Below are 57,671 nucleotides of genomic sequence, written 5' to 3'. Positions count from 1 at the left end.
GGGGCGGCTTTGGCGATCAGCGCGGCCACCGCGCGGCTTTGCGCATCACCCTTGCGGATCGCGTCCAGCAACAGCCCCGGACCCTTACGGGCAAGTTCGGTTTGGAAACTGGCAATGCGTAGGCGGCTATGCGGCTCGGCGCTGGCGGATCGGGGGGCAAATCCCGCGGCGGCGGCAAAACCCAAAGTGAGGGCCAAGGCACAGGTCAGGGCGCGCGCCAAGCGCGGGGCGCGGCAGGCAAGCGCCGCAGGGCGCGCGGGGCAGCAGCGCTGTGCGCCGCGCCGCCTCACGCGGTTTGCATGGCGTCGCTGTCGGCCTCGGCATAGGTCCGGCGGCGCTTTTCCTCGATCATATCGGCGATCCGGCTCATGGCGATGCCGCGCATGATCATGCTGGCGGGCAGGAAGGCCCATGCCGAGATTGTCCAGATCAAGGTCTGCGGGTTGCTCATGGTGATCGGGTCGATCATATCCGCCGCCGCTTTGATCACGGCAGGGATCAAGAAGGGCAAGAGGAAGCCCAGCACGATGTTCAGGCTCGCGTCGCGCTTGAGACGGTGTAACACATCGCCGCCCGCCGTGGGATCGAACAGCGGCAGGTTGACCCAGACGTTGAAGACGCCGCCACGCGCGGGCCATCCGAAGATGCGCACCATGGTGACAAAGCAGAACATCGCAACCAGCGACACGAGATAGGCGATACCGGCGGCGGTGCGCACGGTGGCGACAAGCTGGTGGCTGGCATCCGCAGGCAGGGTCAGAACCACAAGCCGCACGGGCGAATAGGGGAAATCGATGGCATTGCCGAGGATCACGCCGAGCGAGGTGACAAATCCGGTGAAATTGGTCGGATCGGTGATGCCGCGGCAAATGACGGTGAGCAAGAAGACCGTGAAGAACAGCGCGACAAAGCGCAGCCGGTTGAACGGCGGCGCAAAGCGGAATTCCACAATCGAAGGGTAGAGGCTGTAATATTCCATATAGGTGAGCAGCCCCGCGAGGATCGCGATCAGAACGACGATCTGCGACGTGTCGGAAGCAACCCCTGGCAACAGGAGCGCCGGTGTCGCGATCAAAAGCGCAACAAGGACTGCGCGCATAAATGCGCCGAATGTTCGTGCGAGCACTGCCGTATTCCCTTCAAACTGGCCCGACGCGATACGATGCCGCGTCTTTGTCCCAACTTGATGCCGCCTATTTTGACGGCTTGCCTCAATCTTGCCCAATTTCTGCCTTCTTTCACTATCTCGCTCAAGGTGTTGGTTAACAAGAGTTCAGATTCGGGGCGATTTGAGGGTCAAGGTGGTGCGGTAATGCATCAATTTTGGTGCAAGATTAAGGCAATGGCTCTGTATTCACCACATGTTGTGGGAGCGGCCCGAACGGCCACTATTTGACGTAAGGTTGATCCACGTCACCCATAGAAAAAGGCCGCCCGCGCGTGGCAGGCGGCCTTGAAAGGCAGGGGGCCATCGGGCGCGCAACCGGCGCCGGCCTCATGAATTATGGCTTACACCCAAGGGCGCGCGGAGGAGGCCTTGGCTTCAAAGGCGTCGATGGCCGCGCCTTTTTCCATGGTCAATCCGATGTCGTCGAGCCCTTCGAGCAGGCAATGCTTTTTGAAGGGGTCAACCTCGAATGTGATCGCGGTGCCGTCCGATGTGGTGATTTCTTGCGCTTCGAGGTCCACGGTCACGCGGGCGTTCTCGCCCTTCTCGGCGTCCTTCATCAACAGGTCCACTTCCTCTTGCGGCAAGACGATCGGCAGGATGCCGTTCTTGAAGCAGTTGTTGAAGAAGATGTCGGCAAAGGAGGTGGAGATCACGCATTTGATGCCGAAATCCGCAATCGCCCAAGGCGCGTGTTCGCGCGAGGAGCCGCAGCCGAAATTGTCGCCCGCGACCAGAATTTCGGCGCCGCGATATTGCGGTTTGTTGAGCACGAAATCGGGGATCTCGTTGCCCTGACGGTCGTAACGCATCTCGTCAAACAGGTTCACGCCAAGGCCTGAACGTTTGATGGTTTTGAGGAAAACTTTGGGGATGATCATATCGGTGTCGATGTTGACCAAAGGCATGGGCGCGGCCACGCCGGTGATTTTTTGAAACTTGTCCATCGGTTAAAACCCTTCGGTTTGTTGTGACAGGCCCTCGAAAGAGAACCCGATATCAGCGGCGAATTTCGCCATAAAGCTATTGGGATAGGGCGCGACGCGCAGGTGCAGCGCCCTGATCCGTGATGAGTAAAGATGCACCGCCTGCGTCTCGTCGCTCAGCCATCCGTCGACCCCGCCATGGGGGTTGAAATAGGCATCGGCCATGGACCACGGCAGCGGGTTCAATGCGGCAACCGGCAAGGCGTGATGTTTCTCGCCATGCTTTTTGAGCATATGCGTGAGCATCCTTGGCCCCAGCGTGTTGCGGATGCGTTTGCACGCCTCCATCAGCCGGTTTTTCGGCTGTACGCGCCGGACCTTGTCCTGCACCTCTTCGGGCAGCCATTCGGGCACGGTGGTCGGGTCGGTGACGACGGCGATCATCTCTTGCAATGCGCCGCTGTCTTCGGGCAGGCGCATTACCGCCACATTGACCCATCCGCCATGTTCGCGCCCGATCAGATAGCCGTCCTTGGGCCGGAAGGGCCGCAGGGCAAGCACATCGGTATCGACGCAGATGAAATCCGAACTGCCGATCAGATGCAGCGCGAACATATCGGAGAAGACCGAAGGCTTCACCGCCGCGAGGAAGGTGTGATCGTAATCGAAGATCTCGCGCGCATGGATGAATTCGACGCCCTCGATGGGCGGCTCTTCGAACCCGTCGAGATGGAACAGGGCGACCTCGTGGCCATGGTGCACGAAGGAGGCAAGCGACAGCCGGTCCAGCCATCGCAAGCGTTCCCCCACCCAAAGCGCGCCGATCGCAGGCAGGCTTTGGTCGTGCATATCCATGGCCGCGTTTGCCATTTACAGCATCTCGCGCACGTCGGTCAGATGGCCGGTCAGGGCCGCCGCCGCCGCCATCGCGGGCGAGACAAGATGCGTGCGGCCTTTGTAGCCTTGGCGCCCTTCGAAGTTGCGGTTCGATGTCGAGGCACAGCGCTCGCCCTCGGCCAATTGGTCGGGGTTCATCGCAAGGCACATCGAGCATCCCGCCAGACGCCATTCAAAACCGGCCTCCTTGAAGATATCGGCGAGACCTTCTTCCTCGGCCTGCGCGCGCACCAGCCCCGATCCGGGGACGACCATGGCGCGTTTGACCTTGACCTTCTTGCCCTTGAGGATCGCCGCCGCGGCGCGCAGATCTTCGATCCGCCCGTTGGTGCAAGAGCCGATGAACACCGTGTCGATTTCGATGTCGGTCAGCTTCTGACCGGCTGTGAGGCCCATATAGTCGATCGAGCGCTGGGCCGCTTCGACCTTGCCGCCCTTGAAGCTTTCGGGGGCGGGGACGGTTGCGGTGATCGGCAAAACATCCTCGGGCGAGGTGCCCCATGTGACCACGGGGGCGATGTCTTCGCCTTTGAGGGTGATGACCTTGTCGAAATGCGCGCCCTCATCGGTATAGAGGGTTTTCCACCACTCCAAAGCCGCATCCCAATCCGCGCCTTCGGGGGCGTGGGGGCGGCCTTTGCAATAGGCATAGGTGGTTTCATCCGGCGCAATCAGGCCCGCGCGCGCGCCGCCCTCGATGGCCATGTTGCATACGGTCATGCGCCCTTCCATCGACAGATCGCGGATCGCTTCGCCGCAATATTCGATGACATAGCCGGTGCCGCCTGCGGTGCCGGTCTCGCCGATCACGGCAAGGGTGATGTCCTTGGCCGTCACACCCGGTTTCAATTTACCGGTGATCTCGACCTTCATGTTTTTGGATTTCTTCTGGATCAGCGTCTGCGTGGCCAGAACATGTTCGACCTCGGAGGTGCCGATGCCGTGGGCCAATGCGCCGAATGCGCCATGGGTCGCGGTGTGGCTGTCGCCGCAGACAACGGTCATGCCAGGCAGGGTCCAACCTTGCTCGGGGCCGACGATATGCACGATGCCTTGGCGCACGTCCGAGACGGGATAGTAGTGGATGCCGAAATCCTTGGCGTTCTTGTCGAGGGCGTCGACCTGAATGCGGCTTTCTTCGTTGGCGATGACGCCCGACACACGGTCCAGCGTGGTCGGCACGTTATGATCCGGCACGGCGATGGTTTTTTCCGGCGCGCGCACGGGGCGGTTCGCCATGCGCAGACCTTCAAAGGCCTGCGGCGAGGTCACTTCGTGCACGAGGTGGCGGTCGATATACAAAAGGCAGGTGCCGTCGTCGCCTTCATGGGCAACATGGGCATCCCAGATTTTATCATAGAGTGTTTTGGGGGCTGTCATGGCTAGGTCCTCTCCCGCGCAGTCTCAACGGGATTTGCTGTGATAATGGGTGAATATGTCGAAAATTCGGGCCGCTGGCGCAGGCTGCGCGCGGCACAACAGGGATCGGCGGCGCCCTATAGGCGCGCAAGAATGGTCAGCGTTGCGCCGAAAAAGCGCCACGGCAGCCGTGCCCGATCATCCATGTCGAAAACTTGTGTCATGCGCAGCAGATACTATGCGCCGCTGAGTCTATCAAGGGCCATGCGCGGGTGGGGCTGCGGCGCGGGCGCGGCGCAGGGTGTGCGCGCGCATCAAAACGCGGCTGGCGTGAGGCCCAAAAACGCGCGGCCAAGAAAACGCGCGGCCAAGAAAAAGCCGCCTGATCCAAACGGACCGGCGGCTTTGGTGATTTTGATCTATGCGGCGCTCAGGATTTGCGGCGACGCGCGGCCCCGATCAGGCCCAAGCCGCTGAGCAACAGCAAGCCGCCCGCAGGCAGGGGCACAGTGCCCAGATTGTCATAAAGGATAAAGCCCGCGATGGCGTTGCTCGGCGAGCTGCTGTCATAGATGCCGAAGCGGTAATCGCCCGCGACCAGATCGGTAAAGACCATGGAGACCGGAGTGCTGGCCGAGCCGGTGTGGCCGCCCGATGCGCCCTCTTGCGCGATCAGGTTGCAATTGCCGCCCACAGGGGCCGCAGCGGCGGAGCAAAAGGAGGTGTCGTTGCTCAAACGGGTGGTGACGCCGCCCGAGATATAATCCAGCGTGATGCCGGTCACGTCGCTGAGCACGCCGTCATAGACGTCAAAGGCGTCAAATTCGAGCGCGCCAGTGCCTTCGATGGTAAATTCGACCCAGCCCGAAACCGGCGCGGATGTCCAATCGAAGGTGATGAAATGCATGTCCTGCGAGCCGCGCGCCGAAACATAAAGCTCGCCTTGCTCGACGCCGGTGCTGACGGCGGTGATGGCCTGTGCGCCGGTGGCGGTGAATGCGCCAAGGCCCAGCGCCAAGGCGCAGGTCAGGGCAGCGGTTTTCTTCAATACCTTCATAGTGTCCTCGTTACGGTTATGCCTTCGGGGAGCAGCCCCCAATATATTTAACCTCTCGGTCGCATAGGACCCCGAATTGGGTCAATGTTAACCTAGAGGAATGCCCTGCAATCGCGGCGAAAATGAGGCAAGATTGTAGCGGTTAAGCCATCATTAACCATTTTTCGCGGCTTTGCGGGAACTCTGCGTTCTGATCTGCGCAACAATCGCGGGCCGTCTGGGGCGCTGCATGACGGCGCTGTGAGGCGGGCGGTGTGTGACGCGCGATATGTGACGGGCGGTGCGTGATGAGAGGATTTGCTTTTTCCGGCCGATCCATGCGTTAATCATCCAAACGCGACAGAATGCGCAAAAGCAAAGGCAGAGCGGCACAGATGACCTTCCATCCGTTTTTGATTGGGGCGGCGACCCATGAGGCGGCGCTGACCCTATGGGAGCGCGCGATTACGTTTGCCAACAACATGCTGCGCCCGTGGAATGCCTATCAGATCGCGATTGCGCTGGGCGTTTTTGCGCTGGCGTGGCTGGCGGCGCGGGTGATCGGGCCGCGTTTGCAAGACTGGATGCGCACGCGCGAGGGTTGGCCGAAATGGCGCATGCGGCTGTTTGTGGTGCTGCACCGGCGGCTGGGGCTGATCCTGTTTGTCGGGGTGATCTGGCCGATTGTGTGGATGATGCGCGCCGCAACATGGCCCAGCCGCTCCTATCTGCTGGCGATCATCGCGCAACTGGCCTTTGCCTATCTGGTGATTGCGGTTCTCACGCGGCTGATCTCGAACAAGCTGCTGCGCTCTGTGGTGCGCTATGCGGGGTGGATCTGGGTCACTCTGTCGATCCTCGGGCTGACCGACCAGACCCAAGCCGTGCTCGACAGCGCCTCGGTGCATCTGGGCGAGATGCGCCTGTCGCTGTGGCTCTTGGTGCAGGCCGCCGCGATCCTTGGCGCGCTCTTTGCCGTGGCGCGGTTCGTGTCGGTCAACAGCGCCACGCAAATCCGCCGCAACGAGGATATCAGCCCCTCGATGCAGGTGCTGGTGATCAAATTCCTGCAGGTTCTGCTCTATGGCGCGGCGGTGTTTATCGGGCTGCGCACCGTGGGCGTGGATTTGACGGGGCTTGCGGTCTTGTCCGGTGCGATCGGTGTCGGGCTTGGCTTTGGCTTGCAAAAGGTGGTGTCGAACCTCGTGTCGGGGATCATCATCTTGTTGGATAAATCCATCAAACCGGGCGATGTGATTTCGCTAGGCGAGACCTTTGGCTGGATCAACTCGTTGGGCGCGCGCTATGTCTCGGTGGTCACGCGCGACGGCAAGGAATACCTCATCCCCAACGAGGATCTGATCACCGGACAGGTGGTCAACTGGTCCCATTCCGATGATTTCGTGCGGCTCGATATCTTCTTTGGCACGGCTTACGGCGACGATCCGCATCTGGTGCGCAAAATCGCCATCGAGGCCGCGCAGGGGGTGGACCGTGTGCTCAAGACCAAACCCTCGGTCTGTCATATCGTCGGCTTTGGCGACAGTTCGGTGGATTATATCTTGCGGTTCTGGATCCGTGACCCCACGGGCGGGCTGACCAATATTCGCGGCAATGTCTATCTGGCGCTGTGGGACGCGTTCCAAGAGCACGGCATCTCGATCCCCTTCCCGCAGCGCGAGGTGCGGATGCTGGGCGATGATTCGGGTATGATTGTGGATAAGTGAGGGGATAAACCGCAAAACCGGCGAGACTTTTTCCGAGTCTTTTGAATCGCTTAACGATATGTGAACAAAATGTTCGATGCTATATGTTGCACCACGCACGATATTTGGTAGGGTGAGTTAGTATTCGAACAATATAAGGTATATCATCGTTAGCCGAATGGTAACCGGAAGCAGGATACCGTTGAAGTTCTCCGCTCGCAGGAGCATAAATGAGGCTTGCGATGCCTTTTTGGTTTCGTTTCAGTGAAGAGAAATCAGTGAGTCAGGTTCTAACTCTCAAGTTGATATTCTGGGTTTGAATCGCCAGTGACCCCTGGCCGACGCATTTGATTATGGCTCCAGTAGTGCTGTGGTAGCGCTTCTGGAGCCTTTTCATTTTGTCGTTTATTTTGTCAGTCGATGAAACGCCGTTTGTCCAACACGGCAAGGGATCCAAAACGGTAAGGGCCCCGAGTGCGAACGACACCGGGACCCCCAGGTTTACGGTCGCCCGCTAACCCTCTTGCGCGAGTTCACTTTCGGGTTCCACTTTGTGGTCGTAGATCATCAGCACTGCATCAGCGCAGATCACCACGACCAAGTGGAACACGAAAAGTCGGATAAAGCGTATCATCGCCATCCTCCTTTCTGGTTGGTTTCAGTGTATGCAGGTCGCACCGCTTGCGCGGGTGGTATGCTCGCTGCACCGTCACTATGATCAAATTTTCTCGTCAATGCACCATTTTCTCGCAACTTATTGGCTGCTTCGACGCCGCGTTTCGCGCTTGGGGGTTATAAGCCTCTGACTGTTAACGAAAATTAATTCCACCATTCCGGCGGCGGACCTGTGCCCTTGCGCTTTGCGATGTTCCGGCACGGCGCGACGCCAAATAATGTGCACAGGTTTTCAATTCCGAGATTCTCTTTGTCGTGCATTGAGATTTCGCGCCCCCGATGCTATTTTGAACCCGATAGCCCAGCGTTCGGGGCCCTGACGGCGCATTGATAAGGAGGACGATGTCCTGTCTCTTCACGTTAACGCAGCCCCTGCTGCGGGTTCCGGAGTGCCGCCCATGAGCGCACCCCAAGACGTCACCAGCGAAGAGTTGCTGGCGCGTATTCTCTCCTCGCTCGATGAAGACAAAGCCGAAGATGTCGTGCAGATCGACCTGCGCGGGCTGACGGCCATTGGCGATTATATGGTGATCTGCTCGGGGCGTTCCTCGCGGCAGGTGGCCTCGATTGCCGAAAAGCTGGTCGAGCGGCTGAAGGCCGATTTCGGCCGTCTGAGCAAGGTCGAGGGCAAGGACACCGGCGATTGGGTGCTGGTCGATACGGGCGATATCATCGTGCATGTCTTCCGCCCCGAAGTGCGCGAATTCTACCAGCTTGAAAAGATGTGGCTGCCCAGCGGTGCGGCGGCGCCTGCCGGCGCGTAAATGAAGCTGCATATCTGCGCGGTGGGCCGTCTGCGGACCGGCCCCGAGCGCGATCTTCTTGACGATTATCGGACACGGTTTGATCGCACGGGGCGGGCTTTGGGCCTTGGCCCCGCGACGGTGCATGAGGTCGAGGACAAGAAAGGCGGCGGCATGGCGGCAGAGGCCGATTTGCTGCGCCGTGCCTTGCCCAAAGGGGCGGTGATCTGTGCGCTGGACGAGCGCGGCAAGCTCATGAGCTCGCCCGATTTTGCGGATAAAATCGCCGCGTGGCGCGATGCGGGGCGCTCCGATCTGGCCTTTATCATCGGCGGGGCGGACGGGATTGATCCCGCGCTCCGGGCCGAGGCGGATTTTTCGCTGTCTTTTGGCAAAATGGTCTGGCCGCATATGATGGTGCGCGTGATGCTGTCCGAACAGATCTATCGCGCCGCCTCGATCCTTGCGGGCGGGCCGTATCACCGGCTCTGAACGGCGGATTTTCGGCCCGTGTCGAGGCGCGTGTCGGGGCGCGGCGATGATGCGCGCGCGAAAGCGGTTCAAAACCGCGCGCGAAGCGGCTAAAACCGCCTCGAACCTCATCCGAGCCTGCGGAGCATCCCCATGAGCCATCCCAAACCTGTTGTTCTATGTATCCTCGACGGTTGGGGTGCGCGCGACGAAACGGGTGCCAATGCCCCCGCCTTGGCCGATACGCCGAATTTCGACCGCATCTTGCGCGACTGCCCGAGCAGCCAGTTGATCACCCATGGCCCCGATGTCGGCCTGCCGCGCGGGCAAATGGGCAATTCCGAGGTGGGCCATACCAATATCGGTGCGGGCCGTGTGGTGGCGATGGATCTGGGGCAAATCGATCTGGCCATCGAGGAGGGCAGCTTTGCCCGCGCCGAAAACCTTGTCGGCTTTATCGAGGCGCTCAAGGCGACGGGCGGCACGGCGCATGTGATGGGGCTTGTCTCGGACGGCGGGGTGCACGGGCATCTGGTGCATATCATCGCGGCGGTCAAAGCGATCTGCGCGGCGGGCGTGCCTGTGGCGCTGCATGCAATGACCGACGGGCGCGACGTGGCGCCCAAATCGGCGGCGGGCTATATGGCCGAACTGCAGGCCGCGTTGCCCGAGGGGGCGTCGATTGCCACCGTCACGGGGCGCTATTATGCGATGGACCGCGACAACCGTTGGGAGCGGGTCAGCACCGCCTATGATGCGATGGTCAAGGGCGAAGGGGCCAAGGCCGCAAGCGCCGCGCAGGCCATCGAGACGGCTTACGGCGCGGGCCAGACCGACGAGTTCATCCCCGCCACAGTGATCGGTGATTATGCCGGTGCGCGCGATGGCGACGGGGTGTTTTGCCTCAATTTCCGCGCCGACCGCGCCCGCGAAATTCTGGCCGCGATTGGCCAGCCGGATTTTGACGGCTTCGCGACGGGCGCGCGGCCCGATTGGGCGGGGCTGCTCGGGATGGTCGAATATTCGGACGATCACAACACCTATATGAGCGCGGTTTTCCCCTCGCGCGAGATCGTCAATACGCTGGGCGCTTGGGTCGCCAAACAGGGATTGCGCCAGTTCCGCGTGGCCGAAACCGAGAAATATCCGCATGTGACGTTTTTCCTCAACGGCGGCAAGGAAGAGCCCGAAGAGGGCGAGCAGCGCTACATGGCGCCCTCGCCCAAGGTCGCGACCTATGATCTGCAACCCGAAATGTCCGCCGCCGAGGTGACCGATGCCTTTGTCGGGGCGATCAACGACGGGTTCGATCTGATCGTGTGCAACTATGCCAATCCCGATATGGTCGGCCATACCGGCGATCTGGGCGCGGCGATGAAGGCCTGCGAGGCGGTGGATGCGGGGCTTGGCCGCGTTCTGGAGGCTTTGGAGGCCAAGGGCGGCGCGATGATCGTCACCGCCGATCACGGCAATTGTGAAATGATGGTCGATCCCGAAACCGGCGGGCCGCATACGGCCCATACGATCAATCCGGTGCCCGCCATTTTGGTCGGCGGCCCTGCGGGGGCGGGGTTGAAGAACGGGCGGCTGGCCGATCTGGCGCCGACGCTTCTGGCGCTGATGGGGCTGGAGCAGCCTGCCGAGATGACCGGCGAGAGCTTGCTGAAATGATCCGCATCGCCTGCCTTCTCGTGATGATGACGGCAGGGATGGTGCACGCGCAGGAGGGCGCGCGCCCTGAACCGCGCGAGGATGCGCGACCGGATGCGAGAGTGGCGGCGCGCGATGCGGCGCAGCGTCTGGACGCCGCCGCGCGCCAGCTGGACGCCGCCAAAAGCGCCCGCGACCGCGTCAAAGCGCTCAGCGAGACGGTCCATGCCTATGAGGACGGGCTGGAGGCGATGCGCGACGGGCTGCGCCGCGCCACGGTGAGGGAGCAACGCATCAGCAACGAGCTCAAGGCCCGCGAGGGCGAGATCAGCCGCCTGTTGGGGGTGCTGCAATCCATCGGCGCCGCCCCTGCGCCCGCCTCGCTTTTGCATCCGGACGGGCCGGTGGGCACGGCGCGTGCGGGGATGGTTTTGGCCGATATTACTCCGGGTTTGAACGGCGAGGCGGCCGCCCTGCGCGCCCAGCTTGAGGAGGTGCGCACCCTGCGCCTGTTGCAAAAATCGGCCACCGAGACCTTGCAAAAGGGGCTGGTCGGGGCGCAGGAGGCGCGCAGCGCGCTGAGCGCAGCCGTCGCGGACCGCACCGATTTGCCGCGCCGCTTCACCACCGATCCGGTGCGCACTGCGATCCTCATCGCCTCGACCGAAACGCTCGAAGGATTTGCCAGCGGGCTGTCCGATATCACCGGCGAGCAAAGCGGCGCGCCGCTGCCCGACATCAGCCACCGCAAGGGCACATTGCCGCTTCCGGTGCAGGGACAGATTTTGCGCCGCGCCGGAGAGGCCGATGCCGCAGGGGTCAAACGCCCCGGTTTGATTGTCGCCACCCGCCCGCGCGCCTTGGTCAACACGCCGGTTTCGGCGACCATCCGCTATCGCGGCCCGCTTCTGGACTACGGAAACGTGATGATCCTTGAGCCGCAAACAGGGCTATTGCTGGTTCTCGCGGGGCTTGACGTGGTTTACGGTTCAGCCGGAGAGGTCTTGCCCACGGGCGCGCCCGTGGGTCTAATGGCGGGCGAGGACGCGCTTTCGGGTGATATATTGCAAGAAACGGCGGCGGGCATCGGCATTGGCTCTGGAAACAGGCGCTCGGAAACGCTCTATATAGAAATCAGGCAGGACAACACGCCGGTGGATCCGGAGCTGTGGTTCAAAACGGATAAGGATGACTAGGCGATGAAGAAATTCCTAATGGCAGCGGCGGGCGGTATCCTTGCCGGCGGCATCGTGACCACACAGGTGGCCGCGCCTTTGCTGGCGCAAGAGGCCGCCAAGACCACCAATGTCTATGAGCAGCTTGACCTGTTCGGCGACATCTTCGAACGCATCCGCGTGCAATATGTCGAGCCGGTCGACGAGGCCAAACTGATCGAGGCGGCGATCAACGGCATGCTGACATCGCTTGATCCGCATTCCTCCTATATGCCGCCCGAAGACGCCGAAGCCATGCGTGTGCAAACGCGCGGCGAATTTGGCGGGCTGGGCATCGAGGTCACGCAAGAGGAAGGCTTTGTCAAAGTCGTCTCGCCGATTGATGGCACCCCTGCCGATGCGGCGGGCGTCGAATCGGGCGATTTCATCACCCATGTGGATGGCGAAAGCCTGCTCGGTCTGACGCTCAATGATGCGGTGGAACTGATGCGCGGCCCCGTGGGCAGCGAGATCATCATCACCATCGCCCGCGAAGGCGAAAGCGAACCCTTTGACGTGTCGATCATCCGCGACACGATCAAACTGACCGCCGTGCGCACGCGCCTCGAAGGCAGCACCGCCGTGTTGCGCGTCACCACTTTTAACGATCAAACCTATCCCAACCTTGCCGAGGGGCTGGCCAAAGAGATCGAAGCCGCAGGCGGGATGGACAAGATCAACGGCGTGGTGCTTGACCTGCGCAACAATCCGGGCGGGCTGTTGACCCAAGCGATCAAGGTCTCGGACGCCTTCCTCGAAAAAGGCGAGATCGTCTCGACCCGCGGGCGCAACCCCGAAGACGGCGACCGCTATAACGCCGAAGCGGGCGATTTGATCAATGGCAAACCGATTGTCGTGTTGATCAACGGCGGCTCGGCCTCGGCCTCCGAAATCGTTGCGGGCGCCTTGCAAGACCACCGCCGCGCCATCGTCGTGGGTACCAAAAGCTTTGGCAAAGGCTCGGTGCAAACGGTTCTGCCGGTGCGCGGCGACGGGGCGATGCGCCTGACCACCGCGCGCTATTACACGCCCTCGGGCCGCTCGATCCAAGCCTTGGGCGTCTCGCCCGATATCATCGTGCAACAACCGCGCCGCAAACCCGAGGCCGAAGCCGAGGAGGAGGCAGGCACCAAGCCGCGCACACGCTCCGAAGCGGACCTGCGCGGCAGCTTGAACAACGACAGCCTGACCGAGGATCAAATCCGCCAGATCGAAGAGGATCGCAACAAGGCCGAAGAGGCCGCCAAGCTGCGTGAGGAGGATTACCAACTGGCCTATGCCATCGATATTCTCAAAGGTCTGTCGACGCTGGGCCCCAAGGAATAGCACCGACGTGATACCGACGTAATGCCGCGCCCTGTTTGGCGCGGCATTTTCATGCGCCCCGCCGCGCCCGTTTTGCGCCCCCGCGGGGCCAATCACGGGTCTTTCGCTTGGCGGGCAGGGCCGCTAGGTTGCGCGCAATCCAACTGCGAAAGGCCGCTCGATATGACGCGCGAAATGACCCCCGAAGAGATCGCAAAACTGCCCTATCGCCCCTGTGTCGGCCTGATGCTGGTGAACGCGCAAGGCCATGTTTTTGTTGGACAAAGGATCGATAACCCCGGTCCGGCATGGCAAATGCCGCAAGGCGGGGTGGACGCGGGCGAGGACCCGCGCGAGGCGGCGCTGCGCGAGCTTTGCGAAGAGACCGGCATCACCGCCGATAAGGTGCGCATCGAGGCCGAAAGCGACGGCTGGATCCCCTACGATCTGCCTCATGACCTCGTTCCGCGCATCTGGAAAGGCCGCTTTCGCGGTCAGGAACAGAAGTGGTTTTTGATGCGTTTTCAAGGGGTTGACGGTGATGTCAACATCGAAACCGAGCATCCCGAATTCTCGCAATGGCGCTGGCTCGCCCCGCAAGACCTCGTCGCCAATATCGTCCCGTTCAAACGCGAGGTCTATGCCCGCGTGCTGCAAGAATTCGAAGCGCGGCTGTGACCTCGATCAGCGTTTGAGCAGCTTCATCAACTCTTGCGAGGGAAAGCCGTCCGGCGTCGCCCCGACTGAATTTTGAAAGGCGCGAATGGCGTTGATCGTGTTCGGCCCGATGATGCCGTCGATCTTCTCGACGGCAAAACCCTTGCGCTTCAAACGTCGTTGCATCTCTTTTTTCTCGTTGAATGACAACGGCTTATATCCGCGCGGCCAGCTGGCTTGAATGGGCGGGCCGCCCTTGAGCCGGTCCGACAAATGTCCCACGCCGATGACATAGGCATCGGCTTTGTTGTATTTCTCGATGGCGGCGAAATTGTCGAAAATCATAAAGGCCGCCCCCGCCGCCCCAGCGGGCAAGAGGATCGAGGCGCGGCCGTAATTGGGCACCGCACGCCCGTTCATATCGCGCACGCCCATCGCCGCCCAATCATTGGGCGAGCGCATGTTGTTGCGCCGCGCCGAAGAATGGTCAAACCCGCGCGGCAGCTTGACTTCAACGCCCCAAGGCTGGCCTTTTTTCCAACCCGACCGTTTGAGATAAGCCGCCGTCGAGGCCAGCGCATCGGCAGGATTTTCCGACCAGATATCGCGTTTGCCATCGCCGGTGAAATCCACCGCGAAGGCCAGATAGGAGGTCGGGATAAATTGCGTGTGACCCATCGCGCCGGCCCATGATCCGGTCATTTGGCGCGGAGCGACATCGCCCGATTGCAAGATTTGCAGCGCCGCGATGAGCTGCGCCTCAAAGAACTTTCCGCGCCGCCCGTCATAGGCCAGCGTGGCCAAGGCATCGATGATCGGGATGCTGCCGCGGTGCTCGCCGTATGCGCTCTCAAGCCCCCAAATCGCGGTAACGACCTCTTTTTCGACGCCATATTTTGCTTCGATCTGGTCCAAGACGCGGGCATGTTTGCGCAGGGCGGCTTGGCCGTTTTTGACCCGCACCGGCGAGGCGGCGCTGTCGAGGTAGTCCCAAATTTGTTTCGTGAATTCAGACTGGTTACGGTCCTTTTGGATCACGTCGGTGTTGTAGCGCACGCCGCGAAAGGCGCGTTTGAACACGTCCGAGCGGATGCCCTTGGCGCGGGCGCGCGCTTCGAATCCGTCGATCCAGCGCTGGAAACCCGCGTTCGAGGTGGACACGCGTTCGCTCGCCAAAATCACGTCGGCTTGGGCGGATGTCGGGCGCAGTTGCGGGCGTAAAGATCGGGCGAGGGCGGCGCTTTGGGCCTTGGCCTGCGCCGCCGGTTCTGCCGCCGGAGCGCTTTGCAGCGCGGCCAATGCGGCGGCTGCGATGCTCGCGCTTGCCGCCGCATCCGTGCCACTGGTGGCGGGAGCAGGGACGGGGGTGGGGGCGGATTGAAGCGGCGCGGCGGCGGGGCGCGCCTGCGGGCGCAAGGATTGTGCCACGGGGGCTGCTGCCGCCGTCGCTGCAAAAGCGAGTGTTGCCAAAATTGCTGTGCCGTATGCGTTGCGCATTCTTTGCCTCAAGACGGTATTTTTCTTGATGCTAACCGCATTGTTTCCGAATCGGAAGCAAAGTTGCGTGAGGGCTGGGCGTCTTGCCGCCGATGACGCTTGGGAAAGGGGCGTGGGTTGCGCGGCCCTAGGTGCGTTTGCGTTTGACCTTGCGCTTGATCTTATCGGCTTTGCGCTTGGCGCTGACGGCTTTGCGTTTGGCGGGTTTGCCTTGGCCCGCGCCGCCGCCGCGCCGCCGCCCGCGCGAGAACCCGCCGCCGGTCGGGCCGCTTGGCATATCCTCGCCGTCGAGGGTCAAGAGCTGTAGCTCCAGCCCGCCGGTGACCGGCAGGGCCTCGATCAATTTGACCGTGACCCTTTGGCCGATTGTGATCACCCGCCCCGTATCGGCGCCCATCAGGCTGTTGCTGTCGCGGTCGAAATGGAAATACTCGTTGCCCAAGGACCGGATCGGCACCAACCCGTCGGCGCCGATTTCGTCCAGCTTTACGAAGACGCCGAATTTGGCGATGCCGCTGATCCGTCCGCTAAATTCCCCGCCCAATCGCTCCGAGAGGAAGGCCGCAAGATAGCGGTCGTTGGTGTCGCGCTCGGCCATCATCGAGCGGCGCTCGGTGTCGGAAATATGCGTGGCGGTGTGTTCCAAAGATTCGATTTCGGCAGGGGACAGCCCGTCCTTGCCCCAGCCATGGCTGCTGACCAATGCGCGGTGCACGATGAGGTCGCTATAGCGGCGGATCGGCGAGGTGAAATGCGCGTAGCTTTGCAAAGCAAGGCCGAAATGGCCGAAATTTTGCGGGCTGTAATAGGCTTGCTGCATCGAGCGCAGGGTCGAGATGTTGATCAATTCGTCGCTTTCGGTGCCTTCGGCGGCGGATAAAAGCGCGTTGAGATGGGCGGTTTTGAGGACTTGGCCTTTGGCCAAATTGAACCCTGCTGCTTGGGCGACCTCGCGCAGCGCCTCGAGCTTGTCGGCGTTCGGTTCCTCATGGACGCGAAACAGCAGCGGCGATTTCTTGGCGATCAGGGTTTCGGCGGCGGCGACATTGGCGAGGATCATCAATTCCTCGATCAAGCGGTGCGCATCGAGCCGTTCGCGGAAATTCACCGACGCGACCTTGCCCGCCTCATCAAGCTCGACCTTGCGCTCGGGCAGGTCGAGATCCAGAGGTTGGCGGCGCGCACGCGCACGGGTCAGCGCCGCATAGGCGGCATAGAGCGGCGTGATCACCATATCCATCAAGGGGCCGGTTTTGTCGTTCGGCTTGCCATCGATGGCGGCTTGGACCTCTTCGTAATTGAGCGAGGCGGCAGAGCGCATAAGGCCGCGTTCGAAGCGGTGGCCGATCTTGTTGCCATCAGCGTCCAACTGCATGCGCACGGCGATACAGGCGCGCGGCACGCCTTCGTGCAGGCTGCACAGATCGCCCGAGAGGCGGTCGGGGAGCATCGGCACAACGCGGTCGGGGAAATAGCTCGAATTGCCGCGTTTTTTCGCCTCGCGGTCCAGTGCTGTGCCGGGCCGCACGTAATGGGCCACATCGGCGATGGCGACCCACACCACATGGCCGCCCTCGTTCTTGGGGTCGTCATCCTCATGCGCCCAGCAGGCGTCATCATGATCGCGCGCGTCCCACGGATCGATGGTGACCAAAGGCATGTCGCGCATGTCGCTGCGGCCCTTGAGGTCCGCGGGTTTCATCGCGTCGGCCTCATTGATCACCTCATCGGGGAAATCATCGGGAATGCCGTGTTGGTGGATGGCGATGAGCGAGACGGCCTTGGGGGCAGACGGATCGCCAAGGCGGTTGATGATGCGGGCGCGGGGCAGGCCCATGCGCGCCTTTGGTCCGGCCTGTTCGGCTTCGACCAATTCGCCGTCTTTGGCGCCAAAAGTGGCATCGGCGGCGACGCTCCATTCGGAGGCGAGGCCCTTGTCGATGGGCAATATGCGCCCGCCTTCGGCGCCTTTGCGAAACACGCCCAAGACCTTTTGCGGGTTGGTGCCGATGCGGCGGATCAGCTTGGCATCATAGGCATTGCCTTCGCCCTCGATCAAAGAGACGCGGGCCAAAATCCGGTCGCCTTCGCCCAAGGCGGGATCGGAGGCGCGCAGCAGCATAAAGACCTTTGGCTCCGGCCCTTCGCCTTGCCATTCCAAAGGTTTGGCCCGCAGATCGCCGTTGCCATCGGGGCCGAGGACTTGCAGCACCGACACCGGCGGCAGGCGGTCGGGATCGCGGTAGGTCTTTTGGCGTTTCTCCAGATGCCCTTCGGCCTCAAGTTCCTTGAGGATACGTTTGAGATCGATCCGCGCGGCGCCTTTGATGCCAAAAGCCTTGGCAATGTCGCGTTTTGCGGTTTGTGTCGGGTGGTCGGAAATCCATGCGAGGATTTCGTCCTTGGAGGGCAGCTTGCTCATATCCCTGCCGTAGCACGGCGCGCGGGCGGCGTCATCGGGAAAGAGCGGGCGCGGGGGCGGCGCGCGCCAAATTGCGCAAATCCTCGGCGGTGTCGATGTCTTGAAGCGTGTCGATCAGGGCGGTGCGCAGCCCGCCAAGGCTCTTGCGGCTGTCGGTGAGGGCGTGTTCGGTGGACCAGCGCACGTTTTGATAAAGGCGCGGCGGGGGCGGCGCGCTGCGCCTCAGGCCGGTGAGCCAATAGCCGCCGTCAGGGGCGGGGCCAAAGACCGCCTCGTGAGCGCCCAAAGCCGCAAAGGCGCGGGCGATATGGGCGCGGCGGATCGCGGGAATATCCGCGCCGATGATGCAAACCGGCCCTTTGGGCAGCCCAAACATCAACCGCGCCATGCGCGCGCCAAGGTCGCCTTGCCCCTGCGCGACGCGCGGCAGATGCGCGGGCCAGATCGGGGTGATCAGCCCCGCGCGGTCCGGCGCCACGGCAAGGGTCAATTCCCAACGCGGATCTTGCAAGCGGCGCAACAAGGCGGCGCTTTGGTGGCGAAACCACCACGCCGAAGCGGTCATGCCGATCTGTGCGCCAAGGCGGGTTTTGACGCGCCCCGCTTGCGGCAGTTTTAACATCACCACAAGGCGGCGGCGATAGGCCGATTGGGGTGTCATTGCCCCGTCACCCGGCGAAATAGTCGCGCAAAATGCGGGCGTAGATGGCCTTGAGTTGGTGGATTTGCGCCACCTCCACACATTCGTCGACTTGGTGCATCGTCTTGCCAACAAGGCCGAATTCCACCACGGGGCAATGGTTTTTCACAAAGCGCGCATCCGATGTGCCGCCCGAGGTGGACAGCTCTGGCGACAGGCCGGTTTCGGCTTTGACCGCGCGGGCGATGATGGCGGAAAAATCACCAGGAGGGGTCAGGAAGCTTTCGCCCGAGATTTTGATTTTCAGCTCGGCTTGCAGGCCGAATTCATCCGCGATCCTATCCGCCTCGGCGCGCAGCCAATCGGACAGGCCCGCGCCGGTATGGGCGTCGTTAAAGCGGATGTTGACCGTAGCGCGGCAGGTTTCGGGGATCACATTGGTCGCCGGATTGCCGGTGTCGATGGTGACTACGGCAAGGGTGGAGGCGTCGAAATGCTCGGTGCCTTCGTCCAGAGTATGCGAGGCCAGCCGGTCCATCAGGCGCGCCATGGCGGGCAAGGGATTGTTGGCGCGGTGCGGGTATGCCGCGTGGCCTTGGGTGCCGCGCAGGGTGAAGAACGCATTGAGCGATCCGCGCCGCCCGATTTTCATCATCTCGCCCATGGTATTGGGGCAGGTCGGCTCTCCCACAAGGCACACGGACATCGCCTCGCCCTTTGCGTCCATCCAGTCGAGAAGAGCCACAGTGCCGTCCGCCGCATCGCCTTCCTCGTCGCCGGTGATGGTCATGATCAGCGCGGCGTCTGCGGGCAGGCTTTGCGCGGCGTCCACGGCGGCGGCGGCAAAGGCGGCGACGCCCGATTTCATATCAGTCGCGCCGCGGCCATACATCACGCCGTCTTTGATTTGGGCACCAAAGGGCGGTATCGTCCATGCATCGGGATCGCCCAAGGGCACCACATCGGTATGCCCGTTGAAGCCAAAGGTTTTTGCCGCACCCTTGGGGCCGAAACGGGCGAAAAGATTGGCGATGCCGCCACGATCCACGCGGGTGCATTCAAATCCGGCCGCCCCGAGCAGACCCTCCAAAAGCACCAATGCGCCGCCCTCTTCGGGGGTGACCGAGGGGCAGCGGATCAGCGCGGCAGTGAGCGCTTCGGGATCGGTCGCGCCCTGAGCGTCGCGAAAATCGAGGGCGGGGGATGCGGTCATTTCGGCTCTCCTTTTGCGGCTCCTGTCTAGCGGCTCGGCGCGCGGGTTGGAATCCAAAACGTTGTAAAAAAGCCGCGATTTGGGCGCTGTGGTCGCCCTTCTGCGGCGAAAACCTTATGGAAACAAGGCGATGCGTGTTAATGAATGGTTAATAATGACCCGAGGCAGGGCAACCAAAGTGGGGCCGCAATAGGCCCCTATCGAGCGGAATAAAAGAATAAGAGTTTGATAGCGTTGGCATTTTTGCCTGCGCGCTCTGGGTATCTTGCCTCCAACGAGGGTTGGAGCAGTAATGGTTGCGGCATCGAAGCTGACAGTGAATAGCAACGCCTCTGCGATGCAGATGGCGCAGGAGATCTTTGGTCTCGGCGTTCAAGTCGTCGGGGCTTCGCTTGGCGGCGACAACCGCTCTTCGGGGATTTTCGAGGGCGGCGATAGCGTTGCGCCCGGGCTGACGCCTTCGGACAGCGGTGTGGTCTTGTCGACGGGGCGCGCGCATTCCGTCACCAATGCTGCGCGCACGTATAACTCGTGGAAGGGTCAGACCGAGGCGCAAGCAAACCAATCGGAGTTTCGCAGCACCAACACGCGCGGCGTCGACAATGCCGCCGATTTCAATGCGGCTGCGGGCACCCGCACCTTTGATGCGGCCTATCTCGACGTTGATTTCATTCCTGACGGCGATGTGATGACGATGCAATTCGTCTTTTCCTCCGAGGAATACCCCGAATTCACCACCAGCCAGTATCAAGATTTCGTCGGGGTTTGGGTCAACGGCCAGCAGGTCGAATTGGCCGTGGGCAATGGCGATATCGATCCGGGAAATGTGAACGGATCGACCAACCAGAACCTCTATATCGACAACGCCAATTCGGAATTCAACACCGAGATGGACGGGTTTACCGTCACCATGACGCTGACCATGCCGGTCATCGACGGCGAGGTGAATTCCATCCGCATCGGGATCGCGGATGTCACCGATACCAGCTATGACAGCAACCTGCTTATCGCGGGCGGATCGGTGCAAACGGCGGTCGTGGCCCATGAGGATGTCGGCAATATCTTTGTCGAGGGCACCACCACGATTGATGTTCTGGCCAATGATTTCGATGTCGCTGGCGGCCAGCTTATGATCACCCAGATCAACGGTGTTGACGTCTATCCTGGGCAGGTTGTGACGCTCAAAACCGGCCAGCAGGTGTTCCTTAATACGCGCGGCACCTTGACCGTTGTGGCCGATGAAGACGTCGAGGACGTCAGCTTTACCTACACGATCCAGAACCAGAGCGGGCAAACCGATGTCGGCTTTGTCACCGTCAGCTCGATCCCCTGTTTCGTGGCGGGCACGATGATCCGCACCCCCGACGGGGAGGTGCCGGTGGAAAGCCTTGTCGCGGGCGATCTGGTGATGACCAAAGACGACGGCGCGCAGCCCCTGCGGTGGATTGGCCAGCGCCGCGTTGCCGCCAAGGGCGATTTTGCGCCGGTCCGCATCGAGGCCGATACCTTTGGACGCCATGATGAATTGCTTTTGTCGCCGCTGCACCGTGTGCTGATCCGCGATCATCTGGCCGAGTTGATGTTCGGCGAGGCCGAGGTTCTGGTGGCAGCAAAGGATTTGATCAACGATTGCTCGGTGCGCCGCGTCGAGGGCGGCGAGGTGGAGTATGTCCACCTGCTGTTTGATCGCCATCAGGTGGTTTATTCTGCGGGGCTGGAGACTGAAAGCTTCCTGCCTGGTCCGCAGACGGCCAAAAGCTTCGAGGCCGAGATCGTGCGCGAGATTTGCACCATATTCCCCGAGATCGACCCCGAAACCGGTGCAGGATACAGCCCCGCCGCGCGGCGGCTTTTGCGCGGATTCGAGGCGCGGCTTTTGTTCGGTCAACGGACGGCGGCCTGATATGGGGTGGATCGGCCTGTCCGATGAAAACGGCAGCCTGTTTTGCCTTGAGGGATTGGGCACGGCATCCGCGCGCCGCCCCTGTGATACCAAAACCAATCAAATGCCCTGCGGCACCTTGCTGCTTGAGACGCGGCTTTCGCCGGACGGGCGCCCGCAGTCCTTGCTGTCACACCGGCGTAGCCACCCGTGGCGCAGCGGCTTCTCGCTCCATTCGCTGCCCGGCGGCGGGCTGGCGGTGGTCAGTTCGCTGGGCGATGTGATTGCGCATGGGGTTTTGCATCACGACGGGGCGGGGCGCACCGATGTGTTGCGCATCACCTATAGTTGGAACCACCCGCAAGGCTGGGGCCGTCTGACGGTCGAGCGGCCCGAAGGCCCGTCCTTTGTCACCCTCGATATCAAAGCGCCGCCGCCGATGATGATGGAGGACCTGCGCGAAATCCTGCGTGATCCGTTGCGGCGCAGCATGGATGCGGATGTGATTTTCGTCGCGCTGTCCGACCGGATCGAACCGGTTGGTTTGATGCCCAGCCTGAGTCTGAACACGCCGATCGCGGCGCAGGGCGGCTACCGCGCCGCCAGCACGCTCAAGCGCGGCGATCTGGTCTATACGCCTTGCGGGGATCTGGTGCCGGTGCTGCATGCGGTGCGCCGCACCGTGCCCGCACGCGGCAGTTTCGCACCCGTGCGGTTGCGCGCGCCCTATTTCGGATTGCAGCAAGACATCATCGTCGCGCCCGAACAGCGGCTCATGATCACCGGCTCGGAGGTGGAATATCTGTTTGGCACCGAAGCGGCCTTGGTGCCTGCCGGTCATATGATCAACGGCGTCTCGGCCACCCGTTGCGAGGCCGAGGCGCTGATCAGCTATGTGCAGGTGGTCTTGCCCAAACACGAGGCGGTTCTGGCGGCGGGCTGCGCGGTCGAGAGCCTATATGTCGGGCGCATCCGGCGCGATGCAAAGGGTTTGGCGGCCAGCGTGCTTTGCAATGCCGCGCGCTGCGAATTGCCCGAACATGCGCGCGCCTCCTATCCGGTTCTCAAACATTTCGAAGCGGTCACTTTGGCCGATCACCGCGCCGCTTAATCGGGCGCGGCGGTCTCTTTGAGCACGCGCATAGGCGCATCGCTACAGGGCACTTGGCTGGCCCAATCGGCATAATCGCCCGATGTGGCGCGCCCGTGGAGCGCGCGCAGGGCGCTCAGCGGGGTTTCGGAGTAATCGATGCGCAACGACATCGGCGCGGCGTCGCGGCGCAAGACCAAAAGCGCCGAAGAGTAGAGACCGCGCGCATCGCTGCCTGCGGCGTCGCCCGCCTCTAGCCCCGCGATGAGCCGGCTCGCAAGTTCCCCCTTGGCGGCCAGAAACCCGTCGACCAGCGCGTCGATGACCCCCGCATTGGCCAGCATATTGCCCGACGCGATTCCCCCCTCAAAGGCCCGCGCGGCGATCTGCGGCGTGTTGGAGGTGCCGCTGAAGATGCCGCTTTGCCCCTCGCAATCGAGCGCCGAAAGCTGGCGATGGGCACGGCCTGCGTCATTGCCCACAATTTGTGCAACCGCTTGCGGGGCGGCGGTTCCGGCCCGCATCAAGGTAAGCACATCCTCGCCCCAAAAGGTGCTGGGCGCCGCGCCTTGGGAGGCAGAAAGCCCTGCATTTATATGGCCTCTAAGCACCCAACCCCCGACGCAAAGGCTGCCGGTGGCCGCAGCGCCGCCCAATGCGCCAGTTTCAGGGTCACGAACGAGTATTGAGAAAGTCATGGCAGCATTTTCACCTATTTCGCCGTCTATTTATAGTGATAAATTTGACCGAATGAATTTATCATGATTAATTCATGGAAAATTAGCCAACTGGGAGAAAGAAAATGACACTTGTGAAATGGACACGCCGCGGGGCGATGGCCGCAGCAGGGGCGATGTTTGCGCTTGGCGCGCTTGCGGGTCCGGTTGCCGCACAAACGCCCCCTGGCGTCTTGATCGTGGGGCAGATTGCCGAACCCAAATCGCTTGATCCGGCGGCGGTCACGGCGGTGAATGATTTCCGTATTCTGGTGAATATCTATGAGGGGCTGACGCGTTATAAATCCGGCACGCTCGAGGTTGAACCGGCGCTGGCGACCGGATGGGAGATCAGCGAGGACGGCACTGAATATACCTTCAAGCTGCGCGAGGGCGTCACATTCCATGACGGCACCGGCTTTGACGCCGAGGCGGTGAAATTCAATTTCGACCGGATGCTCGACGAGAGCCACCCGTTCCACGACACCGGCCCTTTCCCGCTCTCCTTCTTCTTTAGCGCGGTCGAAGAAACCACGGTTGTCGATCCGCTGACCGTGAAATTCAAGCTCAACGCCCCCTATGCGCCGTTCTTGTCGAACCTCGCCTATCCGACCGGCCTGATGGTGTCGCCAGCGGCGGTCGAAGCGGGCGGCAAGGATTTTGGCCGCTCCCCCGTGGGCACTGGCCCGTTCAAGTTCGAGGAATGGAAATCCAACGAGCGCGTGGTGGTGACCCGCAATGACGCCTATTGGGGCGAGAAGGCGGGGACCGAAGCGGTCGTCTTCCGCCCGATCACCGATGCCAATACCCGCGTGGCCGAAATGCTGGCGGGCGGGATCGACATGATGGTCGAAGTGCCGCCCACTTCGCTGTCGCAATTCGGCAGCGGTTTTGAAGTCGCACAGCAAGCGGGCCCGCATGTGTGGTTCTTGATCCTCAACGCGAAGGAAGGCCCCTTTGCCGACAAGCGCGTGCGCCAAGCGGCCAATTACGCGATCAACAAATCAGCGATTGTCGATAACGTCCTCGAAGGCACCGCAGCCGTGGCCGCAGGCCCGACCCCGCCTGCCTTTGCTTGGGCCTATAACGAGAGCCTCGAGCCCTATCCCTATGATCCCGAGAAGGCCAAAGCCTTGCTTGCCGACGCGGGCGCAGAGGGCGCGGAATTGACCTTCTTTGTAACCGAAGGCGGCTCTGGCATGCTTGACCCGATTGCCATGGGCACGGCGATTCAGGCCGATCTGGCCGCTGTGGGCCTTAAGGTGAAGATCGAGACCTATGAGTGGAACACTTTCCTTGGCGAAGTGAACCCCGGTCTGGAGGGCAAGGCCGATATGGCCGAGATGGCGTGGATGACCAATGATCCCGATACATTGCCCTTCCTCGCGCTGCGCACCGATGCGTGGCCCGATAAAGGCGGGTTCAACTCGGGCTATTACTCGAACCCCGAGGTGGACAAGCTGCTCGAAGCGGCGCGGGTTGCGACCGATCAGGGCGAGCGCGCCAAGCTCTACCAACAGATGCAGGTCATCGTGCAGGAAGATGCGCCTTGGGTTTTTGTTGCCAACTGGAAGCAAAACGCCGTCACCAGCGAGCGCGTGCAGAACTTTGGCCTTGAGCCGTCGTTCCTTTTGCATCTCGGCACTGTTGTGAAAAACTAAGCCAAAAGGCGCGGGCGGCCTATCTCTGCCCGCGCCCGATTGATTGCGCCAATGCGCGGCGTGCACATAGGCCGCCGTGCCAGATGAGAGATCGCTATGGGCCGCTATATTCTTCGCCGATTGATTTTTGCTATTCCGGTCTTGTTGGGGATCACGGTGATCGTGTTCTTGATCATGGCGATGATCCCGGGCGATCCGGCGACGGCGATCCTCGGCTCTTATGCCACGCCCGAAAACGTCGCGAAATTGAACCGCGATCTGGGCTTGGATGCGCCCTTGGTGCAGCGCTATTTCATCTGGCTGGGCAATATGCTCTCGGGTGATTTCGGGCGGTCATACTCGCTCAACCGGCCCGTCTTGGACGAGATCACCGAAAGGTTTTCGGCCACTTTGATCCTCGCAGGGGTGAGCTTTGTGCTGTGCTCGCTCTTGGGGATTTTGGCGGGGGTGATCTCGGCGGCGCGGCAATACGGATTTGCCGACAAGGCCATTACCTTTGTCGTCTTGATCGGCATTTCGGTGCCGTCGTTTTTCCTCGGGATGATGATGATTTTGCTGTTCGCGGTCAAACTGCGCTGGCTGCCAGTCTCGGGGATGTATGCGATCTACGGCGGCGGTGATCTGGCCGATCTGGGCAAACATCTGATCATGCCTGCGTTTGCCTTGGCGGTGGTGGCCACGGGGGTGATTGCGCGTCTGGCGCGTTCGGCGATGCTGGAAGTTTTGCGCCAAGACTACATTCGCACCGCGCGGGCCAAAGGCGTGCCGGAGCGGCGGGTGATCATGGGCCATGCCCTGCGCGCCGCAATGGTCAGCATCATTCCGGTTCTGGGCATTCAGGCGGGGTTTGTGCTGTCGGGCTCGGTCTATATCGAGATGGTTTTCCAATGGCCGGGGGTGGGGCGAATGCTGGTCGATGCGATCCTCAAACGCGACATCCTTTTGGTCCAAGGCGGGGTGGTCTTTGTCGCCGCCTGCTACGTTTTGTTCAATATCGCGGTCGATGTGGCGCAAAGCCTTCTCGACCCGCGCATCAAGACCTAAGGGGCCGGATATGCAGACCTTTCTTGCGCTCTTGTTTCGCAACCGTCTGGCCGCGCTCGGCGCGGTGGTGATCTCGGCGGTGGTGCTTTTGGCGCTGATCACGCCATTGTTGCCCTTGGCCGATCCCGATGTGATTGAGACCGCCGACCGGTTCAAGCGGCCCTTCTCCGAGGGGCATCTTTTGGGCACGGACCACCTTGGCCGCGATTTGCTGTCGCGGCTGCTGTGGGGCACGCGGTTGTCGCTGGCGGTGGGGGCCTCGGCGGCACTGGCGGCGGCGCTGATCGGATCGGCGATTGGCGTGACGGCGGGGTATTTTGGCGGGAGGGTGGACAACCTGATCATGCGCGGCGTCGATATGTTGATGGCCTTTCCCTATATCCTTTTGGCCTTGGCGATTGTCGCGGCATTGGGGCCTGGGCTGCTCAATGCGCTAATCGCGGTGGCGGCGGTGAATGTGCCGTTTTTCGCGCGCAACATTCGCGGCATCACCGTGGGGCTTGCGGGGCGCGAATTTGTCGATGCGGCGCGATTGGCCGGATTGGGCCATACGCGGATCATCCTGACCGAGATATTGCCGAACCTATTGCCAGTGATCGTCATTGCCATGTCCACCACGGTGGGGTGGATGATCTTGGAAACGGCGGGCCTGTCATTTTTGGGGCTGGGCAGCCAGCCGCCGCAAGCGGACCTTGGCTCGATGCTGGGCGAGGCGCGGGCGGCTTTGATCACCGCGCCGCATACCTCGATCATTCCGGGGATCATGATTTTCCTCATCGTCATGTCGATCAATCTGCTCGGCGACGGGGTGCGCGATGCGCTTGATCCGCGCTTGCGCTCGGGCGCGCTCAGCCGTCCGATGGCGACCACGATGGTGGACCGCTCCGGCCCCGTGCCGCCGGCGGATGATGAATTGCTCTCGATCCAAGAGCTGCGCACCGAATTTCGCGTCGGCGCGCGCCAATACAAAGCCGTGGGCGGTGTCAGCCTTGCGGTGAGCGCGGGCGAATGCCTTGGGGTGATCGGCGAAAGCGGGTCGGGCAAATCGGTTACGGCCCTGTCTGTCATGGGGCTTGTCGCCTCGCCGCCCGGAGTGATCACAGGCGGTGCAGTGCGCTATGAGGGCGAGGATTTGATCGGCGCGCCCTATGAGACCCTTCGCGCCAAACGCGGGCAAGCGGTGTCCTATATCTTTCAAGACCCGCTGGCCACGCTGCACCCGCTTTACCGTGTCGGCGATCAGATGGTCGAGGCCATTCAGGTCCACCATAAGGTCGGCAAATCCGAGGCGCGCGCCAAGGCATTGGAGCTTTTCGAGGCCGTGCGTATCCCCAATGCGGACAGCCGGTTGGACAACTACCCCCATGAGATGTCGGGCGGGATGCGCCAAAGGGTCGGCATTGCCATGGCCTTGGTGAACGATCCCAAAGTGATCATCGCGGACGAGCCGACCACGGCGCTGGATGTGACGGTGCAGGCGCAGATTCTGGCGCTGCTCGACGATCTGCGCCGCGCGCGCGGGCTTGCGATCATTTTTATCACCCATGATTTCGGCGTGGTGGCCCAGCTATGCGACCGTGTGGCCGTGATGTATGCGGGCCGGATCGTCGAAGAAGGGCCGACGGGCGATGTGCTCGACGCGCCTGCCCATCCCTATACCAAACGGCTGATCGCTTGCGTGCCCGAGCTTGGCGGCGGGCGCAGGCGGCTGGAGGCGATTGCGGGCCTGCCGCCGGTGGTGGATAACCTGCCCGCTGGCTGCGCCTTTGCGGCGCGCTGCGACAAGGCCGAAGCGGCGTGCAAAGCGGGCGATATCGGACTATTCGGCGCGGCGGGCCGCCGCGTGCGGTGCCTCTACCCCGAAGAGGTGATCATCACCGAGGAGGCCCTGTCATGAGCGTTTTGCGTGTCGAAAAACTGGCCAAGACCTTTGCCGTGAAGGGCGGATTTTTTGGCCGTGACCGCGCCGGTGTGCGGGCGGTGCGGCCGATGTCCTTTGCGGTGGAAAAGGGCGAAACCCTTGGCATCGTGGGGGAATCGGGCTGCGGAAAATCGACCTTGGCGCGGATGCTTGTGGGGCTGTTGCCGCCCAGTCAGGGACAGATCGAAATCGAGGGCGCGGCGCTGACCACCGCCGATCCTGCGGCTTTCGGGCGGATGATCCAATATGTGTTTCAAGACCCGATCAGCAGCCTCAATCCGCGCAAAACCATCCGGCAGATCATGGAGGTGCCGCTCAAACGGCTCCACGGGATGGATCGGGCCGCCCGCACCGCGCGGATCAGCGAGATTTTCGCATCGGTGAATTTGCGCGACGAGTTTCTTGATCGATACCCGCATGAGTTCTCCGGTGGTCAGGCGCAGCGCATCGGCATCGCCCGCGCCCTTGCCGCCGCGCCGCGGATTATCATTCTGGACGAACCGGTGTCGGCCTTGGATGTGTCGGTGCAGGCGCAGGTGCTCAACCTTCTGGCCGATTTGCGCGCCGAATTCGACCTCACCTATCTGTTCATCAGCCACGACCTCGCCGTGGTCGAGGCGGTCAGCGACCGCGTCGTGGTATTGTATTTCGGGGCGGTGGTCGAAATCGGGCGGGCCGAGGATATTTTTCGCGCGCCCAAACACCCCTATACCAAGCTTTTGGCAGATAGCGCGCCGGTGGTGGGCCGCCCGCTCAAAGCTCCCGAGCAAAAGGGCAGCGAATTGCCCGATCCGCTCAACCCGCCGCTTGGCTGTGCGTTTGCGGGGCGTTGCCCAAAGGCGACGGACCTGTGTAAGAAGAGCGACCCGCAATTGGAAGACATGGGAGCGCATCACTTTGCCGCCTGCCACCACCCGAATTAAGCCCGAACCGCGCCAAAGCCGCCCTGTGCAAGTCGCCGAAGCGATCAAGGAATGGGTGGTCGATGAGGGCCTGCAAGCGGGTGACCGTCTGCCGTCGGAGCCGGAGCTTATCGCGCGGTTTGCCATGGCCAAAGGCACGATCCGCGAGGCGATGCGGATTTTGGAAGCGCAAGGATTGATCAAGACCCGCACCGGACCGGGGGGTGGCAGCTTTGTTCATGAGGTCTCCAAAGAGCGCGCGCGGGCCTTGCTTGGCAATTACTTCTATTTCCAAAACCTCACCATCGCCGACATCTACCAGTTGCGCCGCGCGCTGGAGCCGGAGCTGGCGGCCTCCTTGGCGGGGCAGCTATCCGATGAGGCATTGGAGGAGTTGCACGCCATTCTGGCAACCTATCCCGATGCTGCCACCAGCCCCGAAGAAGAGCGCGAGCAACATATCGCCTCGCTCAATTTTCATAAGGTGCTGGCGGTGCAATCGGGCAATAAACTGCTCGGGTTCATGATCGATTTCATGGCCAATATGCTGTCGGATCTGACGGTTTACCGCCGCCTCTACGAGCCGCCCAATGTGGAACTCTGGGCCAAGGGCCGTGCCTATCAGGCGCGGTTGATCGAGGCCCTGCGGCACGGGCAGGCCGGTGAGGCGCGCCGCGTTATGGCCGAGCATATGCAAACCGCGCAAAGCCTGATGGAGGCGCAAGAGGCCGAGATGCAGCGCGGGTTTATCTCCGAATAGCGCCGCATCGGGCCAAAACCCGCGCGCGGCGTGGGTGTTGCGTGCGGGCTTGTGCCGCCGAGCCTTGGCAATTGCGCCCATGCGGGCCTATATAGCGGCAACAGATGCGCGCGTTTGATCCGCCCGCATGGCAGGCCAAAGGGATGCGCGAATGACCAACCACCTTTACCAAAACGATTTGCCCGACGGGCTCGACATGGGCCCGATTGTGGCGATTGATTGCGAGGCAATGGGATTGCACGCGCATCGCGACCGGTTGTGCCTTGTGCAAATGTCGGGCGGGGATGGCAATGTGCATCTGGTGCAAATCGCCAAGGGCCAAACCGAGGCGCCGAACCTTTGCGCGATGCTGGAAAATCCCGATGTGCTCAAGCTGTTCCATTTTGGCCGTTTTGATATCGCGGGCATGTATCACACTTTTGGCGCGCTGGCCGCGCCGGTGTATTGCACGAAAATCGCCAGCCGACTGGTGCGCACCTATACCGACCGGCATGGGCTGAAGACCTTGGTGCAAGAACTGGTCGGGGTGGATATTTCCAAGCAGCAGCAAATGAGCGATTGGGGCGCGGAAGAATTGACCGAAGCGCAGCTGGACTATGCGGCTTCCGATGTCCTTTACCTGCACCGTTTGCGCGAAGAGATGAACAAACGCCTCGAGCGCGAAGGCCGGATGGAATTGGCGCAGGCCTGTTTCGATTTCCTGCCCACGCGGGCCAAGCTGGACATCGCCGGATGGCCTGAGACGGATATTTTTGCGCATGCCTGAGGGGATGAAATCGGACCGCGCGGCGGTGTTCTTGGACGCGGCGCGCCGCGTGATCTCGATCGAGGCCGAGGCCTTGACGCAACTTGGCGCGGCCTTGGACGACAGCTTTGCCGAGGCGGTCGAATTGATGCTGGCGGTCAAGGGCCGCGTGATCATCGTGGGCATGGGCAAATCGGGCCATATCGGGCGCAAGATCGCCGCCACATTGGCCAGCACCGGCACACCGGCGCAATTCGTCCACCCGTCCGAGGCCAGCCACGGCGATCTGGGCATGTTGACGCGCGCCGATGTGGTAATGGTGCTGTCCAATTCGGGCGAGACGCCGGAATTGGCCGATGTGATTGCCTATACCCGCCGGTTCGACATCCCGATGATCGGGGTTGCCAGCCGCGCAGAGTCGACGCTGATCAAACAATCCGATGTGCGTATTGTTCTGCCCCGCGCCGAGGAAGCCTGCGGCACCGGTGTTGTGCCGACCTCTTCGACGACAATGACGCTTGCGCTGGGCGATGCGCTGGCGGTGGCCTTGATGGAGCATCGCCAATTCACGCCCGAGCATTTTCGCGAGTTTCATCCCGGCGGCAAGCTTGGCGCGCAGCTCAGCCGCGTGCGCGATTTGATGCACAGCGGCGCGGCCTTGCCGCTGATCGGGCTTGAGACGCCGATGGGCGATGCCCTGCTCGAGATCAGCCAAAAGGGGTTTGGCGTGGTCGGGGTCACCGCCGCCGACGGCACATTGGCGGGGATCATCACCGACGGGGATTTGCGCCGCCATATGGACGGGCTGTTGAGCCAATCGGCCAAGGATGTGATGACGCCCTCGCCCAAAACGCTCGCGCCTGAGGCTTTGGCCGAAGAGGCCGTGGCGGTGATGAACGCGCGCAAAATCACCTGCCTCTTCGTGGTGGATCCGGCGGGGAGCGGCGCGCCCGAGGGGTTGCTGCATATCCACGATTGCCTGCGTGTCGGGCTAGGCTAGGCCGTGGCGCGCGAGAATCTCCACTCGCGGGTGGTGGCATGGTTGAAAATCCTGCTGCCGGTTGCGGCGCTGGGCATCCTGTCGACGCTGTTTTTGATCTCGCGCGGCAATGATCCGGTGTCGACGATTCCCTTCGCCAAAGTGGATTTGAACCAGCGCGCCAAAGAGGAAGGCATGAGCAACCCGTCGTTTTCGGGCGCTACGCCCAGCGGCGATATGGTGCTGTTTTCCGCCGCGATTGTGCGGCCTTTGCCAAAGCAGACGGGGCAGTTTTTGGCAGTTGATGTGAACAGCCGCATTGACCTGTCGGGCGGCGGGCAGATCGATCTGACTGCGGCGCGGGCCTTGACCGATAGCGGGGCGGTGCATGTCACACTTGAGGACGGCGTGGTTTTGACAAGCTCCACAGGTTACGAAATCCGCACCGATACGATGATTGCCGATCTTGGCGCGCCATCGATGGAATCGGGCGGCGAGGTGACAGGGCAAGGCCCCGCAGGCACGTTCAGCGCCGGAAAAATGCAGCTTTCCGCTTCCGGCGGTGATGGTCATGCGCAATTGCTTTTCACAAATGGCGTCCGGCTGGTATACCGTCCGGCACAAGCCGAGGAGTAACGCCGTTGCCGCGTCATAGATTCACATATGCCCTATGGGTTTGCCTTGGCCTTTGGGCGGGCTTTTATATGCCGTCTTCTGCCGCCGCGCAGGGCGTGGCCTTTGGCGCGATGGCCAGCCAAGGCGACGCGCCTGTCGAGGTCTCTGCCGATAATCTGGCCGTGAACCAAAGCGACGGCACGGCGGTGTTCACCGGCAATGTGGTGATCGGGCAGGGCGATATGCGCCTGTCTGCGCCGCGTGTTTTGGTGGTTTATGCCGAGGCGAACGAACGGATCGAGCGGTTGGAGGCCACTGGCGGCGTGACGCTTGTATCGGGGGAGGATGCCGCCGAGGCCCGCAGCGCGCGCTATGATATCGACGGGCAAGTGATCGTGATGGAGGGGGACGTCCTGTTGGCGCAGGGGCCATCGGTGATGTCTGCCGAACGTATGACCGTGGATCTCGAAAAAGGCACGGCGCAAATGGGCGGGCGCGTGCGCACGATTCTCAAGCAAGGTAAGTAAGGTATGAGTGACGCAGGCCAAGATGCGGGTGAAAGCGACGCGCCGCAATTGACGGTGACCGAGGGCACGTCGGGGCTGCGCATTATCAACCTGCGCAAGTCCTATAACAAACGTGTGGTTATCCGCGATGTGACCATTGATTTGCAGCGCGGCGAGGTTGTCGCCTTGCTCGGGCCGAACGGCTGCGGCAAGACCACGACCTTTTATTCGATTGCCGGATTGGTCTACCCCGAGGGCGGTCATGTGATGATCGACGGGCGCGATGTGACCGGATTGCCGATGTATCGCCGTGCGAAGCTGGGCATTGGCTATCTGCCGCAGGAAATGTCGGTGTTTCGCGGGTTGAGCGTCGAAGACAATATCGGGGCGATTCTCGATATTGCCGTCAAAGATCCGCATAAGCGGCGCGAGCGGCTCGAAGAGCTTTTGTCGGAGTTCTCGATCGAACACCTGCGCCGCGCGCCCGCGCTGGCCTTGTCGGGCGGCGAGCGGCGTCGGGTCGAAATCGCGCGCTGCCTTGCCGCCGATCCGAAATATCTTCTCTTGGACGAACCGTTTGCTGGGGTCGATCCGATCTCTGTGGGCGATATCCGCCATTTGGTCGCCGACCTCAAAAAACGCGGTATTGGCGTGCTGATCACCGACCATAATGTGCGCGAGACGCTCGAAATTGTGGATCGCGCCTATATCTTGCATGATGGCAAGGTGCTCATGTCCGGCACCCCCGAAGAGGTGGTGCGCAACGAGAATGTGCGCCGCGTCTATTTGGGCGATAACTTTAAAATCTCCTAACCGCGCGGCAAATAATTGCCCTAGTTGAGCAGATTCTTTTTGCCCAGACGGATTGACAAGATCGCGGGATCGGGCGTCAAATAGAGCCATGACATTCGTGCTTCTTGCCCTGCTTTCCTGTGCGGCCTTCTCGTTAGGGTCGGTGAAGGCTACGCAAAAACGGTGTCTCATTCCAGCAACCGGCAGCTAATGACTTCGGCGTGTGCGCTTCACGCGCGCAATCCGATGTGCGACCGGTGCGACTTGCAAAGGAGACGACATGCGCTACCAAATCAGTGGAAAACAAATTGATATCGGCGAGGCGCTGCAAACCCATGTTCAATCCGAATTGGGCGATGCAGTAAAGAAATATGCCGAGCGTCCGACTGACGCACAGGTGATCTTCTCCAAAAGCGCGAGCGAATTTGTATGCGAGGCGACGGTGCATTTGTCCACCGGATTGACCGCACAGGCAAAGGCGCATGAGCATGAGATTTATGCCGCTTTTGATAGCTGCTGCGCCAAGCTCGAAAAGCAGTTGCGCCGCTACAAGCGCCGGTTGAAGGACCATCACACCCACCGCGCGCAGCCAGTTGAACTTTTCGCGGGTTCCTCGTATATCCTCGCTTCAGATCACGCGGATGAAGAATCGGAACCCGAAACCCTGCAACCGATGATCGTGGCCGAGATGGAAGCGAAGATCCCTTCGTTGTCAGTCGGCGAAGCGGTCATGCAGATGGAATTGGCGAACGCTCCGGTTCTTATCTTCCGTAATGAAACCAGCGAAGGGATCAACGTGGTATATCGCCGTGATGACGGCAATATCGGTTGGATTGATCCCAAGAATTGAGGCGGCGGGGCCAATGCGCCCCTAAGCCGTCGGAGCGAAATACGGACTATGGAACTATCCACGATCCTCAAGCCTGAGGCGGTCAAGGTTATCTCGGCTGCCTCAAGCAAGAAGCGTCTTTTGCATGATTTTGGCGATCTCGCCTTTGCCGCTTATGGCATTCGGGCTGGGCTTGCCGTCGAGGCCTTGCAAGAGCGCGAGAGCCTTGGCCCCACGGGCGTGGGCAACGGCGTGGCGCTGCCCCATGCGCGTATTGACGGGCTGAGCGAGGTTGTCGGCGCGTTTATCTTGCTTGAAAAACCGGTGGATTTCGAAGCGGTTGACCGGCAACCGGTGGACATCGCCTTTGCGCTTTTTGCCCCCGAAGACGCCGGTGTCGAGCATCTCAAGGCTTTGGCTTTGGTGTCGCGCACGTTGCGTGATGCGAGCGTTTGCGCCAAGCTGCGCGCCAATACCGACGCTGCGACGCTTTACACGATCCTGACCGAAGGCCCCTCCGTCCAAGCGGCGTAAGCGCATGCGCCATCTTGTGCGCGCCGCAGGGCGGGCGGCTTATGTAAGATCGCCCCAAGGCCCGAACCCGAACATCATATAATCGCGCTGGTAGATATCGGCGACACGCGCCTCGATCTCGGCGTCATAGATATCGCCAAGCGTAAAGGGTGCATCTTGCGGCGCGGCGCTTGGGTCGGGTGCGTCGCTGCGGCCCACCTGATGGGCGATGGCGGGCAAATAGGCCTCCATCTCGTCTTCGCGCAAAATGAAATCGGGAAAGGCAAAGGTGCCAAGCCCCTGCACCGTATTGGCGGCGCTGGCCCATGTGCTGTCGATGCGCACGCCGGTTTGGCCCGCGAGGTTGGCCTTGAGAAAATCCAAAAACGCGATAAAGGCCTCGCGGTGCGCGCGCCGGTCATAGCTGTCGTCGGGCTTCTCGACCGGCCCTTGGCCAGGGATCGGCAGCTTGTATAGCTTGCGCAGGGTCTTGCGGATATCCGAATAGGCCGCGGCGCCCGAAGACAGGATATGCGCGCAAAAGGCGCAATGCGCGCGCGCGGCAGGGTGGCGAAGCACGGTGAAGCTGCGGTGGCCCGTATGGGCGCGCTTCCATTGGCGCAGGCCCTTTTGGTTGAATTTGGTGAGCAATTCGTCCTCGCCCACCCCGTCGAGCGCCGCCATCCATGCCGTGACCTCGGCCTCCGGCCCGCCGCGCACCGGCATGTAGAGCAAAGGCGATTGCGCGCAGGCCACATAGGAGGGCACGACAGGTCCGCGGCGCGGTTCGAAATTCGGGGTGCGGGTCAAATTGAAGGTGTCGAGCCGCGCCAGAGCCTCTTCCATTGCGTCAAAGTTCTCGACCTTGTCGGAAATCGGGCTCGGGTTTTGTTTCTTGAGCTTCTTGTCGAGGCTGTCCAAGGCCTCGTCCACGCCAAGGTATTTCGCCAGCCCGTTCATCACCTCGACGCTTTGCAGATCCTCATAGGCGACATAAAACGCCGTCTGGCCGGAGCATTGCAATGTGTTGAGCAGCGCGACCTGAAAGCCTTGCAGCTTGGCGAGGTGGTGTTCGAATTCGTCGCGGTCGAACTCGGCCTTGCCGTCCTTGCGCCGCCGCGCGTCGGTCAGCTTCCATTGCCCCGTGGCTTGGGCGATTTTCCAGCTGACATAGCTGTCGACCGGATTGCGGGTCAGGATGATTTTGGCGCAGCGCGGATCGGCCAAGGCGATGTCCATCGCGCGCGCGTCGTGGTCGTGGAAAAAGCGAAAGCCGCCCAAAACCCCTTCTTGCGCTTTGATCGTCTCGATCAGACGGGCCGGATCGCCCTCGCGCATGGCTTGGGTCACGCCCAGAATATTGTCGACGTTGGGGTAGCCGATGAAATGCGGATTGAAGGCCTCGCCGTGGCAGGTGATGCCGCCGAAGGCATTGAGGTTCGCCTCCAGAAAGTTCGATCCGGTGCGCATTTCGGCAAAGACAACGAAATAGTCAAAACGGTCGGTCATCGCGGGTTACTGCACCAAATAGGGTTTGCGCGGCTTGCGCGGCGCGAGGTTTTTATCATTGGTAACAGGGAAGTCGCCCATGAGATAGGGATGCATCCCTTGGTTCTTGAGGTTTTGCAAGAACTGCCCAAAGCCGGACAGATCGACCATCTTTGGCGCTTCGGCAAGGCGGCGGGTGTTCTTCGGGCCGATCTCGTCGATGATGGTTTGCAACGGCTCCATCGGGGCTTCGATAAATTCGGCCATGGTCCAGATGCGAATGCGCGCCTTGGAATGGGGCGAGCGCAGGATATCGAGATGCTTGCTTTCTATCCGTTGGAGCCGCGCCGCTTCGGCACGGATTTCGGCAAAATTCTGGTTGGAAAAGAACAAGGGCACGGCCCATGCGCCCGTGATTACGCTGATTTGCGCATTGGGGTCTTTGGCCACGTGCCAGCTTATTTTCTGGCTGTCGCGCGGGCCGAATTGAAAACACTGGCGCTCGCCTCGGGTGTTCCAGATCAGGTTGGTGAGGAAGGCTTTGGGGTTGTAGTCGCGGATCGCGGCGCTGTCGCTGAGCGCGCCGTTGATCACGCTTTGCCCGCCGCCGTATTCGACACGTTCGGGGCCATAAAGATGACCGTGAACGCGCGCGCCGGTGGCCTTGCCGAGCCATGCTTCGAAATCTTCAAAGAGGTCCGAGAACCCCTCAAAGACCGAATATTTCGACGAGGTCATGCCGTTGTCCCAACCCTCATTGGGCCAGCGACCTTGCATAAAGAGGCCTGGGCGCCCGCGGGTGCGGCGCTCGACGGCTTTGGCGAAAATGCGGTCGATCTTGCCGGGGTTCGGCTCTGTGCGCTTCATCGCGCCGGCTTCATCGGTCAGAAAAGCCTCGTAGAGCCGGTCCGCATGGGGCCAGATTTTGCGCGCCACAAAGCAATCGGAGCGGCGCAAAAGCTGCAGGTGGTCGTCATAAAAGATATGCGGCTTGCCTTGGAAATCGAATTTGCTCAGCGTCAGCGAGCGGCTTTCGATATTGGTGGAATATTGCCGCGCCAGAGTTTGGAAATAGCTCTCGTCGGGGATCCAGACCTTGGCGAAATAGCGGTCATAGGTTTCGCGTTCGGGGTCTTCCAAAATCGCTGACAAGGTCTGCCGCGTCAGGCACCACCACTGGCTGCCCATATGGGGGACGATACCGTTGGGAATGCGGCGTTTGAAGCCGATCCGGCGCTGCAACAGCACATAGCGGTCAAAGAGATAGCGATGTTTTTTCCAAGAGAAGGGAAAGCGCATGGTAAAGCGCTCTTTGTCCAAGCCGCCGACCGTCCAAGGCACATCTGCCGTGGTGGCGCTTTCGATGAAATCGGTGCGCGGGCGGCTGTCGAGATAGTCGATCAGTTCCTGCACGGGGCGCAGCGGCAGGCAAGAGCCGGAGGCCAGATAGACATGGCGCACGTCGGGAAAGCTTTCGAGCATCAGTTCGGCGGCCGATTGCGACCCCGCCACAATGCCCCAGGTGCCCCATTCACACCGGTGCCTTTGGCAAAATTTCACATCGGGCAAATCGCCCAGAGAGGCGGCAAAAGCGTTATAGGTTTTGCGCGGCACGGTCTTGTCGACGTGGATCACCACCGGACAGCCCGCAGCCGCCCAATGACGGGCCACTTGCTCGGCCCGCGCCAGTGCCGTGTGCACCAACATGACAATTCCAACGCTCACCCGCGTTTCTCTCCTTTAGGCCCAATTGCCCTTTGACATCAGCCCGAGGATTTCGAGCTGTCGCCAGTTAATGTATTTCTCGGACCATTTACACCAAAGTTCGGGGTTTTCCTCGAGCGTCTCGGCATAGGCCTTATATTCGACCGAGGCGGCATAGTGTTGCTTGCGCTCCAACTCTTCGGCCGCTTTGGCGGTGAACGTGTCGAGGAATTTGGTATGCAGCAAGACGCCGCTGGCTTTCTCGCCGCCCCATTCGTCATACACGAGATTGAGGCCGCGCGGCAAAAGCATATGAGTCGAGCTGACATAGGCGTATTTGCGGTCCCATTTGACGAGGGGAATCTTATTGAGCGCGGGCGCCTTGGCGGGTTTGTCGGGGAAAAACACCCTCTGGCGCGGCCCGCCCTGTATCCACAGATTGCCGAAGCGCTTGTTCTTGGTGATCGTGTAGTTGCCGCTGTCGAACCAATTGGCGATCTCCAGCGGGTCTTGGCCGGCTTGGTAAGGTTCGGCGTCGATGCGGCCCTTGGGATACATATCCAGCAGCATCGCCGAAAAGCTTTTGATCGATGAGGCATCGAGCCAGTCGGTCAGCGCACGAAGCGGGCGCGTGTCGCAAAACGGATAGACCAAAAATTCGTCGGGATCGACGACCAAGGCCCAATGCCCGTCGGCATAACGCATCTGTAGCCAGTTGAGCCAATCCACGCCAAAGCGCGCGCGTTTATATCCGGCTTCGGTATACCAAAGCGATACATCGGGTTGATCGGCAAGATATTCGGCAGAGCCATCGTTGCTGCCGTTATCGACAAAGAAGAAGTGGTTCACGCCGATATCGCGGTAGTATTTCAAGAAATACGGCAGGCGCACACGTTCGTTGCGCAGGGTCGAAAAGACAAGGATATCGCCGCGGCGGACGCTTTTGGTGCGGTCGGCAATGGATTGCAATTCGCGCCGCTTGCGAAACGCACGCAAGCGCCAGCGCCGACGCTGAACCCTGAGCCGATAGGATTGCAGTGCACCCAAAACCGTTTCCCCTCACCCTGCCTGAATGATTTCGCAGGTCCAGGACGCGATATCACGCCATCCTTAAGACGGCATTGAAATGACTGTCCCAATCAGGCGCGGTAAATTGCAAAGGTATGCCTTTGTCTGTTGTGCCTGTGGCCTGCTCGTTTGTGGCAAGATCAATTATAATCTTTTGCCATAGATAACTGTCATTTACCTCTGCGTAAACGGGTAATGCGCCCAAGACTTCTTGGAAAACGGGCAGATCAGAGGCCACCACAGGGCATCCCAAGCGCGCCGCTTCGACAGCGGGCAAGCCGTAGCCTTCGGCGAAGCTGGGAAACAGCAGGGCGCGCGCATGTGTGAGGAGCGTGGTGATCTGACCGTCGGTGAGATTAGGAAGTTCACGCAGGGGGCTGTCATCTCGCAGCGCGTCCAATCGCGCAAAGACCGCCTCGTTCTGCCATCCCCGTTTGCCGCAGATCAGCAAATGCGGCAGCGGCGCGTCCGGTGCGTCAAGCGCCATCCGATCCCAGATGTCGAGCAACAAGGCGTGGTTCTTGCGCGGCTCGATGGTGCCTAGGATGACAAAAAACGGCGCGGCATCGGGGCGGGTATAGCGCGCCAGATCGCTGGGGAGAGGCGATGGCGCGGCAGGGGTGACGCCCAGATGTGCGACGACACAAGGCGGCGCGCCCGCCGCATCCAGATAGGCCTCGACCCGCCTGCGCGTGTCTTCGGAGTTGTAGATCACGCGGTCCGCATAGGCCCCCACACGGCGCAGCATCGCGGCAAAGCGCGGCACGGCCTCGGGGCGGGTATATTGCGGGTAATCCAGCGGGATCGCATCATGAATCAGCACGTTGATTTCGGCCTCGGGACCATGGCGCAATCCGTGCAGCGTCCGGTCGGTGAGGTTCGAATGGCCGGTGTTGAAATATTGCGCGCCGCGTGGCAGGCGGCTGGCCAGCATTTTTTGCAATCCATAGGGGCGACAACGCGCCAGGGCCATGCGGCGCAGGTCCGTTTGCGCGCGTTTTTGCATCACCGATATCCCCCGCGCCATGCGCGACAGGCGATCTGCCTCGCCCCATTCAGCCTGTCCCTCGATGCGGGCGAGGATCGCCTCGCAGCCCGCAAAATCCAACATTATATAGCCGAAAGCCGTGCGCGAGAGGGCGAAAACCGGCGCATCGCGCAGCGTGATAAACCTTCGCAGATAGGCCAGCTCTACCCGATCAACGCCGGTCAAAACCTCTCCGGCCCGACTGACCAGTCGGGTGATGTCCAACACACGCGCAGGAAGGGGGTTATTTGTCGTAATGTCCAGTCTGATGCCACTTCCATGCGTCAGAGATCATTGTCTGCAGGGTCGAGCGGGCGGGTTTCCAACCCAATTCCTGTTCGGCGCGGGTCGATCCCGACACCAGTTTTGTGCAATCGCCCGCGCGGCGGTCGCCCTCGTTATAGGGGACGGCGCGGTTGGTCACCGCGCGCGAATGGTCGATCACCTCGCGCACCGAAAACCCCGATCCGGTGCCAAGGTTGAACACGCGGCTGCCTTTGTCGTCCTGTAGCCACTTGAGCCCCAAGACATGCGCATCGACCAGATCGCACACATGCACATAGTCGCGGATACAGGTGCCATCCGGCGTCTCGTAATCCGTGCCGAAAATCGTCAGCGCATCGCGCTTGCCGTCGATCGCGTCCAGCATCAGCGGGATCAGATGTGTTTCGGGTTGGTGATGCTCGCCCACCTCGGCCTCGGGGTCGGCGCCCGCGACGTTGAAGTAGCGGAAAATCACATGGTTGAGGCCGTTGGAGGCCTCGAAATCGCGCAAAATGTCTTCGATTGCACGTTTGGACGCGCCATAGGCGTTGATCGGATATTGAGCCGAGTTTTCGTCGAGCACCACGTTGTCTTGGTCGCCGTAGGTGGCGCAAGTGGATGAAAAAACAAAGTTTTCACAGCCCGCCGCCACCGTGGCCTCGATCAGGTTGAGCGAACCCATCACATTGTTGAGCCAGTATTTCCCTGGCACTTGCATGCTCTCGCCGACTTGGCTCAGCGCGGCAAAATGCATCACGGCGACAGGTTTGTATTTGGCAAACACCTCGTCAATGCGGGCGCGGTCCAACAGGTCGCCCTTTTCGAAGGGGCCAAATTTTACCGCGTCTTCCCAACCGGTTACGAGGTTGTCGAAGGTGACGGGGGTATAGCCCGCCGCGCGCAACGCTTTACAGGCGTGCGAGCCGATATAGCCCGCGCCGCCTGTTACCAATACATTGGTCAATGGATGTCCCTTTTCGTGTCGTTAACTCAGCCGCTTATTGCGCGGCTTTGTTAACATGAACGATCTCTTCAAGGAACTGTGTAAGCTCGTCGCGCAATTCGTCCCGTGCAAGGGCGAAGGAAACGGTGGCTTGCAAGAAGCCCGCTTTGGAGCCGCAATCGAAGCGCTGACCACGGAAGCGGTAGCCGTAAACATCGCCATTGGCGATTTCCTCGGCGATGGCGTCGGTCAACTGGATCTCGCCGCCGGCACCGGATTTCTTCTGGTTCAGGTTTTGCAAGATTTTCGGGGTCAGAATGTAACGGCCGATCACGGCAAGGTTCGACGGCTCTTCGCCCGCTTTGGGTTTTTCGACCATGCCTTTGACCGAAACCAGCGATCCCATGTCCTCTTTGACGTCCAAAATCCCGTAGGCGGAGGCCTTTTCTTTGGGCACTTCCATCGCGGCGACGATGTTGCCTTGGGTTTCCTCATAGGCTTCGACCATCTGCTTGAGGCAGGGTTTTTCGGCGGCGATCACGTCATCGGGCAAGATCACGGCAAAAGGCTCATTGGCGATCAAACGACGGGCGCACCAAACCGCATGGCCAAGGCCAAGCGCCTTGTGCTGGCGGATATAGGCGATGGCGCCGCTGTCCATATTGGTGGCCTTGAGAATCTCCAAAAGCTCGTCCTTGCCCTTGCGGCGCAGGTCGGCTTCAAGCGTGGGCGAATGGTCGAAATAGTCTTCGAGGGCTCCTTTGCCGCGCGAAGTCACAAAGATAAATTCTTTGATCCCTGCTTCGCGGGCTTCGTCAATCGCGTATTGAATCAACGGGCGGTCTACCAGCGTCATGATTTCCTTCGGCACCGATTTCGTGGCGGGAAGAAAACGTGTTCCCAAACCTGCGACCGGAAAAATTGCCTTGGTTACCTTTTTGCGCATCATTCACTCCTGAAAATTTATTTTCGTTCGCCTTAGGCGATCTAGGTTAGCATAACATCTTGCTTGTTTCCGTCCCATGACAATCGTCTGAAACTATGGCGAGCTGCGTTCAGAAATTGGGCGATGTGCTAAATATTCATCAAAATTGTGCGTCGCCTCTGGTCCGGCTGACGCGGGAGGCTTCGATTTTGGCCCGTGCCATGAGGCGGTAGAGCTTGAACAAGGGGCCGCTGCGCAGGCTGCGCCCGAAAATTCCCCCTGTGTGGAGCCAATAGCCCTCGGACGTAAAGCGGATATGGTGGAAAAGCGCCGTGGCCGAAAACAGGTAGAGGGTGACGGTGTTGCCTTCTTTGGTGGTTGTTTTCGCGATATTTTTCAAAGCCTTGGCGCGATATAGGCGGCCGGCGAGGGCGCGGTGTGATCCGGTGGCGCGGCTGCTGAAGGCTTTGAGCCCGCGCGGCGCGGGTCCGATCGCGGGCAAAGGCGCAATGGGGCGGCTTTGCCCCTCGGCCATTCCTGCGTCCAAGCTGCGGCGCAACCGGCGGATGTCGCGCGGCTCCAGACGCCCGTCGATCAGACAGGCGGATAGTCGCGCATTTTGCGCCATGCGTTCCTCGGCCAGCCGCGCCGCGCGCTGCGATTCGGGGCAATGTTTGCGCAAATACACCGCGAGGCTCGCGCCGATCTGGCTCAGATCGCGGGGCGCGCGGTTGGCGTGGCGGCGGCTTGAGGCGGCATAGCCGTGGTGGACTTGGGCCAAGGGCGCGATGGCGGTCGCGTGACCTTGGGCGGCCAGTCGCAGGTTGAGATCGCTTTCGTCGAGATAAAAGCGAAAGGCCGGATCAAACCCGCCCATTTGCGCCAGAAGATCGCGCCGCACCGCCATATTGGTGCCTTCGGTCTTGATCGCGCGCTCGGGTGTGGGGTGTAGAACGGCGGCGCGGGTTTCGTCGGGCAGGGTGATGTCTTTGCTGCGGGCGGCGCGGTCGATGCTGCGGGCTTTCCATTGAAAGCTGATCCCGTTGCGCCCCAAGACATAGCCGCCGACCGCCATGACCTCGGGGTCGCCAAAGGGCGCGGTGAGATGGGTAAGCCAAAGCGGTTCGGGCACCGCGTCATCGTCGATAAACGCCACGATGTCGCCCGCCGCTTCGGCGATGCCAAGGTTGCGCGCGGCGCAGATATTGGCCTCGTCAAAGGCGACGGTCTTAATCTCGGAAGTAAGGCCCAGATCATCCGCAGCCGCCACGCCTTCGGGGTCGGCGACAAGGATGACCTCAAACGCGGGATAGATCAGCCGCGACACAGCGGTAAGGCACAGGCGCAGCGCATCTGCGCGCGCGCGGCTGACGATGACGACGGAAACCGTAAGGGGGGCTTCCGCAGCGGTCATTATTGCATATCCATCTCGGCCATCATTGCCTCAATGCGGGGCACGTCTTCGGGGTTGTTGAGCTCCCAAAACTGGCGTCCGCGTGCTTCGACCTCGACGCAAAGAACGGGGCGGCCACGCTCCAAAAACCGCAATTGTTCAAGCCCTTCGAGGCCTTCGAGCGGGCCTGCATCCCATTTGGGATAGGCGGCCAAAGCCGAGGGGCGATAGGCATAGACGCCGACGTGGTGGAACACCGGCGTCTCGTCGCTGTCGCCATAGGTTTTGGAGGTGAAGGGCACGACTTCTTTGGAGAAATAGAGCGCGTGGCGGTCTTTGGTGAACACCGCCGTGGTGCCGCCGACGCGGCCCGCTTTGCGGTCATCCAAAAGCCCGTTGAGCGCCCGCCCGTCGCAGCGCAGCACGGGGGTTGCGACCTCGGCCATCGGGTCGTTTTGCAAGCCTGTGACCAAATCCTCGACGAACCAATGCGGGGTCAGCGGCGCATCGCCTTGCAGATTGACGACAATGTCGTAACCGCCGCCTAGGTTTTCCAAGGCCTCGGCACAACGTTCGGTGCCATTGGCGCAGGTCTCGGCGGTCATCACCACCTCGGCGCCAAAGGCCTCGGCAGCGCTGCGAATGCGGTCGTCATCCGTGGCTACGACCACGCGGTCCACGCCATTGACGGCGCTGGCCGCCTCCCACGATCGCTGGATTAGGCTTTTGGAGGTGCCGCCCGCGCCGGTCAGTGCGACCAGCGGCTTGCCAGGATAACGCGTCGAGGCGTAGCGGGCGGGGATGACGACCAGAACCGGCATTTACGCGTCTTTCAACGCGACGCTGGGGCTATAGGCGATGAAGAACGGGTTGGCGTAGCCCTCTTTGCCATAGACCAGAGGGGAATGATCGTCGAAGCGCACGACCTTGCCGCCAGCGCCATGCAACACCGCATGACCTGCGGCGGTGTCCCATTCCATCGTGCGGCCCACGCGCGGGTAGATATCGGCCTCGCCCGTGGCGATGAGGCAGAATTTCAGCGACGATCCGGCGCTTTTCATATCGGCGACGGCGTATTTGTTGATGTAATCATCGGTCGCCTGATCGCGGTGCGATTTTGATGCTACGACCAAGAGGGCCTCGTTGTTGGCCTCCGAGACTTTGATCGGCACCAATTCACCGACTTTTTCTGGGTGGAAGGGCGCGGTTTCTTCATAGCTGTCGCCGGAGCTGTCGGTAAAGAACATGCGGTCCTTGGCGGGGGCATAGACCACGCCGCGCGTCGGCGTGCCGTTTTCCACATAGGCGATGTTGACGGTGAAATCGCCGCGGCGGTGGACGAATTCTTTGGTGCCGTCGAGAGGATCAACGATCAAGAAGGTCGCGCCGGTGCTGTCGTGGGTGTCGGCTTGCTCTTCGGTGACCAGCATCACATCGGGGAAAGCGGCGCGCAGACCGGCGGAGATAAGCGCATCGGCGGCCTCATCGGCGGCGGTGACGGGGCTGTCGTCGGATTTGGTTTTGACGTCGAAATCGTCGGAGTTGTAAATCTCCATAATTTTGTCACCCGCCAAAAGGGCAAGGCGGCGCATTTCGATGGTCAGCTTTTCGTAATCCAATGTCACACTCCAGAGTAGCAAGGCGCGGGCTGCGCCTGATTTGTTGATAATGCTTTTGGGCCCCCTTATGGTATGAGCCTAACAGAACGGCAAGAATTCCGTGACATAAGGTCCGCCAAAGCGGAGCAGTGAGGCGATGTTTCAACAATCCCAGAACAGGACGGCGCGAAATTCGGCAATGGTGATGGGCGAGCTTGTCTATCATTCCATCGTCCGCTCGGTGCGCAAGAGCCATCGCAATGCCTTGGTGTCGTTGCTGAGCAATATGTTGCAGGTGGCGATCTTTGTTCTCGCCTTTTATGTGATGTTCACGATCTTGGGCCTGCGCGGCAATGCGCTGCGTGGGGATTTCTTGCTTTATATTATGTCGGGGATTTTTCTTTACCTGACCCATTCCAAGACATTGGGCGCGGTGGTCGGGTCCGAGGGGCCGGCCTCTCCGATGATGAAACATGCGCCGATGAATACCATTGTGGCGATTCTCTCGGCGGCGCTCGGCACGCTTTATATTCAGGTGCTTTCGCTCTTTGTGGTGTTGTTTATCTACTATGTCGCGGTGACGCCGTTTGAGATGGACCAACCGATTGCGGCCTTTGGCATGTTGCTTATCGCATGGTTCGTTGGCGTGGCTTTGGGCGTGGTTCTTTTGGCGATCAAGCCATGGGCGCCAGGGTTTGTGGGGATTTTCACCACCATCTACCAGCGGGCCAATATGATTGCCTCGGGCAAGATGTTTGTCGCCAATACGCTGCCCAGCTTTATGCTCGCCATGTTTGATTGGAACCCGCTGTTTCATTGCATCGACCAAGCGCGCGGCTATGTCTTTATCAACTACTCGCCGCGCTATAGCTCATGGGAATATGCGCTGATCATCGGGGTTATTTTGCTGATGGTGGGTTTGATGGGCGAGTTTTACACCCGCCGCCACGCCTCGGCCTCGTGGAGCGCGCGGCGGTGATCCGCTGCGCGATTGCGGTATTCGTTTTGATTGCGGGCGCGGCGCAGGCGCAAAACGCGGTTTTGCCTACCTATTATAATGTGCAAGGCGTTGCATCGGATGATGCGCTCAATATCCGTGCGCAGCCGGACGCCGGCGCGCCGGTTTTGGGCGTTAATCCACGACTCTGAGGGTCAGATTGATCCGCCCGCCTTTGGGCATCAGCGGCGAGGGCGCGAATTTGATCCGGTCCACCCCGTGATAGGTCAACCGCGCCGCGCCGCCCATCACCACCACATCGCCTGATTGCAGCCAGATCGCATCGGTCTTGCCGCCCCGCGCCGCATTGCCAATGCGAAACAGTCCTTCATTGCCGAGCGAGATCGAGACCACCGGATAGGCAAAATCGGCCTCGTCGCGGTCTTGGTGCAGTCCCATGCGCGCGCCTTCGCCGTAGAAATTCACCAAACAGCAATCGGGCGCGCGGGTGGTTTTCGACACGGCGCGCCAGACCGCCATCACGCTTGCGGGGATGTCGGGCCAAGGCGCGCCGTTCGGGTGGCGCGGTGCATAGCGATAGCCACGGGTGTCGGAGAACCAGCCGTATTTGCCCGCCGACGTCATCTGCACCGACATCGGTTTGCCGTAGGGCGTCATCGGCGAGAAGAGCGGCGCGGCGCGCACCACCTCGCGCAGATCCGAGAGCAGCGCCTCTTGCGCCCCCGCGTCCAGAAAGGATTTGTAAATCTCCAAGCCCCGCATCATCAGCGGTTTGGGCGCATCCCCGCGCGGCGCGATTTCTTCGTTGAGCGACATAGAACCCCCGTTTGGCGGCGCAAATTCACCGATTTTTCAGCTTAACTGCAAAAATAGCGCAAAATCTCGAAAACCCTAGCGGCACGGCGCTTGCAGGGCGAAATTCCCCTCCCTATATACGCTGCGAAGCGTGATGCACCGATCTTCTATCGGAGCGGGCAGCACACACCGAAATCGGGGCGCGGATGCCGTAACGGGTTTGCGTCTCGGGACATCGCCTTAAGTAGAAGGGATCTAAAAATGGCCAAAGTAATTGGTATCGACCTCGGAACCACGAACTCCTGTATTGCGATCATGGACGGCAGCCAGCCGCGTGTGATCGAGAACGCCGAAGGCGCGCGCACAACGCCGTCTATCGTTGCATTCACAGATAACGAACGCCTCGTCGGTCAACCGGCAAAACGCCAAGCCGTGACCAACCCCGACAACACCGTGTTTGGCGTCAAGCGCCTGATCGGTCGCCGGTTTGACGATGCGGATCTTGCCAAAGACCTCAAGAACCTGCCGTTCAGCGTCATCAATGGCGGCAACGGTGATGCATGGATCGAGGCCAAGGGCGAGAAATACTCTCCCTCGCAAATCTCTGCCTTCATCTTGGGCAAGATGAAAGAAACCGCCGAGAGCTATCTTGGCGAAGATGTTACGCAAGCCGTGATCACCGTGCCTGCCTATTTCAACGACGCACAGCGTCAGGCCACCAAAGACGCCGGCAAGATCGCCGGTCTCGAAGTGCTGCGCATCATCAACGAGCCGACCGCAGCGGCCTTGGCCTACGGTCTCGACAAAGAAGAAACCCACACCATCGCGGTTTATGACCTTGGCGGCGGCACATTCGACGTGACGATCCTCGAGATCGACGACGGGTTGTTCGAAGTGAAATCCACCAACGGCGATACTTTCCTTGGCGGTGAAGACTTTGACATGCGCATCGTCAACTACCTCGCCGAACAGTTCAAAAAAGAAAACGGCGTCGATCTGACCAAAGACAAGATGGCGTTGCAGCGTCTCAAGGAAGCGGCCGAGAAAGCCAAGATCGAGCTGTCCTCCTCGAGCCAGACCGAGATCAACCAGCCGTTTATCTCGATGGACCCCAATGGTGGCCAGCCGCTTCACCTTGTGATGAAGCTGACCCGCGCAAAGCTCGAAAGCCTTGTGGGCGATCTGATCAAAGCCTCGATCAAACCGTGCCAAGCGGCGTTGAAGGATGCGGGCCTGTCCACATCGGACATCGACGAGGTCGTTTTGGTGGGCGGGATGACCCGTATGCCCAAAGTGATCGAAGAGGTGACCAAATTCTTTGGCAAGGAGCCGCATAAGGGTGTGAATCCTGATGAGGTTGTGGCCATGGGCGCCGCCATTCAGGCGGGCGTGTTGCAAGGCGACGTCAAGGATGTGGTTTTGCTCGACGTGACGCCTTTGTCGCTCGGGATCGAAACCTTGGGCGGCGTGTTCACCCGTTTGATCGACCGCAACACGACCATTCCGACCAAGAAATCGCAGGTCTTCTCGACCGCCGAGGACAACCAGAACGCGGTGACGATCCGCGTGTTCCAAGGCGAACGTGAAATGGCGGCGGACAACAAGATCCTCGGTCAGTTCAACCTCGAAAACATCCCGCCCGCCCCGCGCGGCATGCCGCAAATCGAAGTGACCTTCGACATTGATGCCAACGGCATCGTGTCGGTGGGCGCGCTCGACAAGGGCACGGGCAAAGAGCAAAAGATCACGATCCAAGCCTCCGGCGGTCTGTCCGACGAGGATATCGAGAACATGGTCAAGGATGCCGAAGCCAACGCCGAAGCGGACAAAGAGCGCAAGGAATTGGTCGAGGCCAAGAACCAAGCCGAAAGCCTCATCCATTCGACCGAAAAATCGATGGAAGAGCATTCGGACAAGGTGGACCCGACCACGATCGAGGCCATCGAATTGGCCATCGCCGCGCTCAAGGACGAGCTTGAGACCGAGAATGCCGAGAAGATCAAATCGGGCATCCAGAACGTGACCGAAGCGGCCATGAAGCTGGGCGAGGCGATCTATAAGGCGAGCCAAGACGAAGGCAATGACGAGCCGATGGCCGCCGACGAGGGGGCCGGAGCGGGCGACGACGATATCGTGGACGCCGACTTCGAAGACCTCGGCGACGACAAGCGCTCGTAAGCGCCAATCGGAACGAAACAGGGGCCGGCCGGCAACGCGCCGCGCCGGCCCCTGACGTTCCATGAAGGGGGAACCCAATGGCAAAACGTGACTATTACGATGTGCTTGGCATCCAAAAGGGTGCTTCGGCAGACGAGATCAAAAAGGCCTATCGCAGCAAAGCGAAGGAATTTCATCCCGATCGCAACGCCGACAATCCAGATGCCGAAACCAAATTCAAAGAGGCAAATGAGGCCTATGAAGTGCTCAAGGACGGCGACAAAAAGGCGGCTTATGACCGTTACGGCCATGCGGCTTTCGAGGGCGGTATGGGCGGCGGCGGCCCGCGCGGCGGCCATCCCGGACAGCAGGGCGATTTCGCCTCGGCGTTTTCGGATGTCTTTGACGATCTGTTTGGCGATTTCATGGGCCAACGCGGCGGTGCGGGCGCGGGCGGCGGACGCAGCCGCGCGGCGCGCGGATCGGACCTGCGCTATAACCTACGGGTGAGCTTGGAAGAGGCCTTCTCGGGTCTGCAAAAAACCATCAATGTACCCACTTCGGTGGCTTGTGATGGCTGCGACGGTTCGGGCGCCGAGGGCGGCGCGGAGCCTGCGACCTGTCCGACCTGTTCGGGCATGGGGAAAGTGCGCGCACAGCAAGGGTTTTTCACCGTCGAGCGCACCTGCCCGACCTGCTCTGGCCTTGGTCAGATCATCAAAAACCCCTGTAAATCCTGCGGTGGCAATGGCCGCGTGCACAAAGACCGCTCCTTGGCCGTCAACATCCCTGCGGGGGTGGAAACCGGCACGCGCATTCGTCTGTCGGGCGAAGGCGAGGCGGGGATGCGGGGCGGGCCTGCGGGCGATCTGTATATCTTTATCGAGGTCGAGCCCCATGCGATTTTCGAGCGCGAGGCGAGCAATCTGTTTTGCCGCGTGCCGGTGTCGATGGCGACTGCCGCCTTGGGCGGTGATATCGAAGTGCCGACCATCGATGGCGGTCGCAGCCGCGTGAAAATCCCGTCAGGCAGCCAATCGGGCCGTCAAATGCGCCTGCGTAGCAAGGGCATGCCGGCGCTGCGCGGTGGCGGAGCGGGCGATATGTTTATCGAACTGGCCGTCGAGACGCCGGTGAACCTGACCAGCCGACAAAAGGAAATCCTGCGCGAGTTCGAGGACCTGTCCGAAGACAACAACCCCGAGAGCAAAAGCTTCTTCTCATCCGTGAAGAACTTTTGGGACAGCATGAAGGGGTGAGCGCCGTCTCGCAAAAGCTCCAGTGGAGCTTTTGAGGCGCGAACGGGCGGAGCCGAAGGGCCGAGCGCCGTCTCGCAGGGGGCGAGCGCACAGCCCGCCGGATGATTTCAAGCAGGCCTCCCGATGGTTTTGGGGGGCCTGTTTTCATTTGGGCGGGGCGGATCGGGTTAACAAATCGGTAACCATGTTTGCGCCATGATGACCCCATGCGTGATGCCAATGCCTTCAATGAAGCGCCGATGTCGCTGTTCGGGCCCGATGAGGCGCCCGAAGCGCCGCTCCCGTCGGGGCGGCTGCCCTCCTATATTCGCGATCATCGCAAGCGGCTTCGCGACAGGTTCATGAGCGGCGGCGCGACGGCCTTGCCCGATTACGAGATGCTCGAATTGGTGCTGTTTCGCGCGATCCCGCGGCAGGATGTGAAACCTTTGGCGCGCCGCCTCCTGGATGTGTTCGGTGATTTCAATCGCGTGCTCTCGGCCGCGCCGGAACGGATTTTGGCGGTGGAGGGCGCGGGAGAGGCGGTGCTCACGGAGTTGAAAATCGTCGAGGCGGCAGCGCACCGTTTGTCGCGCTCGAAGGTGATGCAACGTCATGTGATCTCAAGCTGGGATGCGATCATCGACTATTGCCACACCACGATGGCGCACCGCGAAACCGAACAGTTCCGCATTCTCTATCTTGACCGCAAGAACGTGTTGATCGCCGATGAAGAGCAGGCGCGCGGCACGGTGGATCATGTGCCGGTCTATCCGCGCGAGGTGGTCAAGCGGGCGCTTGAATTGAACGCCAGTGCGCTGATTTTGGTGCACAATCACCCGTCGGGCGATCCGACCCCCTCGCAGCAGGATATCGATATGACCGATCAGGTGAACCGCGCCGCCATGGCCTTGGGCCTGACGGTGCATGATCATTTGATCATCGGGAAATCGCGTGAATTGAGTTTTCGCGCCGAAGGTTACCTTTAGGCGCGGTTTTCCACGGGAATTTTGTGTCAACCGCGTGGCCTTAAACATCTTTTTTACCCTCCCTGCGGATGATGGCGGATGATCCATTAACGCCGCGCTGGTCGGGAGATAGGCATGAGCCTAGCCAACAAACTGTCAGAAGAGCGCCGCGCACGGCTCGCGGCGGAGCGTTTGTTGGAGCAAAAACAGGCGGAGCTTTATGCCGCCAACCGTAAACTGGGCCGCCACGCGCGCCAGCTTTCGGTCGAGATCGTCGAAACCCGCGCCGAGGTCAAAAACGTCCGCGACGAGAACAAGCGGGTGAAATCCGACCTGACGGTCGCGCATCAGAAAATCGAGATTGCCGAACGCCGCCTGTGGCATTCGATTGAAACCATTCAGGACGGGTTTGCGTTTTTTGATGCCGATAGCAAAATGATCGGTGCGAACCGCTCGTATATGTCTGTGTTCGACGGGCTCGAAGAGGTCCGCCCCGGCATCAGCTATATCCGTATTTTGCAGCTTGCCACCGAGGAGGGCATTATCAACATCGGCGATGAGCGCCCCGCGGCATGGCGCGCGCGGATGCTGGAGCGTTGGCAAGACCCCGCGCCCGAGCCGATCATCATCCGGCTGTGGAATGACGTCTATATCAAGTTCATCGACCAGCGCGGCGCGGGGGGCGATGTGGTGTCCTTGGCGCTCAATATCACCGATACGGTGCGCTACGAGAAGGAGCTCAAAAAAGAGCGCAGCAACGCCGAGGCGGCGAACCGCGCGAAATCTTCCTTCCTCGCCAATATGAGCCATGAAATCCGCACCCCGATGAACGGGGTTGTCGGCATGGCCGAATTGCTCACCGATACGGAGCTGGACGAAGAGCAGCGGCTTTATGTGAACACGATCAAGAACTCCGGCGAGGCGCTTTTGGTCATCATCAATGATGTTCTGGATTACTCGAAGATCGAGGCCGAAAAACTCAAGCTGCATCCCGAACCCTTTGATCTGGAGCGCTGCATCCATGAGGTGATCATGCTGTTGCAACCGCCCGCGCGCGACAAGGGCTTCGATCTTATGGTCGATTACGACATGTTCCTGCCGACGCAATATATCGGCGATCCGGGGCGCTTGCGGCAGATTTTGACCAACCTGCTCGGCAATGCGGTCAAATTCACGTCGAATGGCCACGTGTTGATCCGTGTTGTGGGCGTGCATCCCGAAGGCAGCGACGAAACCCATGTGCATGTCACCATCGAGGACACCGGCATCGGGATTCCCGCCGATAAGGTCGATCATATTTTTGGCGAGTTCAATCAGGTCGAAGACGAGCAAAACCGCCAGTTCGAAGGCACGGGGCTTGGCCTTGCCATCACCCAGCGTTTGATCAAGCTGATGGGCGGGAAAATCTGGGTCGACAGCGAGGAAGGGGTTGGCTCTGCCTTCGGGTTCCGCATCACGATGCCCGTGGCCGATACGCTTGAAGAGGTCGCGCCGGTCCTGCCTGCCAGTCTCAAGAGGGCCTTGATCGTGGATGACCACGAGGTCAATCGGGCGATTTTGGAAAAGCAGATGGATGTCTTGGGTATCCAGACCGTGTCTTGCACGAATGGCGCCGAAGCCTTGGCGGCCTTGGAGGCGCCTTTTGATCTGGTTCTGACCGATCACAATATGCCCGATATGGACGGGCTTGAACTGGCCGAAACCATCCGCGCGCGCGGATGCGATGTGCCGATTATCTTGCTCAGCTCCAACACCGGTTATGCCGAGCAAGACCCCGCAAGGGCGCATCTGCAGGGGATTTTGCAAAAACCCACGCCGCGGCGCGAGCTTTTTGCCAAGCTCAAATCCCTTGGCGCGGATGTAATCGAGGCCAGCGCCGAGGAGCGGCCCGCGCCCGCGCCCGAGGCAGAGGCCGAGATCGAGGTTGAACCCGTCGCGCGCCCGATGCGCATTCTGGCCGCCGAGGACAACAAAACCAACCAGTTGGTGTTTCGCAAGATGATCAAGACGCTGGATGTCGAGCTGTTGTTCGCGGCCAACGGGCTAGAGGCGGTGGCGGCGTTTCGGGACTTTAATCCCGATCTGATCTTCATGGATATTTCCATGCCCAAGATGGACGGCAAAGAGGCGACAAAAGAAATCCGCGCAATCGAGGCAGAGGCCGGCGGCCATGTCCCGATTGTGGCCTTGACGGCCCATGCGATGGACGGGGACAAGGACGGGATTTTGGCGGCCGGATTGGACCATTATTTGACCAAACCCTTGCGCAAGGCCGCGATCCACGAGACGATCATGGAGCATTGCCCCGAAGGCGCCCGCCCGCCGAAACCCGAAAGCGAAGAGCCTGCGCAAGCCGCCGGATAGGTCTACGCCTCGGGGTAGTCGCGCAAGAACACCCATTTATCGCCCTCGGACATTTCGGCCATATACCGGTATCCGCCAAGGTCAAAGGCCTTAAGCCCCTGCGCATCGGTGATCCGGTTTTGCACGATATAGCGCGCCATGGCGCCGCGGGCTTTTTTGGCGAAGAAGCTGACGATTTTGGCTTTGCCCGCCTTTTCTTCCATAAACACCGGCGTGATCACCCGCGGTTTGAGCGCCTTGAGGTCCACCGCGCCGAAATATTCCTGACTGGCGCAATTGACCAAAATATCCGATCCGGTTTGCTTGGCCTGTTTGTTGAGAGCCTTCGCAATCGTATCGCCCCAATAGTCATAAAGGTTCTTGCCCTTCTCGGTGGCAAGGCGGCTGCCCATTTCCAAACGGTAGGGTTCGATCGCATCGAGCGGGCGCAGCACCCCGTAAAGCCCCGACAGAATGCGCAAATGGTCTTGGGCATAGCGCATCTCGTCCGCGTCCAGCGTGCCCGCCTCCAGCCCTTGATAGGTATCGCCCGCAAAGGCGAGGGCGGCGGCTTTTTTCTCCATCTTGCCGAATTTGGCAAAACGCTCGGCGTTGAGCGCCGCGAGATTTTCAGAGATATGCATGAGCTTTTGCAAGGCGGGCGCATCAAGCGCGCGCGCCACGCCTGCCAATTCCTTGGCGCGGGCGGTGAAGGCGGGTTTGGTGGCCTCGATGCCTTCGACCGTGTCCATATCCATTTTCTTGGCCGGAGAGATGACAACCAACATCGAGGCTTCCTTTCAATTGCGTCTGCTGTATCTAGTCCGCGCTGTGCAGCACGTCCAGAAATGCGGCGGCAAATCTTTCGCTGCGCCGCGCGCCCAGCAGGCGGGTGATGGCCTCGGCGTCGCGCGGGCGTGCCTCGGCGATTTTTGCGATTTGCGCGGCAGAGCAGCTCATCGGTTTTTCCATACCGTCCGCGCCGCGCTCCATATCCTTTTGCGCGGCGACGAGGCGGTCGTATAGCGCGCCAGAATCGCGGCCCGCCAATTTGCGGCGCGACGGGTGCATGGCCTCGGCCTCGCCGTTGATCACCTTCAAAAACGCCGCGCCATAGCTTTCGAGCTTTTTCGCCCCGACGCCGCCGATGCGGGCCATCTCGTCGAGGTCGCAGGGGCGTTTTTCGGCCATCTCGATCAAGGTGCGGTCGTTGAAAATGATATAGGCGGGGGCTTTGGCCGCTTCGGCAAAGGCGCGGCGCTTGGCCTTGAGCGCCGACAAAAGCGGCGCATCCTCTTCGGACACCAAGGATTTGATCGCGGGGCCGCGCGAGGCAGCAGAGCGGATCGTGTCGCGGCGCAGGGTGATTTTCGCCTCGTCGCGCAGGATCGGCAAGGCGGGATCGGTCATGCGCAAGGCGCCGTGGCGTTCGGGATCGGGGCGCACCAGATCATGCCCCATCATCTGGCGGAACACGGCCTGCCATTGGCGGCGGTCATATTCCTTGCCGACGCCGAAGGTGGGCAAATCATCATGGCCGCGCGCTTGGACCTTCTCGGTCATATTGCCCAAAAGGATGTCGATCAAATGGCCTGACCCGAAAAACTCGCCGGTGCGCAGGATCGCCGAGAGGGCTTTGCGCACGGCGATGGTGCCGTCAAAGGTGTCGGGCGGGGTGTCGCACAGATCGCAATTGCCGCAATGCGCTTCGCTTTCGCCAAAATAGGCGAGCAGGTTCTTGCGGCGGCATTCGAGCGCCTCGGCCAGACCCAAAAGCGCGTTAAGCCGCCCGTGATCGGCGGCGCGCATTTCCGGCGGGGCGAGGCCTTCGTCGATCTGGCTGCGGCGCAGGCGGATGTCGTCGGGGCCAAAGAGGGTGAGCGTTTCGGCGGGGGCGCCGTCGCGGCCCGCGCGGCCGATCTCTTGGTAATAGGCCTCGATTGATTTGGGCAAATCCGCATGGGCGACCCAGCGGATATCGGGTTTGTCGACGCCCATGCCAAAGGCGACGGTCGCGACGACGATCAAACCGTCCTCTTGTTGGAACCGCCGTTCGGTGATGCGGCGGTCTTCGGCCTCCATCCCGCCGTGGTAGTGGCAGGCGCTATGGCCTGCCTCGCGCAGGGCGGCGGCGAGGCTTTCGGTCTTGTTGCGGGTGCCGCAATAGACGATGCCCGATTGCCCTTTGCGGGCGCTGGCAAACTCGAGGATCTGGCGGCGCGGCCCGTCTTTGGCGGCAAAGGCAAGGTGGATGTTGGGCCGGTCGAACCCGTGCAAAAAGCTTTGCGGGGCGGCGCCATCGAACAGGCGGCGGATGATCTCTTCGCGGGTTTCGGCGTCTGCCGTGGCGGTAAATGCGGCGAGCGGCACATCCAGCGCGCTGCGCAATTCGCCGATGCGCAAGTAGTCGGGGCGAAAATCATGGCCCCATTGGCTCACGCAATGGGCCTCGTCCACGGCGATCATCGACACATTGATCCGGCGCAGCATCCCGATGGCGCTGCCCGAGGCGAGCCGTTCGGGCGCGATATAGAGCAGCTTGAGCCGCTCCTCTTCGAGCGCTTGCCAGACCTCGGCGGTCTCTTCTTCGGTGTTGCCCGAGGTCAATGCGCCCGCCTCGACGCCGGCTTCGCGCAGGGCGCGCACCTGATCGCGCATCAGGGCAATCAGCGGCGAGATCACCACGGTGACCCCCTCGCGCATCAGGGCAGGGAGTTGGAAACACAAGGATTTGCCGCCGCCCGTGGGCATGATGGCAAGCACGTTTTGCCCCGTGCTGACCGCCTCGACGATCTCTTCTTGGCCCGGACGAAAGGCGTCAAATCCGAATACGTCTTTGAGCAGCTTGGCAGCAGCGGTCATGGGTGTCCTGTGGGCTTGTTTTTATGCTCTCAGCAGGTTTTCCCACGTTCCGCCGCGCACGGCAAGGCGGGGTTTAGTAGAAGGCGGCGATATTGTTGGCCAGCACGATGCGCAGGGCATAGATCGCGATCAGAACCACCAAGGGGGCAAGGTCGACGCCGCCCATCGGCGGCAGGATCGAACGCACACGGCTATAGACCGGCTCTAGGATGCGTTGCAGCATATGCCAGATTTGCGCGACCAGAGGCTGGCCCAGATTGAGCACCTGAAAATTGATCAACCAGCTCATGATCACATGGGCGATCACGAAGAACCACGCGATATCGAGGATCAGGGACAGGATCTGGAAAAGCGACAGCATGGCGGGGGTCCTTATTGGTTGCGCGTCCTAGGTAAGCATGGCGGCGCAAAAGGGCAAGTCTGACGCGCAGTCTTGGTTGACGCGGGGGTCGCTTGGGGTCAGCACGGGGTATCAGACCGTTAAAGGACGCCGCCGATGTATCCCTTCCTTCGCATGATCAAAGAGTTTGTGAAATTCCGCAATGCCGCGCCGCTTGGTGTGGACGGGGTGCATGTGTCGCATCATCGCTGCATGCCGTGGGACATCGATATGTTTTTCGAGCTTAACAACGGGCGCACCTTGACGCTTTATGATCTGGGCCGCTTGCCCTTTGCCAAACGCGCGGGGCTGTTTGCGGCGCTCAAATCGCAAAAATGGGGGCTGACCATGGCGGGGGCGACGGTGCGGTATCGCCGCCGTATCCGCACATTCGAGCGTTTCGAGATGCGCTCGCGGCTGGCCTGTTGGGACGCGCGGTTTCTCTATCTGGAGCAAAGCATGTGGCTGGCCAATGGCGAATGCGCCAATCACATCGTGTATCGCGCGGCATTGACGGACCGCAACGGGATCGTGCCGCCCGCGCGGGTGGCCGAAGTTTTGGGCGTGCCCGATGTCTCGCCCGCCATCCCGCCCCATATCGCCAAATGGATCGAGGCCGAAGACGCCCGCCCGTGGCCCCCGATGCAAGAGGCGGCGGGCTGAGGCGCGGGCAAAACGCTTGCCAGATGCCTGACTTGCCTGTCATATCGAGGGCAGGGATAGGGGACAGGCATGACAACGATTTCACCGCGCAAGCGCATTTGGGGCTGGTTTTTCTTCGATTGGGCGAGCCAGCCGTATAACACCTTGCTTTTGACCTTCATCTTTTCGCCCTTCTTTGGCGAATTGGTCGGGGACGGCGCCAAGGCACAGGCCGCTTGGGGCTTTGGCATTGGCGCGGCGGGATTTGTGATTGCGGTGCTGGCGCCGCTTTTGGGCGCGATGGCCGATACCTCGGGCAACAGGCTGCGGTGGATTTGGGGCTTTTCGGTGCTTTACGTCATCGGATCGGCGCTTTTGTGGACGG

At 61.0% G+C, this 57,671-nt stretch carries 52 protein-coding genes (2 of these 52 only partly in view); 28 read left to right on the top strand and 24 right to left on the bottom strand.

Annotation, left to right across the window (positions count from 1 at the left end; all coding sequences use genetic code 11):
• The 6 genes from ABWV64_RS07850 to ABWV64_RS07825 all read right to left on the bottom strand — a co-directional run.
• A protein-coding gene (locus ABWV64_RS07850; RefSeq protein WP_353343788.1) for an endonuclease/exonuclease/phosphatase family protein crosses the window boundary here: on the bottom strand, positions 1-197 show its 5' portion. 838 nt of this gene lie to the left of the window's left edge; 197 of the gene's 1,035 nt are visible here — the first part of the coding sequence; it begins with the start codon at positions 195-197; its stop codon lies beyond the left edge, outside the window.
• 89 nt (positions 198-286) lie between these two features.
• Positions 287-1,099 (bottom strand): hypothetical protein, encoded by an 813-nt coding sequence (locus tag ABWV64_RS07845; protein WP_353343786.1) that lies wholly within the window; start codon positions 1,097-1,099, stop codon positions 287-289.
• 410 nt (positions 1,100-1,509) lie between these two features.
• Positions 1,510-2,115, bottom strand: a complete 606-nt coding sequence (gene leuD, locus ABWV64_RS07840; protein WP_353343784.1) for a 3-isopropylmalate dehydratase small subunit — start codon at positions 2,113-2,115, stop codon at positions 1,510-1,512.
• Between the two features lie 3 nt (positions 2,116-2,118).
• Positions 2,119-2,964 carry a hypothetical protein gene (locus ABWV64_RS07835; protein WP_353343782.1) on the bottom strand — a complete coding sequence of 282 codons (846 nt, stop codon included), beginning with the start codon at positions 2,962-2,964 and terminating at the stop codon, positions 2,119-2,121.
• Positions 2,965-4,371, bottom strand: coding sequence for a 3-isopropylmalate dehydratase large subunit (gene leuC, locus ABWV64_RS07830; RefSeq protein ID WP_353343780.1), 1,407 nt, complete (start codon positions 4,369-4,371; stop codon positions 2,965-2,967).
• Between the two features lie 409 nt (positions 4,372-4,780).
• Entirely contained in the window at positions 4,781-5,407 is a 627-nt protein-coding gene (locus ABWV64_RS07825) for a VPLPA-CTERM sorting domain-containing protein (protein WP_353343778.1), read from the bottom strand.
• Between the two features lie 374 nt (positions 5,408-5,781).
• Here ABWV64_RS07825 and ABWV64_RS07820 point away from each other — a divergent pair, with 374 nt between their 5' ends.
• The 7 genes from ABWV64_RS07820 (at position 5,782) to ABWV64_RS07790 (ending at position 13,828) form a co-directional block, all read left to right on the top strand.
• A complete protein-coding gene (locus ABWV64_RS07820) occupies positions 5,782-7,113 on the top strand; it encodes a mechanosensitive ion channel family protein (protein ID WP_353344566.1) in 1,332 nt (443 codons plus the stop codon).
• A gap of 1,052 nt (positions 7,114-8,165) precedes the next feature.
• Positions 8,166-8,531 carry a ribosome silencing factor gene (rsfS, locus tag ABWV64_RS07815; RefSeq protein WP_353343776.1) on the top strand — a complete coding sequence of 122 codons (366 nt, stop codon included), beginning with the start codon at positions 8,166-8,168 and terminating at the stop codon, positions 8,529-8,531.
• Positions 8,532-9,002 (top strand): 23S rRNA (pseudouridine(1915)-N(3))-methyltransferase RlmH, encoded by a 471-nt coding sequence (gene rlmH, locus ABWV64_RS07810; protein ID WP_353343774.1) that lies wholly within the window; start codon positions 8,532-8,534, stop codon positions 9,000-9,002.
• Between the two features lie 132 nt (positions 9,003-9,134).
• Positions 9,135-10,652 carry a 2,3-bisphosphoglycerate-independent phosphoglycerate mutase gene (gene gpmI, locus ABWV64_RS07805; RefSeq protein ID WP_353343772.1) on the top strand — a complete coding sequence of 506 codons (1,518 nt, stop codon included), beginning with the start codon at positions 9,135-9,137 and terminating at the stop codon, positions 10,650-10,652.
• Complete coding sequence (locus ABWV64_RS07800; RefSeq protein WP_353343770.1) at positions 10,649-11,827, top strand: murein hydrolase activator EnvC family protein; 1,179 nt, start codon at positions 10,649-10,651, stop codon at positions 11,825-11,827. The genes gpmI and ABWV64_RS07800 overlap by 4 nt, the downstream gene beginning before the upstream one ends.
• 3 nt (positions 11,828-11,830) lie before the next feature.
• Positions 11,831-13,171, top strand: coding sequence for a S41 family peptidase (locus ABWV64_RS07795; RefSeq protein ID WP_353343768.1), 1,341 nt, complete (start codon positions 11,831-11,833; stop codon positions 13,169-13,171).
• A gap of 174 nt (positions 13,172-13,345) precedes the next feature.
• The gene (locus ABWV64_RS07790; RefSeq protein WP_353344564.1) at positions 13,346-13,828 is read left to right on the top strand and encodes an RNA pyrophosphohydrolase; all 483 of its coding nucleotides are present in this window, start codon (positions 13,346-13,348) and stop codon (positions 13,826-13,828) included.
• Positions 13,829-13,834: 6 nt separating this feature from the next.
• Here ABWV64_RS07790 and ABWV64_RS07785 read toward each other — a convergent pair whose 3' ends face one another.
• The 4 genes from ABWV64_RS07785 to dapE form a co-directional block, all read right to left on the bottom strand.
• Positions 13,835-15,304 (bottom strand): lytic murein transglycosylase, encoded by a 1,470-nt coding sequence (locus ABWV64_RS07785; RefSeq protein ID WP_353343766.1) that lies wholly within the window; start codon positions 15,302-15,304, stop codon positions 13,835-13,837.
• 127 nt (positions 15,305-15,431) lie between these two features.
• On the bottom strand, positions 15,432-17,726 hold the full coding sequence (gene rnr / locus ABWV64_RS07780; RefSeq protein ID WP_353343764.1) for a ribonuclease R: 2,295 nt from the start codon (positions 17,724-17,726) through the stop codon (positions 15,432-15,434).
• Between the two features lie 31 nt (positions 17,727-17,757).
• Entirely contained in the window at positions 17,758-18,387 is a 630-nt protein-coding gene (locus ABWV64_RS07775) for a TIGR04282 family arsenosugar biosynthesis glycosyltransferase (RefSeq protein ID WP_353343762.1), read from the bottom strand.
• Between the two features lie 7 nt (positions 18,388-18,394).
• A complete protein-coding gene (dapE, locus tag ABWV64_RS07770) occupies positions 18,395-19,579 on the bottom strand; it encodes a succinyl-diaminopimelate desuccinylase (protein ID WP_353343760.1) in 1,185 nt (394 codons plus the stop codon).
• 292 nt (positions 19,580-19,871) lie between these two features.
• Here dapE and ABWV64_RS07765 point away from each other — a divergent pair, with 292 nt between their 5' ends.
• Together ABWV64_RS07765 and ABWV64_RS07760 are read left to right on the top strand one after the other, a co-directional pair.
• Positions 19,872-21,482, top strand: a complete 1,611-nt coding sequence (locus ABWV64_RS07765; RefSeq protein ID WP_353343758.1) for a Hint domain-containing protein — start codon at positions 19,872-19,874, stop codon at positions 21,480-21,482.
• 1 nt (position 21,483) lies between these two features.
• Entirely contained in the window at positions 21,484-22,572 is a 1,089-nt protein-coding gene (locus tag ABWV64_RS07760; protein WP_353343756.1) for a Hint domain-containing protein, read from the top strand.
• Here the strand turns inward: ABWV64_RS07760 and ABWV64_RS07755 are convergent.
• Entirely contained in the window at positions 22,569-23,249 is a 681-nt protein-coding gene (locus ABWV64_RS07755; protein WP_353343754.1) for a DUF1028 domain-containing protein, read from the bottom strand. The two genes, ABWV64_RS07760 and ABWV64_RS07755, sit on opposite strands and share 4 nt — an antisense overlap.
• A gap of 104 nt (positions 23,250-23,353) precedes the next feature.
• Here ABWV64_RS07755 and ABWV64_RS07750 point away from each other — a divergent pair, with 104 nt between their 5' ends.
• The 12 genes from ABWV64_RS07750 (at position 23,354) to ABWV64_RS07695 (ending at position 34,555) form a co-directional block, all read left to right on the top strand.
• Positions 23,354-24,928, top strand: a complete 1,575-nt coding sequence (locus tag ABWV64_RS07750) for an ABC transporter substrate-binding protein (protein ID WP_353343752.1) — start codon at positions 23,354-23,356, stop codon at positions 24,926-24,928.
• A 96-nt stretch (positions 24,929-25,024) separates the two neighbouring features.
• The gene (locus ABWV64_RS07745; RefSeq protein WP_353343750.1) at positions 25,025-25,972 is read left to right on the top strand and encodes an ABC transporter permease; all 948 of its coding nucleotides are present in this window, start codon (positions 25,025-25,027) and stop codon (positions 25,970-25,972) included.
• A gap of 10 nt (positions 25,973-25,982) precedes the next feature.
• Positions 25,983-27,869 (top strand): dipeptide/oligopeptide/nickel ABC transporter permease/ATP-binding protein, encoded by a 1,887-nt coding sequence (locus ABWV64_RS07740; protein ID WP_353343748.1) that lies wholly within the window; start codon positions 25,983-25,985, stop codon positions 27,867-27,869.
• A complete protein-coding gene (locus ABWV64_RS07735) occupies positions 27,866-28,816 on the top strand; it encodes an ABC transporter ATP-binding protein (protein ID WP_353343746.1) in 951 nt (316 codons plus the stop codon). The genes ABWV64_RS07740 and ABWV64_RS07735 overlap by 4 nt, the downstream gene beginning before the upstream one ends.
• Entirely contained in the window at positions 28,791-29,555 is a 765-nt protein-coding gene (locus ABWV64_RS07730) for a FadR/GntR family transcriptional regulator (RefSeq protein ID WP_353343744.1), read from the top strand. Before ABWV64_RS07735 ends, ABWV64_RS07730 begins: the two co-directional genes overlap by 26 nt.
• A 151-nt stretch (positions 29,556-29,706) precedes the next feature.
• Positions 29,707-30,321, top strand: a complete 615-nt coding sequence (locus ABWV64_RS07725) for a ribonuclease D (RefSeq protein ID WP_353343742.1) — start codon at positions 29,707-29,709, stop codon at positions 30,319-30,321.
• A 4-nt stretch (positions 30,322-30,325) separates the two neighbouring features.
• A complete protein-coding gene (locus tag ABWV64_RS07720; RefSeq protein WP_502902639.1) occupies positions 30,326-31,300 on the top strand; it encodes a KpsF/GutQ family sugar-phosphate isomerase in 975 nt (324 codons plus the stop codon).
• 3 nt (positions 31,301-31,303) lie between these two features.
• Entirely contained in the window at positions 31,304-31,915 is a 612-nt protein-coding gene (gene lptC, locus ABWV64_RS07715; RefSeq protein ID WP_353343738.1) for an LPS export ABC transporter periplasmic protein LptC, read from the top strand.
• Between the two features lie 68 nt (positions 31,916-31,983).
• Positions 31,984-32,421: an LptA/OstA family protein gene (locus tag ABWV64_RS07710; protein WP_353343736.1), complete on the top strand. Its 438-nt coding sequence runs from the start codon at positions 31,984-31,986 to the stop codon at positions 32,419-32,421.
• A 3-nt stretch (positions 32,422-32,424) separates the two neighbouring features.
• Positions 32,425-33,213, top strand: coding sequence for an LPS export ABC transporter ATP-binding protein (gene lptB / locus ABWV64_RS07705; RefSeq protein ID WP_353343734.1), 789 nt, complete (start codon positions 32,425-32,427; stop codon positions 33,211-33,213).
• Positions 33,214-33,472: 259 nt separating this feature from the next.
• Complete coding sequence (gene hpf / locus ABWV64_RS07700; protein WP_353343732.1) at positions 33,473-34,042, top strand: ribosome hibernation-promoting factor, HPF/YfiA family; 570 nt, start codon at positions 33,473-33,475, stop codon at positions 34,040-34,042.
• Positions 34,043-34,090: 48 nt separating this feature from the next.
• Positions 34,091-34,555 carry a PTS sugar transporter subunit IIA gene (locus ABWV64_RS07695; protein ID WP_353343730.1) on the top strand — a complete coding sequence of 155 codons (465 nt, stop codon included), beginning with the start codon at positions 34,091-34,093 and terminating at the stop codon, positions 34,553-34,555.
• 39 nt (positions 34,556-34,594) lie between these two features.
• Here ABWV64_RS07695 and ABWV64_RS07690 read toward each other — a convergent pair whose 3' ends face one another.
• The 9 genes from ABWV64_RS07690 to cysQ all read right to left on the bottom strand — a co-directional run bounded on the left by ABWV64_RS07690 (position 34,595) and on the right by cysQ (position 44,965).
• The gene (locus ABWV64_RS07690; protein WP_353343728.1) at positions 34,595-36,043 is read right to left on the bottom strand and encodes a nodulation protein NodH; all 1,449 of its coding nucleotides are present in this window, start codon (positions 36,041-36,043) and stop codon (positions 34,595-34,597) included.
• Positions 36,044-36,049: 6 nt separating this feature from the next.
• Entirely contained in the window at positions 36,050-37,747 is a 1,698-nt protein-coding gene (locus ABWV64_RS07685) for a DUF5927 domain-containing protein (RefSeq protein ID WP_353343726.1), read from the bottom strand.
• Between the two features lie 15 nt (positions 37,748-37,762).
• A complete protein-coding gene (locus ABWV64_RS07680; RefSeq protein ID WP_353343724.1) occupies positions 37,763-38,773 on the bottom strand; it encodes a glycosyltransferase family 2 protein in 1,011 nt (336 codons plus the stop codon).
• A gap of 52 nt (positions 38,774-38,825) precedes the next feature.
• Positions 38,826-40,049 carry a glycosyltransferase family 4 protein gene (locus ABWV64_RS07675; RefSeq protein ID WP_502902625.1) on the bottom strand — a complete coding sequence of 408 codons (1,224 nt, stop codon included), beginning with the start codon at positions 40,047-40,049 and terminating at the stop codon, positions 38,826-38,828.
• Between the two features lie 16 nt (positions 40,050-40,065).
• Positions 40,066-41,049 carry a UDP-glucose 4-epimerase GalE gene (gene galE, locus ABWV64_RS07670; protein ID WP_353343720.1) on the bottom strand — a complete coding sequence of 328 codons (984 nt, stop codon included), beginning with the start codon at positions 41,047-41,049 and terminating at the stop codon, positions 40,066-40,068.
• Positions 41,050-41,083: 34 nt separating this feature from the next.
• The gene (gene galU, locus ABWV64_RS07665) at positions 41,084-41,974 is read right to left on the bottom strand and encodes a UTP--glucose-1-phosphate uridylyltransferase GalU (RefSeq protein WP_353343718.1); all 891 of its coding nucleotides are present in this window, start codon (positions 41,972-41,974) and stop codon (positions 41,084-41,086) included.
• A 139-nt stretch (positions 41,975-42,113) separates the two neighbouring features.
• Positions 42,114-43,367, bottom strand: a complete 1,254-nt coding sequence (locus tag ABWV64_RS07660) for a glycosyltransferase family 2 protein (RefSeq protein ID WP_353343716.1) — start codon at positions 43,365-43,367, stop codon at positions 42,114-42,116.
• Positions 43,367-44,167 (bottom strand): 3-deoxy-manno-octulosonate cytidylyltransferase, encoded by an 801-nt coding sequence (locus ABWV64_RS07655; protein ID WP_353343714.1) that lies wholly within the window; start codon positions 44,165-44,167, stop codon positions 43,367-43,369. The genes ABWV64_RS07660 and ABWV64_RS07655 overlap by 1 nt, the downstream gene beginning before the upstream one ends.
• Positions 44,168-44,965: a 3'(2'),5'-bisphosphate nucleotidase CysQ gene (cysQ, locus tag ABWV64_RS07650; protein WP_353343712.1), complete on the bottom strand. Its 798-nt coding sequence runs from the start codon at positions 44,963-44,965 to the stop codon at positions 44,168-44,170. It abuts the gene before it with no gap.
• 136 nt (positions 44,966-45,101) lie between these two features.
• On the opposite strand from cysQ, the gene ABWV64_RS07645 reads away from it, so the two are divergent.
• A complete protein-coding gene (locus tag ABWV64_RS07645; protein ID WP_353343710.1) occupies positions 45,102-45,923 on the top strand; it encodes an ABC transporter permease in 822 nt (273 codons plus the stop codon).
• A 153-nt stretch (positions 45,924-46,076) separates the two neighbouring features.
• On the opposite strand, the gene ABWV64_RS07640 is transcribed toward ABWV64_RS07645, so the two are convergent.
• Positions 46,077-46,718, bottom strand: a complete 642-nt coding sequence (locus ABWV64_RS07640; RefSeq protein ID WP_353343708.1) for an alpha-ketoglutarate-dependent dioxygenase AlkB family protein — start codon at positions 46,716-46,718, stop codon at positions 46,077-46,079.
• A gap of 240 nt (positions 46,719-46,958) precedes the next feature.
• Between ABWV64_RS07640 and dnaK the strand changes: the two genes are divergently transcribed.
• From dnaK to ABWV64_RS07620, 4 genes are all read left to right on the top strand, one after another.
• Positions 46,959-48,875, top strand: a complete 1,917-nt coding sequence (dnaK, locus tag ABWV64_RS07635; RefSeq protein WP_353343706.1) for a molecular chaperone DnaK — start codon at positions 46,959-46,961, stop codon at positions 48,873-48,875.
• A 77-nt stretch (positions 48,876-48,952) separates the two neighbouring features.
• Positions 48,953-50,113, top strand: a complete 1,161-nt coding sequence (gene dnaJ / locus ABWV64_RS07630; RefSeq protein ID WP_353343704.1) for a molecular chaperone DnaJ — start codon at positions 48,953-48,955, stop codon at positions 50,111-50,113.
• Positions 50,114-50,319: 206 nt separating this feature from the next.
• On the top strand, positions 50,320-51,081 hold the full coding sequence (radC, locus tag ABWV64_RS07625; protein ID WP_353343702.1) for a RadC family protein: 762 nt from the start codon (positions 50,320-50,322) through the stop codon (positions 51,079-51,081).
• A 114-nt stretch (positions 51,082-51,195) separates the two neighbouring features.
• Positions 51,196-53,424: a response regulator gene (locus tag ABWV64_RS07620; protein WP_353343700.1), complete on the top strand. Its 2,229-nt coding sequence runs from the start codon at positions 51,196-51,198 to the stop codon at positions 53,422-53,424.
• A 2-nt stretch (positions 53,425-53,426) separates the two neighbouring features.
• Here ABWV64_RS07620 and yaaA read toward each other — a convergent pair whose 3' ends face one another.
• The 3 genes from yaaA to ABWV64_RS07605 all read right to left on the bottom strand — a co-directional run bounded on the left by yaaA (position 53,427) and on the right by ABWV64_RS07605 (position 56,626).
• Positions 53,427-54,191, bottom strand: coding sequence for a peroxide stress protein YaaA (yaaA, locus tag ABWV64_RS07615; protein ID WP_353343698.1), 765 nt, complete (start codon positions 54,189-54,191; stop codon positions 53,427-53,429).
• 31 nt (positions 54,192-54,222) lie between these two features.
• Positions 54,223-56,265, bottom strand: coding sequence for a DNA helicase RecQ (gene recQ, locus ABWV64_RS07610; RefSeq protein ID WP_353343696.1), 2,043 nt, complete (start codon positions 56,263-56,265; stop codon positions 54,223-54,225).
• Positions 56,266-56,338: 73 nt separating this feature from the next.
• The gene (locus ABWV64_RS07605; protein WP_353343694.1) at positions 56,339-56,626 is read right to left on the bottom strand and encodes a YggT family protein; all 288 of its coding nucleotides are present in this window, start codon (positions 56,624-56,626) and stop codon (positions 56,339-56,341) included.
• Between the two features lie 135 nt (positions 56,627-56,761).
• Between ABWV64_RS07605 and ABWV64_RS07600 the strand changes: the two genes are divergently transcribed.
• Together ABWV64_RS07600 and ABWV64_RS07595 are read left to right on the top strand one after the other, a co-directional pair.
• Entirely contained in the window at positions 56,762-57,307 is a 546-nt protein-coding gene (locus tag ABWV64_RS07600; protein ID WP_353343692.1) for an acyl-CoA thioesterase, read from the top strand.
• Positions 57,308-57,376: 69 nt separating this feature from the next.
• A protein-coding gene (locus tag ABWV64_RS07595) for an MFS transporter (protein WP_353343690.1) crosses the window boundary here: on the top strand, positions 57,377-57,671 show its 5' end (the start). Its footprint extends 1,064 nt past the window's final position; 295 of the gene's 1,359 nt are visible here — the first part of the coding sequence; its start codon is at positions 57,377-57,379; its stop codon lies off the right edge, out of view.

It is taken from the genome of Litorivita sp. NS0012-18 (genome assembly GCF_040371945.1).
Lineage (GTDB): Bacteria > Pseudomonadota > Alphaproteobacteria > Rhodobacterales > Rhodobacteraceae > Litorivita.
The sequence above is the reverse complement of the archived record's forward strand: the minus strand, read 5'-3'. Positions and strand labels throughout refer to the sequence as shown.

Bases quoted from the DNA above. Each gene is read 5' to 3' on its own strand.
- ABWV64_RS07845 (WP_353343786.1), bottom strand. From the start codon at position 1,099: ATGCGCGCAGTCCTTGTTGCGCTTTTGATCGCGACACCGGCGCTCCTG.
- leuD (WP_353343784.1), bottom strand. From the start codon at position 2,115: ATGGACAAGTTTCAAAAAATCACCGGCGTGGCCGCGCCCATGCCTTTG.
- ABWV64_RS07835 (WP_353343782.1), bottom strand. From the start codon at position 2,964: ATGGCAAACGCGGCCATGGATATGCACGACCAAAGCCTGCCTGCGATC.
- leuC (WP_353343780.1), bottom strand. From the start codon at position 4,371: ATGACAGCCCCCAAAACACTCTATGATAAAATCTGGGATGCCCATGTT.
- ABWV64_RS07825 (WP_353343778.1), bottom strand. From the start codon at position 5,407: ATGAAGGTATTGAAGAAAACCGCTGCCCTGACCTGCGCCTTGGCGCTG.
- ABWV64_RS07820 (WP_353344566.1), top strand. From the start codon at position 5,782: ATGACCTTCCATCCGTTTTTGATTGGGGCGGCGACCCATGAGGCGGCG.
- rsfS (WP_353343776.1), top strand. From the start codon at position 8,166: ATGAGCGCACCCCAAGACGTCACCAGCGAAGAGTTGCTGGCGCGTATT.
- rlmH (WP_353343774.1), top strand. From the start codon at position 8,532: ATGAAGCTGCATATCTGCGCGGTGGGCCGTCTGCGGACCGGCCCCGAG.
- gpmI (WP_353343772.1), top strand. From the start codon at position 9,135: ATGAGCCATCCCAAACCTGTTGTTCTATGTATCCTCGACGGTTGGGGT.
- ABWV64_RS07800 (WP_353343770.1), top strand. From the start codon at position 10,649: ATGATCCGCATCGCCTGCCTTCTCGTGATGATGACGGCAGGGATGGTG.
- ABWV64_RS07795 (WP_353343768.1), top strand. From the start codon at position 11,831: ATGAAGAAATTCCTAATGGCAGCGGCGGGCGGTATCCTTGCCGGCGGC.
- ABWV64_RS07790 (WP_353344564.1), top strand. From the start codon at position 13,346: ATGACCCCCGAAGAGATCGCAAAACTGCCCTATCGCCCCTGTGTCGGC.
- ABWV64_RS07785 (WP_353343766.1), bottom strand. From the start codon at position 15,304: ATGCGCAACGCATACGGCACAGCAATTTTGGCAACACTCGCTTTTGCA.
- rnr (WP_353343764.1), bottom strand. From the start codon at position 17,726: ATGAGCAAGCTGCCCTCCAAGGACGAAATCCTCGCATGGATTTCCGAC.
- ABWV64_RS07775 (WP_353343762.1), bottom strand. From the start codon at position 18,387: ATGACACCCCAATCGGCCTATCGCCGCCGCCTTGTGGTGATGTTAAAA.
- dapE (WP_353343760.1), bottom strand. From the start codon at position 19,579: ATGACCGCATCCCCCGCCCTCGATTTTCGCGACGCTCAGGGCGCGACC.
- ABWV64_RS07765 (WP_353343758.1), top strand. From the start codon at position 19,872: ATGGTTGCGGCATCGAAGCTGACAGTGAATAGCAACGCCTCTGCGATG.
- ABWV64_RS07760 (WP_353343756.1), top strand. From the start codon at position 21,484: ATGGGGTGGATCGGCCTGTCCGATGAAAACGGCAGCCTGTTTTGCCTT.
- ABWV64_RS07755 (WP_353343754.1), bottom strand. From the start codon at position 23,249: ATGACTTTCTCAATACTCGTTCGTGACCCTGAAACTGGCGCATTGGGC.
- ABWV64_RS07750 (WP_353343752.1), top strand. From the start codon at position 23,354: ATGACACTTGTGAAATGGACACGCCGCGGGGCGATGGCCGCAGCAGGG.
- ABWV64_RS07745 (WP_353343750.1), top strand. From the start codon at position 25,025: ATGGGCCGCTATATTCTTCGCCGATTGATTTTTGCTATTCCGGTCTTG.
- ABWV64_RS07740 (WP_353343748.1), top strand. From the start codon at position 25,983: ATGCAGACCTTTCTTGCGCTCTTGTTTCGCAACCGTCTGGCCGCGCTC.
- ABWV64_RS07735 (WP_353343746.1), top strand. From the start codon at position 27,866: ATGAGCGTTTTGCGTGTCGAAAAACTGGCCAAGACCTTTGCCGTGAAG.
- ABWV64_RS07725 (WP_353343742.1), top strand. From the start codon at position 29,707: ATGACCAACCACCTTTACCAAAACGATTTGCCCGACGGGCTCGACATG.
- ABWV64_RS07720 (WP_502902639.1), top strand. From the start codon at position 30,326: ATGAAATCGGACCGCGCGGCGGTGTTCTTGGACGCGGCGCGCCGCGTG.
- ABWV64_RS07710 (WP_353343736.1), top strand. From the start codon at position 31,984: ATGCCGTCTTCTGCCGCCGCGCAGGGCGTGGCCTTTGGCGCGATGGCC.
- lptB (WP_353343734.1), top strand. From the start codon at position 32,425: ATGAGTGACGCAGGCCAAGATGCGGGTGAAAGCGACGCGCCGCAATTG.
- hpf (WP_353343732.1), top strand. From the start codon at position 33,473: ATGCGCTACCAAATCAGTGGAAAACAAATTGATATCGGCGAGGCGCTG.
- ABWV64_RS07695 (WP_353343730.1), top strand. From the start codon at position 34,091: ATGGAACTATCCACGATCCTCAAGCCTGAGGCGGTCAAGGTTATCTCG.
- ABWV64_RS07690 (WP_353343728.1), bottom strand. From the start codon at position 36,043: ATGACCGACCGTTTTGACTATTTCGTTGTCTTTGCCGAAATGCGCACC.
- galU (WP_353343718.1), bottom strand. From the start codon at position 41,974: ATGCGCAAAAAGGTAACCAAGGCAATTTTTCCGGTCGCAGGTTTGGGA.
- ABWV64_RS07660 (WP_353343716.1), bottom strand. From the start codon at position 43,367: ATGACCGCTGCGGAAGCCCCCCTTACGGTTTCCGTCGTCATCGTCAGC.
- ABWV64_RS07655 (WP_353343714.1), bottom strand. From the start codon at position 44,167: ATGCCGGTTCTGGTCGTCATCCCCGCCCGCTACGCCTCGACGCGTTAT.
- ABWV64_RS07645 (WP_353343710.1), top strand. From the start codon at position 45,102: ATGTTTCAACAATCCCAGAACAGGACGGCGCGAAATTCGGCAATGGTG.
- ABWV64_RS07640 (WP_353343708.1), bottom strand. From the start codon at position 46,718: ATGTCGCTCAACGAAGAAATCGCGCCGCGCGGGGATGCGCCCAAACCG.
- dnaK (WP_353343706.1), top strand. From the start codon at position 46,959: ATGGCCAAAGTAATTGGTATCGACCTCGGAACCACGAACTCCTGTATT.
- dnaJ (WP_353343704.1), top strand. From the start codon at position 48,953: ATGGCAAAACGTGACTATTACGATGTGCTTGGCATCCAAAAGGGTGCT.
- radC (WP_353343702.1), top strand. From the start codon at position 50,320: ATGCGTGATGCCAATGCCTTCAATGAAGCGCCGATGTCGCTGTTCGGG.
- ABWV64_RS07620 (WP_353343700.1), top strand. From the start codon at position 51,196: ATGAGCCTAGCCAACAAACTGTCAGAAGAGCGCCGCGCACGGCTCGCG.
- yaaA (WP_353343698.1), bottom strand. From the start codon at position 54,191: ATGTTGGTTGTCATCTCTCCGGCCAAGAAAATGGATATGGACACGGTC.
- recQ (WP_353343696.1), bottom strand. From the start codon at position 56,265: ATGACCGCTGCTGCCAAGCTGCTCAAAGACGTATTCGGATTTGACGCC.
- ABWV64_RS07605 (WP_353343694.1), bottom strand. From the start codon at position 56,626: ATGCTGTCGCTTTTCCAGATCCTGTCCCTGATCCTCGATATCGCGTGG.
- ABWV64_RS07600 (WP_353343692.1), top strand. From the start codon at position 56,762: ATGTATCCCTTCCTTCGCATGATCAAAGAGTTTGTGAAATTCCGCAAT.